Origin of the sequence: Anaerofilum hominis, from assembly GCF_014287275.1 — a bacterium.
Taxonomy (GTDB): Bacteria; Bacillota; Clostridia; order Oscillospirales; family Ruminococcaceae; genus Pygmaiobacter; species Pygmaiobacter hominis.
Window position 1 is genome coordinate 285,399 of sequence record NZ_JACONZ010000005.1, and the last position, 57,671, is coordinate 343,069.

A 57,671-nucleotide genomic window follows, 5' to 3' on the forward strand; every position below is an offset into this window, starting at 1 on the left:
GCACCGTGCTGGACGGGGTGGAGATCGGGGACGAGCGGACGCAGGCGGCCTGGCAGCGGTATCTGGCCCTGCGCAAAAAGCTAGGCCGGGAAGATAAACCCATCACCCTGATGGACCTTGCCACCGTCTGCGCCAGGGCCCTCAAAGCGGAGGGAAAGCTGCCGGATCTGGACGAGAGCGAGGAGATCAACGCCTGCACCGTCAAGGTGCGCATCCGCGCGGACGGAGAAGAACAGGACTGGCTGCTGCTGTTCAAAAACGAGACCCACAACCACCCCACCGAGATCGAGCCGTTCGGCGGCGCGGCCACCTGCATCGGCGGCGCCATCCGCGACCCGCTGTCCGGCCGCAGCTACGTCTATCAGGCCATGCGGGTCACCGGTGCGGCCGACCCGCTGGCGCCGGTGAGCGCGACGCTGGAGGGCAAGCTGCCTCAGCGCAAGCTGGTCACCACCGCGGCGGCGGGCTATTCCAGCTACGGCAACCAGATCGGGCTGGCCACCGGGCAGGTGGACGAGCTGTACGACCCGGGCTATGCCGCCAAGCGGATGGAGATCGGCGCCGTGGTGGGTGCGGCCCCGGCGGAAAACGTGCGCAGGGAGACCCCTGTCCCGGGCGACGTGGTGGTGCTGCTGGGCGGGCGCACCGGCCGCGACGGCTGCGGCGGGGCGACCGGCTCCTCCAAGGCCCACAAGCTGGAGAGCCTGGAGACCTGCGGCGCCGAGGTGCAGAAAGGCAACGCGCCCATCGAGCGCAAGCTGCAGCGGCTGTTCCGCGACGGCGGGGTCACCCGCCTGATCAAGCGCTGCAACGACTTTGGCGCCGGCGGCGTGTCGGTGGCCATCGGCGAGCTGGCCGACGGGCTGGACATTGACCTGGACAAGGTGCCCAAGAAATACGACGGGCTGGACGGCACCGAGCTGGCCATCAGCGAAAGCCAGGAGCGGATGGCCGTGGTGCTGGCTCCCGCGGATGTGAAAGCCTTTATCCGCGCCGCCAATGAGGAGAATCTGGAGGCCACGGCCGTGGCCACCGTCACCGAGAGCCCGCGGCTGGTGATGCGCTGGCAGGGCGAGACCATCGTGGACGTGAGCCGCGCATTTTTGAATTCCAACGGCGCGGAAAAGCATGCCAGCGCGAAGGTGGGCCCCCAGCAGCTGCGCCAGCCGCTGCCGCAGGGCGGCAGCTTCGGCGAAAAGCTGGAAGCTCTGGTGGGGGATCTGAACGTCTGCAGCAAAAAGGGCCTCTCGGAGCGGTTTGACTCCACCATCGGCGCGGCCACGGTGCTGATGCCTTTCGGCGGCCGTTACCAGCTGACCCCCGCCCAGGCGATGGCGGCCAAACTGCCGGTGCTGTCGGGCGACACCGACGCCTGCAGCGGCATGGCCTGGGGCTTCAACCCGGCGGTAAGCAAGCAGAGCCAGTATCACGGGGCTTATCTGGCGGTGGTGGAGAGCGTCTCTAAGCTGGTGGCCTCCGGCTTTAGCCATGAAAAGGCGTATCTCACCTTTCAGGAATATTTTGAGCGGTTGAGCGCCGACCCCGCCCGCTGGGGCAAGCCTCTGGCCAGCCTGCTGGGCGCACTGGACGCCCAGATGGACCTGGGCATCGCCTCCATCGGCGGCAAGGACAGCATGTCCGGCAGCTTTGAAGACCTGGACGTGCCCCCCACCCTGGTCTCCTTTGCGGTGGCGATGGGGCAGGCCCACGGCGTGACCTCGCCGGAGTTCAAGCTGCCCGGCAGCAAAGTGGTATATCTTGCCCCAAAGACGATAGACGGGTTTCTGCCGGACCCGGACAGCCTGAAAGCGGTCTGGGCCGCGGTGGAGGAGCTGATCGCCGCCGAGGAGGTGCTGTCGGCATGGACGCCGGGCTGCGGCGGCATCGCGGAGGGCCTGTTCAAGATGTGCCTTGGCAACCGCGTGGGCTTTAAGCTGGACGGGTCGGTGGACCCGCAGGCCCTGTTTGGCTGGGGTTACGGCGGCTTTATTCTGGAACTGGCGGAGGAGCTGGACGTCGGCCTGCCGCTGGGCGAGACCACCGGCAGCTATCTCTTTGAGGCGGCGGGCGAAAAACTTCCGATGGAGCGGCTGCAGGCAGTGTGGGAAAACAAGCTGGAGCCGGTGCTGCCCTACCACACCCCCGCGCAGGAGGCGGCCGTGGAAAAGGTCGTTTTCAAAGCTGAGCCGGGACAGCGGCAGGCCCCCAAATTCGGCTGCGTGCGGCCCAAGGTGCTGATCCCGGTCTTTCCGGGGACCAACTGCGAATACGACACGGCGCGGGCGGTGAAAAACGCCGGCGGCGAGCCGCAGATCCTGGTGGTCAACAACCTCTCGCCGGCGCGGGTGGCCGAGAGCGCGGATGCGCTGCGCCGCGCCATCGACGGCAGCCAGATCATCGTGCTGCCGGGCGGCTTCTCCGGCGGCGACGAGCCGGACGGCAGCGGCAAGTTCATCACGGCGTTCTTCCGCAACCCGGCCATCACCGACGCGGTGCACCGGCTGCTGGAGCAGCGGGACGGCCTGATGCTGGGCATCTGCAACGGTTTCCAGGCGCTGATCAAGCTGGGGCTGGTCCCCTTTGGCAGGATCCTGGACACCGACGCCTCCTGCCCCACCCTCACCTACAACACCATCGGCCGCCACCAGAGCATGCTGGTGCGCACCCGCATCGCCTCCAACAAGTCCCCCTGGCTGCTGCACTGCCAGCCGGACGAGGTCTACACCGTGGCGGTCAGCCACGGCGAGGGCCGCTTTGTGGCGGATGAGGCAACGCTGGCGCGGCTGGCGGAAAACGGCCAGATCGCCACCCAGTATGTAGATCTGGCGGGCATGCCCACCATGGACCTGCGCTGCAACCCCAATGGCAGCGCGCTGGCGGTGGAGGGCATCACCAGCCCGGACGGCCGGGTCTTCGGCAAGATGGGGCACTCGGAGCGCAGCGGCGAAAACCTGTACCGCAACGTACCGGGCAACAAATTCCAGCCCATTTTTCAGGGCGGGATGGACTATTACAAACTGTAAAAGTACGGGGGGAGGACCGAAACGGCGCGCGCCGGAACAGCGGCGTGCCGGGCGGCGCGGAAAAGAGGCGTTCTGCCGGACCGATGTCCCGCTTTTGCCGCCCGGACCCTCTCTGCCCGCCGCGCAGGCCGCCGGCAGGGCCGCAGCGCCCCTTTCGCCGCGGCGGTGAGCGCGCGGCAGCCGGTGCGGCAAAGGCCCGCAAAGCGGGCGGCGCGGTCCGCCGGCCGCAGGGCAGGCGCCGAAATTTTTGGCTTTTCCCCTTTCAACGTTACTCAAAAACCGGAGGTTTTTTATGCGTTCACATGACCGCTATATCAGCCCGTTCCAGACCCGCTACGCCAGCGAGGAGATGCAGTACATCTTCTCTGAGGACAACAAGTTCAAGACCTGGCGGCGGCTTTGGATCGCTTTGGCCCGCGCCGAGCAGCGGCAGGGCCTGCCCATCACCGACCAGCAGATCGCCGAGCTGGAGGCCCACAGGGACGAGATCAACTACGAGGTGGCAGAGGCGCGCGAAAAAGAGGTGCGCCACGACGTGATGAGCCATGTTTACGCCTACGGCGTGCAGTGCCCGGCGGCCAAAGGCATCATCCATCTGGGGGCCACCAGCTGCTATGTGGGCGACAATACCGATATCATCGTCATACGCCAGGCCCTCACCGCGGTGCGGCGCAAGCTGCTCAACGTGATCGCGCTGCTGGCGGACTTTGCGGAAAAGTACAGGGAGATGCCCGCCCTGGCTTACACCCACCTGCAGCCGGCGCAGCTCACCACCGTGGGCAAACGGGCCACTCTGTGGCTCAATGAGCTGATGATGGACCTGGAAGAGGTGGATCACCGCATCGGCTCGCTGGCGCTGCTGGGCAGCAAGGGCACCACCGGCACCCAGGCCAGCTTTGTGGAACTGCTGGACGGGGACGACGCCAGGATCAAGGCGATCGAGGACGATATCGCCGCGGAGATGGGGTTTGAAAAGGTGGTGCCGGTATCCGGCCAGACCTACAGCCGCAAGGTGGACGCCATGGTGCTCAACGCGCTGGCGGGCATCGCGCAGAGCGCGATGAAGTTTGCCAACGACCTGCGCATCCTGCAGAACTTCAAGGAGATGGAAGAACCCTTTGAGGCCCATCAGATCGGTTCGTCCGCGATGCCCTATAAGCGCAATCCCATGCGCTCCGAACGCATCTGCGCGCTGGCGCGCTATCTGATGGTGGACGTGCTGAACCCCGCCTTTACCGCGGGCACCCAGTGGTTCGAGCGCACGCTGGACGATTCGGCCAACAAGCGCATCGCCGTGGCGGAGGGCTTTCTGGCTGCTGACGCCATTTTGAATATCATGCTCAACGTCTGCGACGGGCTGGTGGTCTACCCCAAGGTCGTGCGGGCGCGGGTGCTGAATGAGCTGCCCTTTATGGCCACGGAAAATATCATGATGCAGGCGGTGAAAAAAGGCGGCGACCGGCAGGAGCTGCACGAGCGGCTGCGCCGCCACTCTATCGCCGCCGGCAAGGTGGTCAAGGAGGAGGGCGGCCGCAACGACCTGATCGAGCGGGTGCTGGCCGACCCGGCCTTTCAGCTCAGCGAGGCCGAGGTGACGGAACTGCTGAAGCCGGAAGATTTCATCGGCCGGGCGCCGAGACAGGTGGAGGAATTTTTGGACGGCGTGGTGCGCCCGGTGCTGGCGGCCAACAGAGAGCTGCTCGGCGAGCGGGCCGAACTGAGCGTCTGAGCACCGCTCTGCCCCGGCGGCAGAGAGGGAGAAAAGACGGAAAAGAGGATCGTCCTGCCGGTGCGGGCCGATCGTTTTTGGGACAAAGCGCGGGAGCGGCCCCCAAGGCCCGCTCCCGCGCTTTTTTGCTTTTGCACCGCGCAGAGGGGACCGGGCCTGCGCCGCCGGGCGGCCCGGCAGCGCGGGAAAGAGAATGGGAATAGAAAAGAGCGGCGGAAAAGGAATGGCGCAGGGGCGCTTTGCAGGAGGGGGATGACTCTAAAAATGTTTTCCTGGAAAATACAAATATATGAGAAATCTCATATACAGCGATTTTTGGGGGGAGGTATAATAAAAAATAGACGCAGGCTATTTTTTCGGCCATTCGCCCGGTTGCCGCGTAAGCGGCGAGGGCGGGGCCATAGAAATAAGATGTTTTTTATTGCGGAGCAATAAAAAATAGCCGCAGGCTATTTTTTTCGGCCATCCGCCCGGTTGTCCCGCAGGGATGGGGGCAGGCCATGGAACTGACGCTGGAAGCAGAACTTGGCAAAATCTATTTTTTAAGGGAAACAGAGTATGAACATTCGAACAGTTACCAAAAACGGTATCGCCTGTGCGGTCGTCGAGAGCGACAGCGTGGTGATCACCGACGCGGCATCGGCGCTGGACGTCTTGATGACCGCAAAGTATGAGGCAAACACCGAAAACGTTGTGATCGATAAAAAACTCGTTGCAGAGGACTTCTTTGTTCTCAGCCGCGGTCTTGCGGGGGAGATCCTGCAAAAGTATATAAACTACGGCGGACGGATCGCAATTTACGGCGATTATTCTCACTATACCAGCAAACCCCTGAAAGACTTTATCTATGAGAGCAACCGGGGCAGGGATGTCTTCTTTGCCGCCACGCAAGAGGAAGCCCTTGAGATGCTGACAAAATAGAGTTTTGCCTGCCCCTGTTTGATGAGGACCGTGGGCCGCACCCCGACCCGCAGAGGGAAAGGGGGGGTGCCGCAAAAAGAGTCCCCCCTCTTCTCCACATCTTTCCGCGCCGCCGCGCGCTTTTTTTCGCGCCGGGCAGCGCGCGGCGGGTACAAAGGTGGATGCCCGGCAGGACAGATGGGCGCACGCCCGCAGAACAAAAGGAGGAACGCTGTTTGAAAGCAAATTCCGTGAGCCAGAAAAAGAAATTGGCGATCGCCACTGTTTTCACCTTTGTCTTTATGGCAGGCTACGCCCTTTCGGCGGGGATGCTGGGCACTTTGATGCCCCGCATTATCGAGTATTACGGGCTGACCCTGAGCGCGGCCTCTTCCATCAACATTGCCAAAGAGGTGGGCAACACCACGTCGATGATCTTTGCGCTGCTGGTGGTGGACCGGCTGGACAAAAACCGGTTGCTGGCCGTGATGGGCCTGTGTTTTGGCGGCGCGCTGCTGTTGTTCGGCGCCGCGCCCGCCTTTGCGCTGCTGCTGGCAGTCCAGCTGGTCATCGGCTTTTCCGGCGGCTTGCTGGACAATCTCTGCGCGACATATGTCTCTGACCTGTATGGCGAGCGGCGGGCGCGCTTTGTCTCCATCCTGCACACCCTGTTTGCCGTGGGCAATATGGCCGGGCCGAAATTTGCCGCATGGTGCTATTCTGTCGGCGGCTGGACCCTCAGCTTTTTGACCAGCGGCGTGGCGCTTGCCGCGGCGGCGGTGCTCTTTTTCGCGCTGACCCGCCTGGTCGGTCCCCCGGCCGCGGCCGTGGAAAAAACCTCCGGCAAAACGCGGCAGAATATCCCCTACGGCAAGATCCTGCGGGGCAAAAATCTCTGGTATCTCTCCATTGCCAGTATGTTTTTCTCCGGCCTGACCTATCTCACCGTCTGGCTGCCCACCTATCTGGACTGGCGCGATGCGTCTGTGTACACCACTGATTTTTGCGCCACCGTGATGACCGCTTATTCCCTGGGCATGCTGATCAGCCGTACCGGCCTTGCGGCCCTGTCGGAAAAGATCAGCACAGCTGTCTATGTGAAGTGGTCCTCACTGCTCGCAGCGCTGCTCTTTGCGGTGCTTTTGGTGGTGCAGCAGCCCCTTGTCTGGATGGGCGGCATCTTTCTCTTTGGGGTCATCAGCGGCGCCAACTACACGGCCCGCTTCGTGCTCTCCTGTCAGGAATATCCAGAATACAGTTCCACTGCCTCGGCTTTCACCGGCGCGTTTGCCGCGCTGGGCAATATCCTGTACAGCGCGGGCATCGGCGCGCTGGCGGACGCGGGCTATTACACCCAGGCCCTTTTTATGATCGTGGGCGCGCTGGGTCTGGGCTTTGTGATCTTTACGTTTCTTTACCGGCCGCCCGAGCGCCGCGGCCCGGCGCCGGAAAAAGCGTGAGCGGGGGCGTCCGGGCTTCAGCGCGCTTTTGAAAAAGAAAAATTGTGCGCCGCGCCAGAGCCAGCCTCGAAAACTGGAAAAGCCCGGCCGCCGCGCGGAAAAACAGAAGAGCATCCCAGCCGCCCTGCAGCGGCTGGGATGCTCTTTTTGCATGGGCGCGGCCCCTGGATAACGATGCAGCCGCGGGGGCCAGGGGGCCGGCAGCGCGGCCGCACAGGCATGGCGCTGGGACCGGGACGGCCTGCGCCTCTGCATCAGGGCCTCACTTTCGCAGGATACGGTCCATCGCTTTCCCCTTTGCGAGTTCGTCGATCAGTTTGTCGAGATAACGGATCTCTCTGACCAGAGGGTCCTCGATCTCCTCCACCCTCACGCCGCAGACCGTTCCCCAGATCAGGGTCCGGTTGGCGTTCGGCTGCGGGGCATTTTTGAAAAAGTCCCCGTAACTCACCGGTTCCGTCAGGCTTTTTTCCAGCGCCTCCGCACTGTACCCGGTAAGCCAGCAGATGATCTCGTTTACTTCCGCCGTTGTCCGGCCCTTTTTCAGGGCTTTGGCGGCAAGCAGCGCGTAAACATCTGAAAAGTTCATACGAAAGATCTTGTCATAGCTCATTTTGAGTCCTCCGCAATAAAAAATAGCCGCAGGCTATTTTTTATTAGCCATGCGGCCTGTCCTCAGGCCGCGGCGAATCGAAATCAGTTGTTTTTATTGCGCAGCAATAAAAAATAGCCGCGAGGCTATTTTTTGGGCCATGCGCCCGGTTGCCGCGCAGGCGGCGAGGGGGCAGGCTGCGGCGCGCGCGGGGCGGGAAAGACCGTCCCCCTAAGGCAACGCCTGCGGCGGGCCGCGCCCGCCAGACAGCGGCTCTGCGCCGCCTGCGCGGACCGGGCTACATCAGCGGCGCAAAAACGCGCAGCACCGCCCGGGCCAGACGGGTGCGCAGAGGCAGGCCGCGGCATTCCTCCAGCGTGACGGGGCGGCTTTTCTCCAGCGTCTCGAGGTAATCCCGTTCCATGTCCGCGATACAGGGGGCGCGGTACATCCACACGCCGCATTCAAAGTGGAGGTAAAGGCTGCGGTAATCCAGATTGATGGTGCCGATCACGGCTGTTTTTCCGTCGACCACAAAGCTCTTCGCGTGGATAAAGCCGGGGGTGTACTCATAGATCTTCACCCCGGCCTCGATCAGCTCAAGATAATAAGAGCGGGTCATGGCGTGGACGAATTTTTTGTCCGCAATATGGGGGGTGACGATGCGCACGTCCACCCCGCGCTTGGCCGCGCAGGACAGGGCCGATACCATCTCGTTGCCGATGATGAGATAGGGCGTGTTGATCCAGACCCGGTCGGTCGCCGCGCCCAGCAGGTTGAGATAGACGTTTTCCCCCGCGGGCTCGCCGTCGAAAGGGGAGTTGCCGAAAGGCTGCACCCAGCAGTCCCGCACATCGGGGAGCGGGGCGTAGACCTGCGGGCGATAGGCGTCGTAATCCTCCGCCGTGCCCTCACAGTAGTCCCACAGCGAAAGAAACATCATGGTCAGGCTGTAGACCGCCTCCCCCTGCAGGCGCACGACGGTATCTTTCCAGTGTCCGTGCTTGACGACGCGGTTGATGTATTCGTCCGCCAGATTGATGCCGCCGGTGAACCCGGTATGCCCGTCCACCACGCAGATCTTGCGGTGATCCCGGTTGTTAAAGCGGGAGCTGACCACCGGGATAAAGGGGTTGAACCTGCGGGCCCGGATGCCCATCTGCCGCAGGGTGCGGTCGTAACCCGCGGGCGCGGTCATGATGCTGCCCAGATCGTCGTAAAGAAAACGCACCTCCACCCCCGCGGCGGCCTTTTCCCGCAGCACGGCGAGGATGGCGTCCCACATCTCGCCGGGCTCGACGATAAAATACTCCATAAAGATATAGTGCTGCGCGCAGCGCAGCGCTTTCAGCATGGCGGGAAAAGCGTCGTCCCCCAAAGGGTAATAGTCCACCAGGGTATTCTGAAAAGCCGGGCAGCCGGCGTAGCTGCGGATATAGCGCGATTGCCCGGCCGCCGCCGGGTCAGCCGCTTCCAGCCCGGCGCAGTCCGGCCCGCTGCCGGAGAGGGCCTCCGTCATCTGCTCCTCGATGGGCTGCATCCGCCGGCGGGTGCGGGCGGACAGGCGATGCCCGCCGAACACCACGTAAAACAGCCCGCCGAACACCGGCGCCAGCAGGATGACGATGATCCAGGCGATCTTATAGGCCGGGTGGCTGCGGTTGCTGACGATCTCCAGCACCATGATCAGGGCAAAGATGGTGCAGACCAGATAAAAGTAGGAAAAATACTTTTCAAACCGCACCATCATGCCGATGAGCAGACCCAGCTGAAGCAGGATCAGCAGCGCCACGATGACCACGCGGTGAAAGACAAAGCTCAAAATCTTTTTCACGTCGACCAATCCTTTCCCGCCCGCGGGCGGCAGGCTCTGTGTGTATCCTACCACGAACACGGCGGCAGGGCAAGTTTGACAAGGCCGGGCGCGGGGGTTACAATGAAAACGACAGAAAGCAGAAAGGGGGCGGCGCGTGTGGAAGAGGATCTGCTGCGCGCGGTCTCACTGAAAAGCACCCGCAAACGGCGGCTGATTTTGACCCTGCTGGGCGAGGCGCCCCTGCCGCTGACCGCGGAGGAATTATACGAACAGGCCCGGCAGACCACCCCCATCAGCCTGTCCACCGTTTACCGCATCCTGGCGGCCTGTACCGAACATGGGCTGCTGCTGCGCAGCGTCAGCGGGGACGGACGGACCTACTATCAGCCGAACCGCCACCAGCACAAGCACGAGCTGCGCTGCACGGTCTGCCATGAGGTGGTGCCCATCGACGAGTGCCCGCTGGAAAAGATCGAGGCCGAACTGGCCCAAAAGACCGGCTATGAGATCACCGGCCACACGTTCGAGCTGTCCGGCATCTGTCCGCGCTGCGCGGGGAAGCGGAAACAGGAAAAGCGCGGATAAGGCCGGGGAGGGCGGCTGCAAAGCGGGGCCCTGCCCGTGTTCTGCGGCGCAGAGGAGCTGCGGGCGCTTTTTGCACAAAGCGGATAAGACAACAAAAGACCGGCCGGTATCTTCTGGATACCGGCCGGTCTTTGTATCGGTCCGGGCCGGCCCGCGCAGCCTGTGTGGCCCGGCGGCCTGCCGGGCGCGGCGCGCAAAGCAAAAGTTTGCGAAAAAACGGGCGGCCGCATTTTTACGGCTCCTGAACGGCCCCTCCCCCCGCATCCCCGTTTTCGGGGACCGCGGTCGGCGTGGGCGTGGGGGTGACCTCCACGACGGGCTCAGGGGTCGCGGTGGCCACCGGCGCCTGGGTCGGCTCCACCACGGGGGCGGACGGCTGCGGCGTGGGGGTGGGAGTCGTCACGGGCGGCGGTTCCGGGGTCGCGGTGGGCGCTGTCGTCGGGGAGGGCGACGGCGTCGCCTTGGCTTTAAAGGTGGCGGTCACCACGATCTTTTCGGTGGCGTTGCCGGGCACCTGAAAGGTCAGCTCCGGGTTGGAGGTGTCCTCGATGCGGCCCACCGTGCAGCCCCAGCCGGCAAACTCATAGCCCTCTTTGGGCACGGCCTTTACCTTGGTGCAGGCCGCGCCGGGGGCCACCGTCTGCTCCAGCTTGCCCTCCAGCGTGCCGCCCGCGGCCGTGTCCGAAACGGTGAACACCACCGGCAGCCCCTCCGGGGTGGCGGTCGCCTTGGGCTTGTCGGTGTGCACGGCCAGCGGATCGCTGGAGATGATGTCGGGCGGCGTCTCCTTGCGCTCCGGGATGGACTTCAGCGGCTTGGGCCGGGTGTCCTCGGTGATGTAGCTGTGGGTGCGGAAATAGGCGAACATGGCCTCCATGGCGTCCTTGTTCAGGTGGATGCCGTCGCTGATGGTGTAATCCCATTTGGCAAAGCCGGTCTTTTCGTCCTTGAGCGCTTCGGCGCTGTTGAGGAATTTGTACCCCAGCTCCTGCGCCATGTCCGCCAAAGCCAGATTGAACTTGTCGATGGTCTGCATCGTGATGTTCGGGTTGTCCCGATACTGGTGCACGGGCGGGATGGAGTTGACGATGATATCCGCGTAGGGGTAAGCGTCGTGGATCTTTTCCAGCGCCGTCTTGTACTGCTGCACCAGGGTCTCGGCCGTCCAGCCGATGGTGTTGTTGGTGCCGAAAGTGATGATGATGCGCCGGGGCTGCATGATCTTGACCGCCTCGGGGATGGTGACGGGGTTGGAGTAGCCCTTAAAATAGACGCAGGCCTTGGTGGGCACCATCTGGATGCCCATCGAGATGATGCCGATGTCGTTTTTCAGGGAGGTGAGCCCATAACTCATCATACGGGCGGTGTTGGAATCGCCGATGAACAGCGTCTCGTCGATGTACTCCTGCCCGGCGTCCTCGCTCTCGGCAAGGATGGTCTCGGCATATTTGGATTCGTCGATCTTGTCCGCATCCTTGTCATAGGCCAGGTCGGTGGAATTTTCGACCCACGAGATGCTGGAGGGGATGCCGCTCTCAGAGGGCGCTTTGCCCCCGCAGGAGGACAGCAGCAGCACCACCAGCACGATCACGGCAACAAGGGCCAGCACCCCGCCGCCCAGCAGCAGCGCCGCGCGCTTTTTCTGAGTGGGCGGCAGCTGGGAAAAAGAGGCCGCAAAACCCGCTTTCCGCCTTTTTTTTGGCTCTTTGCGGGGCGGCCGGTTTTGCCCGGAGGGACCGCCGTCCCGCTCCGGCCGGGGGCCGGGCTTGGAGGATCTGTGGGCGCCGCGGGTGCGGCGGCGTTCAAATTCGTTCAAGATATTACGCCCCTTTGTGAGGGAAGCCTCAAAAAATTTCAGCGCGCGCACGGCGGGCTGATGTCTGTTTTATTCTACCATAACCGGCCTGTCAGTACAAGGGCGCAGCATTTTCCAGCGGGAAAGCGGCGGCCCGCCGTTTTTCAAAAAAGCGGTCTGCGGCCCCGGACGGGCGCGCCGGGAAAAGAGCGCCTGGGCGGCGGACGGCGGCCTGCGGCGCGTATACACCCCGCCCGCCCGGCCCGGTGCGGCGGTAAACCTTTTTCGAGCCGGTAAAGAGCGGGTACGAGCCGGCTCCGCCGCCCGGACTGGCCCGACGGCAAAACGGAGGCACTGCGGCGGGCCGCGGAGGTCCCGGCGCACGGCATTCCAAAACTGCCCCGCGCCCCCTGGGGCGCAACGCGGCCCCCGTCGAAGCCCTCAGCTGATGCCGACGCCGCCGGGACAGCGGCGTGGGCGCACGCTTTGCGGGCGGGCGGCTCTGCCGGCGCGCCGGAGCGCCCTTTTCCCGCGGCCCGGAAAAGCGCGCCGCAGTGCGGATACGCCAAGGGCCCGGGGTCTTTAAGACCCCGGGCCCCCTGACCTCCCGCTTTTGGATGCCGGGCTTACTTCGCGTCTTTCAGCGCGTCTTTCACAGCTTCAATGATGCCGTTGGAGGTGTTGGTCGCGCCGGCGACCGCGTCCACCTCCGCCTTTTGGCCGCGGATGATCTCGTTGCCCACGCCCTTTTCGGCGTTCTGCCAGATGCCGTCGGTTTCCGCGTGGTCGGCCAGCTTCACCGAGACGATGTTGCCGCCCTCCACAGTGACCGTGACGGTGAGCGCGCCTCCGTTGCCGCTGCCGCTGCCGGTGTAGACGCCGTCCTTGTAGCCGCCCTCCACCTCGGGCACGGCCGTTTCCTCTTTCTCCACCTGGATGGTCAGCGCGGTGTTGCCGCCGTTTGCCAGCAGATAACGCTCAGCGGAGGAACCGGCGATGCGGCCGAAAACCACGATATCCGTGACCGCGTTGCCGCCCAGCCGGTTGGCGCCGTGTACGCCGCCCGTGACCTCGCCGGCCGCAAACAGGCCGGGCAGGACGCTGCCGGCAGCGCCGATCACCTCGCAGGAGGCGTTGATCCTGACGCCGCCCATGGTGTGATGCACCGCCGGGGCGCACAGACAGGCGTAAAAGCCGGGGGTGGTCAGATCGGAACCCATCGAGGTGTCGATACGGCCGAATTCGCCGTCCACGCCCGCCTGCGCATAGCCCGCATAAACGTCCATGGTCTCCCGCAGGGCGGCCGGGTCCACGCCGATCTGTTCGGCAAGGCCCTCGACGGTGTCGCTCTCAAAGACGATACCGGCGGAAATGTAGCTTTCGATCGCTTTCAGGCTGTCGCGCACCGCTTGGTCAAAGACCATATAGCACACGCCGTCGGTCTGCTCCAGGATGGCGGCCGACACCACGTCGCGGGTCTCCATCTCGCTCACAAAGCGCTTGCCCTCTTTGTTCACCAGGATGGCGCCGTTGCCGCGCACGCCCTCGGTGTACATGGTCTGGGTGTCCGGGTTGACGGTGGGATGGGTTTGGATCTGGTCCATATCCACAAAGTCGGCGCCCGCGGCCTTTGCCATGGCGATGCCGTCGCCGGTGGCCCCGGCCTGGTTGGTGGTGCCAAAGCCCGCCAGCTCCGGCTTGTACTCGGCCACCATTTCGTTGTTGGCGCCAAAGCCGCCGGTGGCCAGCACCACGGCCCTGCAGCCGATGGTGTACGCGCCGGAGGGGCCGGTGACCTTCACGCCGGAGACGGCGCCCTTTTCATCCACCAGGATCTCGTCGGCCCGGGTGTTCAGCAGCACGGGGATCCCCAGCGCTTCCACCTTGGCGTTCAGGGCCTTGACCAGCATCGGCCCCACGGCGGAGGTGTCGCTGGGCCGGTGGATGCGCATCACCGACGCGCCGGCGAATTGGCCGACCACCGACAGGTCCCCGCCGATCTCGTTGACCCAGTCCACCGCGCCGGCGGAGTTCTCGGCCATGACGGTGACCAGCTGCCGGTCGTTCAGCTCCTTGCCGCCTTTCATCGTGTCCTCGACAAACAGCCCGACGCTGTCCTCAATGCCCTCAGCTGCCTGGTAAGAGGTCTCGCAGGCGTTGAGGCCGCCGGTGGAACGGGTGGTGTTGCCGCCGGTCTGCGGCATCTTTTCGACGATCACCACGTTGGTGGCGCCGTCCTGTACCGCCTGGATGGCGGCGGTCATGCCGGCGCCGCCCGCGCCGATCACGACGATATCGGCGCTCTGGTCCTCTGCGGGCGCGGCGGTGGGCGCGGGCGCGGAGGACGAAGCGCCGGAGGCCGCGCTGCCGTCCGCGCTGGCAAAGCAGCTTGCCAGGCTGACGGCCAGCAGCAGGACGACGAGAACGATCGCAATGAGTTTCTGGTTCTTCATGCTTTTCTCCTCTTGTGTAAAAAATGTGAAAGAATGCGGTTTCCATTGTAAGGGAAACGGAGGCCTAATTCAACTACAAAACGTTGACGATCTTTTAACAGCCTGCGTTTTCGGAAAAAGACACAAAAAACGGCCCCCCGGCTCTCTTTTGCCCGTCAAAAAAGGGAGGGGCCCAGCGCTGCGGCAGAGAGAAAGCGGGCGGCGGGCGCAGGGCCCCCGCTCAAAAGACGAAAGATCCTGCGCGGAAAAGGAGGCGGCAACGGGCCGCCCGCTGATGGAGACCCCCCATTTTTAAGCGGCGGGGAGGAAAAAAACAGAAAGGCGCGCCCGGCGCCCCTCTGCGCCGGTCCCGCGGCCGGTTCAGGGCGTGATGCGGCGGCACTCGAGATAGTAGCGCTTTTCCTCCGCGTGGCCCATGCTGAAAGTCTTTTTCGGCAGCACGCCGCCGAGGTAGACGCCGCGGAAGAGGTCTTCCTTTTCAAACGGCGGCAGCAGCAGCCCCAGCGCCCCGCGGCCCGCCAGCCCGCGCACGGCCGCTTCGCCGTGGATATAATCCACCCGCGCCGCGGGATGGGCGGGGAGATAGTCGGACAAAAACGCTTCCAGGCTGCCCACGCAAAGAGGCCAGGCGGGGTTTTGGACGGCATAGTGCCGGTCGCCGTCCGCCGTCACCAGCGTAAAGCGCTGGCACGCGTCCCCGGCGCTGCCGGGGCGGGTGAGCGCCGCGCCGCGGGCCGCAAAAAAGCGCTGCATCGCGTCAGTGAACGCATCCTCCGGCACCCCGAACACCACCCGGTGGATGGGCTCCACCAGGATGGCGGGGTCGTGGATGTTTTCCAGCTCTACCAGACAGTAGCGGGCGGGATGCCCCTCCGCCTGGGCGGGGGAGAGGCCGGCCTTGACCTCTTCCCACCAGGCCTTGGCGGTCGCCAGCGAATGGTTGCCGTCGCCCACCGCAATGGCGATGGGGCTGCGTCCGCCCGGGCCGGGCCGGACGGCAAAGGCCTCGGCGGCGGCGACGACGCTTTCGACCAGGACGGGGTCGGTGACCGCGCGGCCCTCGATGCGTCCCCCGCCCAGCATCAGCGGGGTGTCATAGAGCAGCGGCAGCTTCTCCCGCGCCGCGGCCAGCGGGCCGAGCAGCGTGTTTTGGGGGTCGTCCACCAGCATCAGGATGTGGGGCGTTTCCAGCGCCGCCCCCCGGCGCACGGCCAGGCGGGGCGGGATGCGGCTTTCCACCGTGTTCTCGGTGGGGCGGATCAGGGGCTGCGCGCCCTTTGTATAGCTGTATTGTTCCAGATCGACGGCGGCGACCAGGCCCTCCCGCACGCCGCTGCCGGTGGTGCGGCGCACGTAAACGAACCCCTGCACCCGCCGGGTGAGGGTGTGGGCCAGCGCGTCCCGCATGGCGCGGTGGATGTTTTCGATGCGGGCTTCGACCCCCGGCTGGTCGAGATAGACCTCCGGCAGGACCAGGTCCAGGCAGCTGGGACTGTCTCCGGCCAGGGCCTCCGCCTGCTGCCAGTATTCCGGCTGGGAGGTGAACTGATCGCAGGCGAGACAGGCCCACTTTTCCAGGTCTGTGTCCGCGCGGGGCAGCAGGATCTCTGCGGGCTCGACGATGCGGTGCTTTTTCATGATGTTCCTCTCTTTTTTACGGTTTGCGGCGGCTGCTCTTCCGCAGGGGCGGGGCCGGAAGTCCCCCTGCCCGGCGGGCGGGACGCGGCAAAAGCGGGGGCGTCCTTTTGCCGGGAAAAGGGCTTCTCTTCTAGTTTTTGCAGCGGCCTAATATCCTTAAATTATAAGGCCGAAAGCGCGGTTTTGCAAGAAAACGCGGCAAACGGCGGCGAAAGGGGCAGGCGGTATGAGGCGGGAAGCGGCGCAGGCGGAGGACGGCAGAAAAAAAGTGCTGGCGGCGGCACTGATGTTCAGCATCAGCGGGGTGTGCGTCAAGCTCATCCCCTGGTCCCCCCTGGCCATCAACGGCGCCCGCGGGGCGGTGGGCGCGCTGGTGATGGGTCTCTGGTTTGCGGGCACGGGGCACCGCTTCCGGCTCAACGGGGCGGTGCTCACCGGCGCGCTGGCGCTCTGCCTGACCAATATCCTCTATGTCTTTTCCACCAAGCTCACCACCGCGGCAAACGCCATCCTGCTGCAGTACACCTCCCCCATCTTTGTGGTGCTGCTGCTCTGGCTGGGCTTTGGCAAGCGGCCGCGCAGGCTGGATCTGACCGCCTGTTTTTTTGTGTTCTGCGGTATTTTGTTTTTCTTTTTCGACTCGCTCACCGCCGACAGCCTGCTGGGCAATTTTCTCGGGCTTGCCAGCGGGCTGACCTATGCCGGGGTCTTTCTGGTCAATCTGCTGCCCGGGGCGGACAGCATGTCCTCTTTTTTGCTGGCCCAGCTGATGGGGGCGGCCCTGGGCGCACCGTTTCTGCTGGGGGAGCGCAGTTTTCCGCCCGCCGCCCTGGCCGCGGCGGCCCTGATGGGGGTGTTCCAGATCGGGCTGGGCTTCCTGCTGCTGTCCCAGGGGCTCGCCGTCACCCCCGCGGTCACCGCCAACCTGATCTGCGCGGTCGAGCCCATCCTCAACCCCACGCTGGTGGCGCTGCTGTGCGGCGAGCGCCCGGGACGGTTTGCACTGGTGGGGGCGGTGATCGTGCTGGCGGGGGTGATCGGGTACAACGTCATGAACGGCCGGCCGGGCGCGCGCGGGCAGGGCGGCGCGGGATAGAAAAACACAGCGCTGGCTTTGCCGCACCGGCAGCGGCCTTTTGCCGCGCCCCGGCCCTGTGCTACAATAGAGGAAAAGCGCCGGGAGGTGGAGACCGTGGACTGGGAAGAGGAACGGCAAAAGAGCTTTTACGAGGTGGACCGCAGGGACAACGAGCGGCTGGAAGACAGCTTTGCCCCCGCGCTGGTCTATCGCGCTCTGGGGTTCACGCGGGAGATGCTGCGCTATTATGAAAAGCTGGGGCTGATCCGCCCGCGGCAGAGCGAGGAGAACGGCTACCGGGCGTTCTCCCTCTCGGAGGTGGAAAAACTGCTGGCCATCGACCTCTACCGCAGGCGGGGGTTTTCGGCCTCTGAGCTGCAGGGCCTGCTCAATGCCGATCCGGCCGCCGCCGGGCGGCAATACGCGGAAAAAGCCGACGACCTGCGGCGGCAGATCGCCGAGCAGGAGCGCCTGCTGGCCCTGGTGGAAAAGGACCGCGCCCTGCTCGAAGCGCTGCCACGGGAGCTGGGACAGTTCCGGGTGCGGGAGGATCTCCCGCTTTACCGGGTGGTGGACAGGCTGCCCGCCTTTACCAGCTTTGAGGAGTATGGCGAACATCTGACTGCGCGGCTGCGGCCGGGAGAAGAGGCGCTGCTCTCGCGGATGTTCCGGGTGGTGGAGGTGGACGAGCACAGAGGGTATCTCAACTCCTGCATCTGCGTGGTAGAGCGCGCCGAAAAGCGGGAACCGGACGGGGAATACCTGCACAGCGGCCGCTGCCTTTACACGGTGGTGGAGACGTCGGAGGGGGATCTCGGCATCATGGAACGGATGTTCCGCCGCACCCAAGCGTGGCGGGAGCGCCACGGGCAGGGCCTGAAAATGAAAGGGGTCGTGTATATCCAGCCGCGGCTGCTGATGCCCTCAGGGCCGCAGGGGCGGGGGTATTGCGAGACCTTTATCCCACTGGAGTGAGAGGGCGGGGGAGCAGTGCGGCAAAGAGGGCGCCGGGGCGCTGTTTTTATGGCCCGGGTCTTAAAGACGGGCCGTTTTTGCAGACCCGCTTTCCGCCGCCGCGCGCGGCAGCGGAAATGGGGGATAAAAAAGCTTGACCTGGTTGCCGCAACCACCTGTATACTGACGGGGAAGGGAGGCGGTGAAGATGAAAACGATCTGGATCACCGAGCTGGACTGCCCGCTGCCCGCAGGGGACGCGGTGCTGGACCTGAAAAGGCGAAAGATCCGTCCCTGTACCGGCTGCTGGGCGTGCTGGGTGCGCACGCCGGGCCGCTGCGCCCAGCGGGACTTGGACGATTTTTATCGGTCCTTTGTGAACGCAGAGCGGGCGGTGTTCCTGCCGCGGCCCCGCTGCGGGTTTGTCAGCGGCGATCTGAAAAACCTGTTCGACCGCATGATCCCGCTGGCGCTGCCCTATATCTCCTACCAAACGGGAGAATCCATGCATGCGCCCCGCTATGCGCGGCTGCCCGGGGTGGAGGTCCGATATGAGGACGCGTTTGAGCGGCAGGAGGACCGGCAGCTGTTCTGCGAGTATCTGGAGCGGGTGTTTTATCAGTTCGGCGCGCCGCTGCTGCGGCTGGAGCCGATAGGCAAAGGGGGGCCGCAGGGATGAAAGAGGTGATCGTGAACGGTTCGCCCAGGGGACGGGCGGGGAATACCGAGATCTTCATTCGCCGTTTTCTGAAAGGCCTGGGCCGCGAGCTGCCGGTGCGCTATGCAGCGCAGGAGGATGCGGAACAGCTGGCGCAGGAGCTGCAGACCTGCAGCCTGGTGCTGCTTTTTACGCCCCTTTATGTCCACGCGGTGCCGGGGCCGGTGCAGGAGCTGTTGGGGCGGATGCGCCCCTTTGCGCAGCCGGGCGCACGGATGGGGTTTGTGGTGCAGTCCGGCTTTGTGGAGGCGGCCCAGTCCCGCTATGCAGTGCGGCTGCTGGAGGCGCAGGGGCGCCGCCTGGGGGCGGAAAATCTCGGCTGCGCAGTGCGGGGCAACGCGGCGGGCACGGCGATGATGGGGGAAAAGGGCAATGCGGCTCTTTTTCAGCTGCTGGAGCGGCTGGGCGCGGCCTTTGCAGAGACCGGCGGCTTTGACCCGCAGACCGTAAAAGCCCTGGGCACCCCTTACCGGCTTACAAAAAGGCAGGCGATGGGGATGGAACTGCTCTACCGGCTGCGGATCGGCCGCGTGATGTGGTATTGGATGTTGCTGCAAAACCGCGCTTTCCGCCGGCGCCGCGCCCGCCCCTGGCTGGGGGACGCGCCGCCGGACAGCGGCGGGCAGGCGAAAAAGTGAGGGAGGTGGGCGCCGCGCGCCCACCTCCTTTTTCAACGTCCGTTTTTCTCCGCGGCCCGGGGCGGCGCGTGTCCGGCTGCGGCAAAAAATTCCTCCACCGGCAGCGTCGTCAGCGCATAGCGCCCGGTCACCGGGTCGCGGCGGGTATAATCGGCCACGGCAAGCGCCCGGCCGCCGCTGCAGCAGCCCGCCCCGCTGTAAAGGATGCAGAAGCCCAGCTGCCCGGCGTGGAATTTTTCTCCCGGCCGGTCCACCGGCAGCGCCCCGTGATCCGCCGCGCCGGAGCGCAGCAGCGGCGCGATGCGGCCGTGATCGGGGTCCTCGGCCCGCAGAAAGCCGGGTAGGCGGCCGCCGCGGCGGCCGGAGAGCAGGTCCAGGCAGAGCAGGTCCCGCAGGCGCTGGGGGGCCATGCCCGCAAGGCCGCCCCCAAACTGGAACAGCAGCTCCGCCACCGCGTCCTGCGCCGGGTGCTCCCCCGCGCCCCGGGCTGCGGCAAAGCCGCCGAAAGCGGCGAAAAAGGCAAAGGCGCCGCCCTGCCAGAGGCCCAGCAGCTCGGCCAGGGCGCGGGGGTACCGGCCGCTGTTGTAAAGCCAGCCCAGCGCCCGCTCGGCCGTTTTGATGCGGTGGAACGACGCGGGCTGCAGCCAGCGGGTGGCGCGCACCTCGTAGGGTGGCGCCGGGTCGTACTGTAGCCCCAGCTGTGTGGCCCGCGCCCGCAGCGCGCTGCCGCGCAGCAGCTTCAAAAAGCCCAGCTGCAGCTGATGGGGCCGCAGCGCAAAGGCGCGGTCAAAGCTGGCGGCAAAGGAAGCGGCGTCCTCATAGGGCAGCCCGGCGATCAGGTCCACGTGCAGGTGGATGTTGCCGCCCGCCCGGATCGAGAGCAGGTTGGCGCACAGGCGCGAGAGATCGGTCCTGCGCTGCACGGCTCCCAGCGTTTCGGGGTTAAAGCTCTGCAGGCCGGCTTCAAACTGGAACAAACCCGGCGGCGCGGTTTTTAAAAAGGCAAGGCAGGCGTCGCTGAACAGGTCGGCCCCCACCTCAAAGTGGAAACACACCCCGGCGGGGATGGCCCCGTCCAGCCGCTGCCGGACGAGAAACCGCCAGATCTCCATCGCGCGCTTCTCATCGGCATTAAAAGTCCGGTCCACAAATTTGATCGTTTTGCTGCCTGAGGCGGACAGCTTGAGCAGGCGGCGCTCCATCTCCGGCAGCGGGAACTGCCGCAGCCGGTCCTCCCGTCCAGAAAGGCAGAACGCGCAGGTAAAAGGGCAGCCACGGCTGGTCTCCACATAGGCGATGCGCCCGGCCAGCGCGGCGAAGTACGCGGGGGTATAGGGGTCGGGAAGCTGCACCGCGGGCGGGGGCGGCGGGCTGCTTGTGATCTGCCCCCCTCTGCGGCAGACCAGCCCAGGCACCCCGGCCCAGGAAGCGCCGGAGGCCAGCGCGTCGAGAAAGAGGGGAAAGGCAGTCTCCCCCTCGCCGGTCAGCACACAGTCGACGGCGGGGTTGGCCTCGAGAAAGGCCGCGGTGTCAAAGCTGGCCTCCGGCCCGCCTACCGCGATCACGGCGTCGGGCAGCAGCGCGCGCAGCAGGGGGAAAAGCGCCTGCAGGTAAGCGGCGTTCCAGATATAGCAGCTCAGGGCCACCAGTCCGGGTCTCCCCTCCGCCAGGCGGGCGGCAGTCTGGCGGACGGGTTGATTGATGTTGGCGTCCACGACCTGCAGTTCGCCGGGGTCGGCGCACCGCTCCCACGCGGCGGCGGCAAGGCACCAGGGGGCCAGGGCGGAGTGGATGTACTGGCTGTTCACCTGACAGAGAATGGTTTTCATGACGGCCCTCCCGGGCGCCGCGCAGCGGCCGCACGGCGTTTTTCATTGCGCAGCAGCACCCAGATCAAAGCGCCGGCGCCGGCGGCCAGGGTCGCCAGCAGCAGCCCCAGCCCGGCCAGCGCTGCGCTGCGCATCAGGTCCGCCCGCGGCGGGAGGGCCGGTGCGCCGGGCGCGGAGAGGGCGGGTGGCGCCGCCGGGCCGTCCTGCGCGGCGGGCAATTCCAGCTCCCACCCCACGCCGCGGTAAGCGCCGTCCGCATAGAGGGCTTCCAGAATGGGGCGGCGCAGGCCGTAGAAATCGTCTTTGTCCGCATCCTGGGCCAAAAAGGCGTCGTACCCCATCAGATAATCGTCGGCAAAGGCCTGCCAGGAGGGAAACGCGGCCTGCAGCTGCCGGGCTGCCTCGAAAGCCATCGCGACCGCCTGCTGCGGGGCCAGATATCCCGCGCAGCAGCCCCACTGGCACAGCTGTACCGCCCGGGCAAGATCCCAGGCCAAAAAGCTGTTCTGGTCCAGCGCGCTCCCCCATTTCAAGAGAAACCAGCCGGGAACGCCGTCCTCCTGGGCCGCAGAGCGGAATTTGCCCCGATGCCCCTCCGACAGCAGCCATTCATAGTTGCTGTAAACTTCCTCAGGGCTCCGCACGTTCCAGCTCTGCTCCAGGATGGACTGCGCGTACAGGCTGTTGGCCGTGCCGCGGGCGAGCCCCGCCCAGCCGCTGAGCTGTTCCTCACAGAGCGCCGGCGCGTCGGCGGGGGAGAGCCCGGCCCCACGGGCGATCAGGTTCTGCAGGTTGATGCCGGCCCCGATGCCCTCGAGAAAGAGCAGCTGCTGCTCCGTGGGGGGCTGCTGGCCGAGATAGGGGCGCAGCACATAGACCTCCCCGCCGCCCGGCCCGCCGTCTTTTGGGGCTTTTTCGCCCTCCGGGGTCTGCTGGTCGGCCAGTGCGAAAGCCAGATAGTCCGCGTCGTAAAGGGTCACATAGAGCAGGCCGCCTTCCAGGAAAGGCGGGGCCGAGAGTTCCATCTTCTCGCCGTTCAAAAGGAGCTCTTTTTCGCTCGCTTTGATCTCGTCGCCGCACAGCAGCCAGCAGACGGCGCGCGCGGCGGCGGGGACGCTGTAATTGGTCCGCTCTTCGCCGCCGAAAAAGCGCAGATACTGCTCCAGGGCCACATAGGGGGGCCCGTCGTCAAAGACGATCTCCCCGCTCTCCCGGGGGTTGCCGTCCACCCAGTACCGGCCCCGGTCCGGATGCCCTGCGGCCGAAGCGCCGGTGTCGGCCAGCAGCTCGTCGATCTCCGCGGCATGGGCCTCGTAAAAGTCCGTAAAGGGGCGCGCCTCCGCCTCCCACTCCCAGCCCAGCATCTCGTTGATCAGGCCGCGGCCGTTTCCGTCCACCTGGCCCGAATAGGCGCAATAGGCGAGCAGAAAGTCAAAGTCCAGTTCCACCTGCGGCACCAGCGCCAGGTTGGCCGACCCGTACTGTGTCACGCAGCCCTGATACAAAAAGCCCGCGCGGCCCATGTGGTCTTTATAGGCGCTGTTGTTCGCCGCCGCCCCGTCCAGCCGGGCCAGCTGCCAGAGGCTGCGCGCCAGCCAGAGGGCGGGACCGTCCAGATAGGTTGATACGTCGTAGCTGGCCTCGTAGCGGGCGCTGATGGCGTCCTCAGCCGAAAGGCAGAGCAGGTCCGCCCGGGCGGCCAGCGCGTCAAAGGCGGCTGCCTCCTGCGGGTGCTGCCCGCGCCAGCCGTCGCCGGATGCGAGCTGTGCCATGGAGAAAAGGCCGGACCAGAGCGCCTGAAAGTCCGCCGCAAGGGGATCGGCGCTGGCGGCAGCCTCCATCGACGAGAGCGCGTCCTCGGTCAGAGGGCCCTCCGCGGCGGCGGCAGGCAGGGCGCAGGTCAGGGCCGCAAACAGCAGCAGCGCGCAAAGCGCGCCGGAAAATAAGCGCCTGGTCATGGCGAAACCTCCTTTTTGGGCGGGTGCGGGCCCGCTGTTTTTTGCCGTGGGACGCCGCAGCGGATCGCCGCGCCTGCGCCGCACAGCCGCCGCGCTGCGAGAGCGCCGCGTCCGGCCCGCAAAGCGCCGGCAGGAAACGCGCCGGCTCCGGCCCGCAGCGCGCCTTTTTGCAGCGGGCGCTGCGGGACTGCACCGTGTTCCGCCCTTATGATAGCACAAAACGAAAAAAAGCGGTATGCCGCAGGGGCATACCACGCAGATCGTCCCGGCAGTGAGAAAAGGGGCGGAGCGCCCCGCCGCCACAGTACGGCTTGCCGCCGCGAAGCGTCCCCCGTCCGCCTTACAGGACAGCCGTCTCGCCCGGGCGCAGCACGGTCTTGCCGGGCGCGCAGAAGCGCGCCGCCATCGCCTCGTCGAACAGGGCACCGGGCTTCATGTGGATCGGCACCGTGCGCGCGGCGCCGATCAGCCGGGCCGCCTGCGAGGCCTCTTCCGGGTCCATGTTGTAGACCCCGTCGATGGGCAGCAGCGCCCAGTCCAGATGGCGGGCCGCAAGGTCCCTCATCTCCTCGGTGGTGGAGGTGTCCCCGGCGGCATAGACGGTCCGGCCGTCCACCGTGAGCAGAAAGCCCACGCAGCAGGCGGGGTCGTGGTTGGCGTTGGCGGCCCTGACCGCCTGCACCTGCACGCCGTGGCTGTCAAAGCTGTGATAGACGCCCCCGGCAAGCGCCTGCTGGAAAGTGATCACCTCGCAGCCCTGCCGCTGCGGCACCAGATCCACCCGGTTGTGGTCGTGGTGGTCGTGGGTGACCAGGATCAGGTCGGCGGGCCGGTCATAGCCGCCGCCCGCAAACGGATCGACGTAAATGGTGACGCCGTCCGCAGCCGTGATGCGAAAACTGCCGTGTCCCTGATAATAAAGTTCCGCCATGGTCGCGCTCCTCTCTGAAAAAACAAAATGTGGGCCGCACTTTTTTTCATTATAACGCCGCTGCGGAAAAAATGGCAACGGAAAAACAAAAGAAAGGCGAAAAGCGCTGAGCTACCTGCCCGCAGGGCCGGCCCGGAACAGTTCCCGGAGGCGGACCGGGCCCGGCGGCACGCTGAGAGAAGCGCCCGCAGGACCCGGCCGGGCGGGGCGGGGGAGTCCGCGGCCCGGCGCGGCGGAGCGGGAAGGGCGGCGGGGACCGGCCCACCCGGCCCCGCGCGGGTCCCGTCCGCAGAAAAGTGCTGTCCCGCGGAGGGCTTTGTCAGGCCCGGGCAGTTCTTTGCCGCGCCGCGGCGGGATATGTGCGGGTTTTCTGATCCTGCTTTTTTGTTTTTGGGTTCCTGCCAGGGCGATGCAATATTTTACTCCCAATTCCCTTTTGTGTTCCCTTACCCTCAGCGTATTGCCCCTTATACACTGAGGGTAAGGAATTGCTGCTTCCGATTTATCTGCTATGCTTCATTCGCCTTACAGCACGACCGATTGCGATTCCTGCGGCAGACATAACTGCACCACCTGCAAGCATTCCAAATCGAGGCATATTGAACTTATTGAACGCCGTCATGTTAGCCGCGTTGAAGGTTGCGTACTCTGCCAACATATACATGATACCAAAGACAATGGACGATACCCATTTTTGATTGCCCCAGTAGTTATTTCTTCCAATCATCAAAGAGAAAGTGAAAGTCGAAACCGGGAGCAATACCCATAAGAACATCAAGCTATATCCCATTGCGTCAGAACCGCTTGTGAAGAACCAAAATACAATGATTGCAAAAGCCCAGATTGCAAGGTAGACGGAAATGAATGTGATTTTTGCTTTACGGTCATTGCTCTTAACTGTGTTTGTGCTTTCTTCCAGATAGTCTAAGTAATTCAGCATAATCTTTTCCTCCTTTAGCAAGTGGTCAAGGCTGATGTGGTATAAGTCACTCATTTTCACCACGCTTATAATGTCCGGGTAGGTTTTTTCGTTTTCCCAGTTTGATATTGTCTGCCGGCTCACACCAAGGGCTTCTGCAACCTGCTCTTGTGTCAGGTTTGCATCAAGTCGTGCATTTTTAATTTTAGGACCAATATCCATTAACCGCACCACCTTTTCTATTGAAATCATACCGCCAAAGAAACCTTTGGTCTATCAGATATATTTTACATCTTCTATACTCCACAGTTAAAATCCTTTTACATCATACAATATTTCTCTGTTTTCACAAGGCAACGAGGATATCCACACTGTTATCCGCCGCTCATTGGTGGGAACACATAATCGAATTGGGGCATATTTCAAAACTGCATAAAAAATACTTATTTGTTGTGTGGAAAAGATGAAGCGCATCTTCGCGGGGCCAGCGACGGTTTTGACGCAGAGAAGATCGCCGGAAAGGTCGCGGAGGCCTTTCTCCCGCAGAAAGGCCAATAAAGCAAATAGAGACAAAAAGCACGGCAGAAAAAAAGAGACGACCCCGCACGCGGCGGGGCGTCTCTTTTTTTATTTCTGCATCTGTTTCCCTGCAGCGCCCGCCTGGGGACGCCGGTCCCCGGGGCGCGCCGGGCGCTTTTTATTCCCGGACCAGATTCTGGTCCCGTCCCGGCCCCACGCCGACCATGGTGATGCGGCAGCCGCACAGACGCTCCAGTTCGGCGATATAGCTCCTGCAGCTTGCGGGCAGCTCGTCAAAGTTCCTGCAGCCGGAGATGTCCTCGGTAAAGCCGGGGATGGTTTCGTAGACGGGCTCGCAGTCGGCCAGCACCTCCAGGCACTCGGGGTACTCGCGCAGCAGAGTGCCGTCGGGCAGGCGGTAGGCGGTGCAGACTTTCAGATCGCCCACCCCCGCCAGCGTATCCAGCTTGTTGACGGCCAGCTGGGTCAACCCGTTTACCCGCACCGCATAGCGCAGGATCACGGCGTCAAACCAGCCGGTGCGGCGCGGCCGGCCGGTGACGGTGCCGTACTCGTGGCCTTTGTCCCGGATCAGCTGGCCCACGTCGTCGAACAGCTCGGTGGGAAAGGGCCCCTCGCCCACGCGGGTGGTATAGGCCTTTGCCACGCCGATGACCTCGTCGATCATCCGCGGGCCCACGCCGGCGCCGATGGCAAAGCCGCCCGCCACCGGGTGGCTGCTGGTGACAAACGGATAGGTGCCCATGTCCAGGTCCAGCAGGGTGCCCTGCGCGCCCTCGAAAAGGATCTTTTTGCCCTCGTTATAGCTGTTGTAGACCAGCAGAGAGACGTCCTCCACATGGTCGGCCAGCCGTTTGCCGTAGGCGACGTACTCGTCGATGATCTTGTCCAGGTCCATCGGCTCGGCGCCGTACAGCCGGGTGATCAGGCGGTTTTTCTCCTCGCCTGCAAACCGCGCTTTTTTGCGGAAGACCTCTTCGTGTACCAGATCCCACATGCGGATGCCGCTGCGCTCGGCCTTGTCCATATAGCAGGGGCCGATGCCGTTGCGGGTGGTGCCGATGCGGTGCTCTGCGTCCCGCGCATCTTCAGCCAGGCCGTCGATCAGCGGGTGCCAGGGCATGATGACATGGGCGCGCGGGTCGATCTTCAGATTTTTGCAGCTCACGCCGCGCGCCTCCAGCCCATCCATTTCGGCCAGCAGGCTGCCCGGGTTGACCACCACGCCGCTGCCCACCAGGCACAGCGTGTCGGGATAAAGGATGCCCGAGGGCACGGTGCGCAGCTTGTAGACCTCGCTGCCCTGTTCGACGGTGTGGCCGGCGTTATTGCCGCCCTGCGCGCGGACGACGACCTGCGCCTCCTGTGCCAGGATATCGATGATCTTGCCTTTGCCCTCGTCGCCCCACTGGACGCCTACAACAACCTTTGACGGCATAATTCGTTTTCCCCCTATAGTTCTTGAAAGCGGCCGGACGCACCCGCCCGGCGGCCGGAATGAGCGCGGGCGCCCCGCGCCCGCACGAACACGTCCTATTATACCAGACCCCACCCTGATTGCAAACCGTCCGCGCCGTATTTTGAACAAAATTTCCCGGGAAAACCCGCCCGGGGACATAATTTTCCCACGCAGGGGAAATACTGGTTTTAAAGCGCGGCGCGGCGCGGCCCCGGCGCGCAAGTAAAACTTTACGGGGGGATCCGAAACTTTATGAAGCTCTCCAAACAGGAATACGATCAGATGAACAAGCAGGCCAGCCCAAAATCAAAGCTGCTGCCCGACTGCCTGTGGGCCTTTTTCGTGGGCGGGGCCATCTGCCTGCTGGGCGAGGTGCTGCGCACCCTGTACGGCAGATGGGGCTTTGCGCTGACCGACGCGGCGGCCCTGACCAGCGCCACGCTGGTGGCGCTGTCGGCGGTGCTGACGGCGCTGGGCTGGTACCACAAGCTGGCCACCAAGGCGGGGGCGGGCACGCTGGTGCCGATCACCGGCTTTGCCAACGCCGTCGTCTCGCCCGCCATCGAGTTCCGGGTCGAGGGCCTGGTCACCGGCGTGGGCGCAAAGATGTTCGTCATCGCCGGGCCGGTCATCGTCTGGGGCATGATGGCAAGCGTGATCTGGGGCGTGATCTATTACTTCATCCGCCCCCTTATGGGAGGTTGACGGGATGCAGATGCAGAACAAAAAAGGCGATACGCTGTTTTTTAGAACGCCCCCATCGGTGCTGGGATATGCGGCGGTGGGCGGCAAAAAGGAATCGGAGGGGCCTTTGGCCGACGGTTTTGACGTGCTGGACACCGACACCACCTTTGGGGAAAAGACCTGGGAGCAGTCGGAAAGCCGCATGCAGGCCATCTGCGCGGAGACAGCGCTGAAAAAGAGCGGCGTCACCCCCAAAGAGCTGGACTGCCTGTTTGCCGGAGACCTGGAAAACCAGTGCACGGCCAGCAACTATACGATGCGCGACCTGCCGGTGCCCTTTGTGGGCCTGTACAACGCCTGCGCCACCATGGCGGAGGGGCTGGGCCTGGCGGCGGCCTTTATCGCCGGCGGCCTTGCCCAGCGCACCATGGCCCTGGCCTCCAGCCACTTCTGTGCGGCCGAGCGGCAGTACCGTTTCCCGCTGGAGTACGGCGGCAAACGCACTCCCACCAGCCAGTGGACGGCGACCGCCTCCGGCGGGGTGGTGCTGGGCAGCGTGGGCGGGCCCCCCTATGTCAAGGCGGTCACCTTTGGCCGGGTGATCGATTACGGCATCAAGGACATCAACAACATGGGGGCCGCCATGGCCCCGGCCGCGGCCCACACCCTGCTCACCTTTTTAAAGGACAGCGGCCGCCAGCCGGAGGAGTTCGACCGCATCTTCACCGGCGACCTGGGCGCTGTGGGCAGCACCCTGCTGGAGGAGATCTGTGAAAAAGAGGGCGTCAAGCTCACCAACCACTCCGACTGCGGCCTGCTGCTCTACGACAGGGAACAGCAGCAGGTGGACGCGGGCGGCTCCGGGGTGGGCTGCAGCGCCTCGGTGCTCTGCAGCCATATCCTGCCCCAGCTCAAAAGCGGCAAGCTGCGCGAGGTGCTGTTTATCGCTACCGGCGCGCTGATGAGCCCCACCACCTTCATGCAGAAAGAGAGCATTCCCGGCATCGCCCATCTGGTGCTGCTGGGAAGCGGAAAATAAAACGACCGTGTTCACCGCGGGGGGATGCCGGATGGAGAGGGACGCTTTTCCGCCGGACGGAAAACATCCCCTGCCGGCCCGGCGGCCGGCAGAGGATGCTCCGGTAAGGGAAAACACCGCCCCGGCGCCGCCCGCAGGCTGTGAACGCAGGTTTTAAAGGAAAGGCGGAACCTGAATCATGCATTTTCTCTGGGCATTTCTGGTCGGCGGCGCGCTGTGCGTTATCGGCCAGCTGTTGATCGATCTCACCGCGATGACCCCGGCGCGCATTTTGGTGCTGTACGTGGTGGCGGGCGTCGTGCTGTCGGCCCTGGGCTGGTATATGCCGCTGGCCGAGTTTGCGGGCGCGGGCGCCACCGTGCCGCTGCTGGGCTTTGGGCATCTGCTGGCGCAGGGCGTGGTGGACGCCGTGGAACGCCACGGCCTGCTGGGCGCGCTCACCGGCGGTTTTTCAGCCGCAGCCGGGGGCATTGCGGCCAGCCTGGTCTGCGGCGTCATCGCCTCGCTGCTGTCCAAAAGCAAGGACCAGAGCTGAGGGCCGGCGCGGCGGGCGGCCGGATCGGCCCGCCGGGCAGAGGGGGATGGAGATGCGCCCGCCGCGCGGGCCGGCCCCGGCAGAGGATAAAAAAAGAAAGGCCGCCGCGGTCGCGGCAGCCTTTCTGCTGGGTTTGCTTACGCTTTCTTTGCGCGCATGACACGGGAAACGCGGCGGGCGGCAGTGTTCTTGTGCAGAACGCCCTTGCCCGCGGCCTTGTCGATGGCGGCAACGGCGGCGACGACAGCCTTGTCAGCGTCGGCGGCGCCAGAGGAGACGGCGGCCTCTGCCTTCTTGACAACTGTTTTCAGGTTGGTCTTGATGGCCTTGTTGTGGGAGGCCTCTTTGGCGGCCTGACGCACACGGTCTTTCTGGGATTTAATGTTTGGCATAATACCACCTCCTTTATTAACCATAACAGTGCTCTTTATATTATCATACTTTTCAGGTGCAATACAAGGGCTTTTTAAAAAAAATCAAAATAAAATGCGGAAAAGGGCCGCAGGGGCGCCGTTTTTTGCCCTTTTCCGGCCGGGGGCGGCGCTGCGGGCGGCTTTTCTGCGAGAGGAAGATGTGAATATGGCGATCTATACCGACATTGCGGCCGAGGTCTGGGCGGGGCGCAAAGGCACCGTGCCCCCCGGCGTGCGGTTTGAGACCAAATATGTGGCCGACGTGACCATCACCCGCGTCCACGTCACGCAGGACGGGCTGGCCCGCCGCAGAGGACGTTATTCCACCATCGACATGCCCAGCTTTGCCTATATCGACGACCGCAACGAGCACTACATCGGCGCCCTGGCCCATGAGATCAAAAATTACCTGCCGCCCACGGGGGATATCCTGGTGGTCGGTCTGGGCAACGATCACATCACCGCGGACGCGCTGGGGCCGGCGGTGTGCGGGCGCATCCTGGTCACGCGGCATATCCCCATCGAGCGGGACGAGCGGGACATCCTGCACCTGCGCGGCGTCTCCGCTTTCTGCCCGGGCATTGAGGGCAAGACCGGGCTCTCGGCCGGCGAAACGGTGAAGAGCGTGGTGAGCGCCGTCCGCCCGGCGGCGGTGCTCTGCATCGACAGCCTGTTCACCTCCTCGCCGGAACATCTGGGCTGCACCGTGCAGATCACCGACACAGGCCTGTGCCCGGGCGGGGAAGAGCGCAAACGCATCGATACGGCGCTGCTGGGCGTGCCCACCGTCTGCATGGGGGTGCCCACGGTAATGGACGCGGGCGACCTCTGCCACAGCCGCCACCGGCTGGTGGTCACCCCCAAGGAGATCGACTACATCATCTCCCGGGCGGCAGGCGTGCTGAGCCTTGCGATCAATAAGGCGCTGCAGCAGGACCTCAGCGTGGGAGAGCTGAATTTTTTGACCTCGTAAAGCGGCGGGCGCCCGGAACGCCGGCCTTTTGAAAGGCGGCGGGGAGATCCGCTTTCTCCCCGTCCGGATGCCCCGGGTATTGCGGGTTCTGCCCGGGCAGAGCGGCGTTTTTTAAATAGAGCGGCGCGGACGCGGCCTTGGAAAGCCGGCGTCCGCGCCGTTGTTTTGTTCTGTCCGCCCTGAAAAAATCGGCGGCTTTTTCGCGCTGTGCCCGGCGGCGCGGGGAAAAAACCGCCCCGCCTCGCGATGGGGCAGCTTTGCGCAGGGCGGAATCCGCCGGCCCGGGTGCCGGGCCTCGTCCCCTCGCACCCTCGCGGCCCCGCGCGTGCCGGACGGAGAGAGACCTGTCGGCCCGGCTGCGCCTGCGCAAGCGGCGCACGGCCGGCGGAAAAAAGATGGGGCTGCCGAACAGAGCCGCCCGCGCCCGCGCGCAAGGGGCGCCCGCGGGCAAAAAGCGGCCTGCCTTGACGGCCGCCCGCCCTTTACAGTTTCAGCCCTGCGATCACCTCGCCGAGCTGGGCGGCCGAAGCGTGCAGCGCGGCGGCCTCCTCATCGCTGAGGGGGATCTCCAGCACTTTCTGGGCCCCGTTTTTGCCCACGATGGTGGGTACGCTCAGGCAGAGGTCCCGCAGGCCGTATTCGCCTGCCAGCAGCACCGAGATGGGCATCACCGCGTGCTCGTCCCGCAGGATGCTCTCGGCGATGCGGGCCACCGCCATGGCAATGCCGTAGTAGGTCGCGCCCTTGCGCTGGATGATCTCATAGGCGCTGTCCCGCACGTCCTCGTAAATTTTCTGCATCGAGGCCTGGTGATCAAAATAGCCCCTCAGTTCACAGAAATGGGTGAGCGGGATGCCGGAAATGTTGGCCCCGCTCCAGACCGCCAGCTCGCTGTCCCCGTGCTCGCCGATGACAAAGGCGTGCACGCTGCGGCTGTCCACCTGCAGATGCTCGCCCAGCAGATATTTCAGGCGGGCGGTGTCCAGCACGGTGCCCGAGCCGATCACCCGGTGGGCAGGGAAGCCGGACAGCTTCCAGGCGGCGTAAGTGAGGATGTCCACGGGGTTGGAGACGATCATCAGGATGCCCTCGCAGCCGCGGCGGCTGAGCTCGGGCACGATGCTGCGCAGGATAGAGACGTTTTTGCCGATCAGGTCCAGCCGCGTCTCGCCCGGTTTCTGGTTGGCGCCGGCAGTGACGACGATCAGGGCGCAGTCGGCCACGTCGTCGTAGTCCCCGGCGTAGATGCTGATGGCCGCGGTGTAGGGCAGGCCGTGGCTCAGGTCCATGGCTTCCCCCTCCGCCTTGTCGCGGTCTACGTCCAGCAGCACGATCTCGGAGAACAGCCCCCGCTGCATGAGGCTGAACGCGATGGAAGCGCCGACGAAGCCGCAGCCGATGACGGCGGCTTTTCTGGTATTGATCATTTGACAGACCTCCTGAAAATGGTCCCTGCCCCTGCGCGGCCCCGGCAGGGGAGGGGGAGTTGAGCGGGCGGGGCGGCCCGCGACAGCCTTAGTCTGTCCGCAAATAAGGGCAGTATGTGAAACGGGGGCAACGGCCGGCGGCAGCGGCCGTTCTCCCACCCTGATTTTACCATGTATGCCCACGGATGGAAAGAAACAGAAAACGCAAAGCGGCAGTTTTTTACTCTGGCGCTCCCCGCACTGCCGAAAAGCCGGCGGGCGTCCCATTTCCTGCTGGTCGGAACGCCGCCTGCGGCCGGCAGTGCGGCCGAAAGCCCGCCGCGGACTGGTTTTTTGTTGAAAAGCAGAGCAAAACAACAAAAAATCCCCGCAAAAAGTGACAACGCGGGCAGGATTGTGTATAATCTTCTTGTGTCGTGAAACCGCGCAGGCCCACCCCGGGCGCCCTGCGCACAGATCAGATTTTCGGAGGTGTCCGTATGGTTACGCAAGACATTCGCTATATCGGCGTGGACGACAAAACGCTGGACCTGTTTGAGGGGCAGTATGCCATCCCCAACGGGGTCGCCTACAATTCTTATCTCATCCTGGACGAAAAGGTCGCGGTGATGGACACCGTGGACAAGCGCAGGACGGCGGAATATCTGGACAACCTGGAGCGTGAGCTGGCGGGCCGCAGCCCGGACTATCTGGTGATCACCCATGTGGAGCCGGACCACGCCTCCAGCATCCGGGCGCTGGTGGACAAGTACCCCGGCATCCGGCTGGTGGGCAACGCCAAGACCTTTCAGATGCTGCCCCAGTATTTTGACCTGGACCTGAGCGGGGCGGTCACCGTCAAGGAGGGGGACCTGCTGTCCCTGGGACGCCACGAGCTCAGCTTCCTCATGGCCCCCATGGTCCACTGGCCCGAGGTGATGGTCGCCTATGACAGCTGCGACAAGGTGCTGTTCAGCGCCGACGCGTTCGGCAAATTCGGTGCGCTGGACGCGGAGGAGGACTGGGCCTGCGAGGCCAGACGCTACTATTTCAACATCGTGGGCAAATACGGCCCGCAGGTGCAGGCGCTGCTGAAAAAAGCGGCCGCGCTGGATATCCGGGTCATCTGCCCGCTGCACGGCCCGGTGCTGAAAGAGGACCTGGGCTATTACCTGGGGAAATATGATGTCTGGAGCAGCTACGGCGTGGAACAGGAGGGCGTTTTTATTGCCTATGCCTCCCTCCACGGCAACACCGCCGGCGCCGCCGCCCGGCTGGCAGAACTGCTGCGGGACAAGGGCTGCCCCAGCGTGGCGGTGGCTGATCTGGCCCGTGACGACATGTCGGAGGCCTTGGAGGATGCGTTCAAGTACGGCAAGGTCGTGCTGGCGGCCTCTTCGTACAATGCAGGGGTCATGCCTTTCATGGAGGATTTTCTCCATCATCTGAAAGCAAAAAATTATCAAAAGCGCACGGTCGCCCTGATCGAAAACGGTTCGTGGGCGCCTTCCGCGGCAAGGACGATGCGGGAGATCCTCTCCCAGATGAAAGAGATCGAGATCGTCGAACCTGTTGTCACGATCCGCGGCGCGGTAAAGCAGGGCGATCTTGAGGCGCTGGAGACCCTGGCCGCCGCGCTGCTGGGCTGAAAGGACGGCGTCGGCGCGCGGGTCAGCCGGCGGTTTTACGGCCCTCCCGCGCAGCCCCGGCGGGTGAGAGAAGCCCGCATCTGCTCCCGCCCGGGCGTTCCCCGGTGTTTTCGCGCGGCGTGGGGCTGCTTCTTTGCACTTTGCAGGCGGGGACAGCGGCGGCTTTGCCGCTCGTTTCAGCGCCGCAAAAGCGCGCGTCTCCGCTTTTTCCCGATTTCAAAAAACGAAAGGCTCCGCCGGCGGCGGGGCCTTTTATTTTTGTTTCGATGCGGTCTTGCGTCTCTGCCGAAAGCAATCGTGCAGCTCTGCGGCAGATGGTAACATGTTCTGCAAAGGGAGGATCACCGGATGGGATTTACTTGTGAAACAGAATACAGCGCAAAAACAAATGGCCTTTATGGCAAGAGCATTGAGAAAAACGAGCCGAAAGTGGCGAATCGTTCCACAGGCCAACCCCGCAAACCCGCATGAAATGGGCGTTTTCTCAAAACCTACGAATAAAGCAGCATAACCTGTAACAGCATGGTTTTGTAAAGCGGGGCATCATGAAATACAAAATCAGCAAGCCCTTGTCCGGCCTGCTGATGTACATAGTATACCTTCCCAACGTGAGATGGGCGCCGTCACATATCTGGGCTATTTCCATGCGTGACTGGCGCACCAAATCAGCCCGATAAATTAAAATTTGAAAACCACAATTTTATAAGTGGTTATTAACCCTCACAGGGTTTTAATAAAATCCTCCAAAAGCCTTGAAAATAAAGAGTTTATCGCAAAATGCTCACCTTAACTTATTATACGATTTCACTTATGCTTATTCTTCCCTTGGAAGCTGATAAGGGCAAACACAAGGGAAAGAAAATCTGATAACAAGATATAACAGAATGTGGCAATCGGAGAACTGTGACGTATGTGCGAATATATTATACTGGAGGATTTATTATATGGACAAGTACATTTTTGATGAGAGTAATGGTTTATGGTATGAATTGCAGGGAGATTATTATATCCCTTGTCTGATACTTTCCGAAAAAGAAACACAGCCTATCGGTTTGTGGGGACAACGCCACAAGCAGTATCTAAAGGAGCATAAGCAGTTCCTCTATACCACAATGCTGATTGAGGGTACACTAAACTCCTACCTTGCAGATATTGACAGACAGGCACAGGAGCGTTTGCTCCTGCTGACAAAGCAAATTGCAGAGCAGGAAAATGTGACCGAGCAACTGAAAGCAGATAATGCTATGCTGTGGGTACAGAAAATGAATGAAATTCAGTCCAGAGTTAGAGAAATCATTTACAGCGAGATTATCTACGCATAACAGAATGAGTGATTGGGGCGGTAAGCCAGCTTTTGGCTTACTGCCCTTGTCTGCTCATAAGCAAAATAAAGAAATACCGTCAATGGCAGTGCTTGCACTGTTCATCGAGACCATTGACGGTATTGCGTATTTTGCTATCGCTGTCCGTGGCTTTTTTCAATTTTAAACGTTGCTTAAAACAACTTATTGTGTTAAAATATATGCTGATACAAATAAGAGTTTAGGAGGAACCGAAACTATGACAGCCTCAATGCGTTTAAGATAAGCTGGCAATAAAAAAAGCAGAATCTATCCCCGATGATAGGCTTTTTTGTTGTGCTTATTTATACGATATTGAGCATTCATTAGTTACGGTGAGATATAAGTTATTTAACTATACCTTTATTTAACTATGTCTTTAATATGAATGTTTCCAAATTGTATGTATGCAGACCAAAAGCCACATTGTGGATTTTGGCCTGCATTTTTTATTGCCTAGAATGCTGTTCAAAATAGAAATTCAAGCAAAATAATATGCAGGAGATAATATAAATGGAAAAATACAACAATTGGAAACTTAAGTTTTATACAATATGGGCAGGGCAGGCAGTATCATTAATCACTAGTGCCATCCTGCAAATGGCGATCATTTTTTACCTTACAGAGAAAACAGGATCTGCGATGGTCTTGTCTATGGCTTCACTAGTAGGTTTTTTACCCTATGCGGTCTTTGGACCAGCTATTGGTGTATTAGTGGATCGTCATGATAGGAAGAAGATAATGATTGGTGCTGATTTAATTATCGCAGCAGCTGGGGCAGTGCTTGCTATTGTTGCATTGTATATGGAGCTACCTATCTGGATGGTTATGGTAGTATTGTTTATCCGTAGCATTGGAACAGCTTTTCACACCCCGGCTCTCAATGCGGTTACGCCACTTTTAGTACCAGAAGAACAGCTTACGAAATGTGCAGGCTATAGTCAGTCTTTGCAGTCTATAAGCTATATTGTTAGTCCGGCGGTTGCAGCACTCTTATACTCCGTTTGGGAACTAAATGCTATTATTGCCATCGATGTATTGGGTGCTGTGATTGCATCTATTACGGTAGCAATTGTACGTATTCCTAAGCTGGGTGATCAAGTGCAAAGTTTGAAACCAAATTTCATACGAGAAATGAAAGAAGGAATGGCTGTACTACGGCAAAATAAAGGATTATTTGCTTTATTACTCGTTGGAACATTATATATGTTTGTTTATATGCCCATAAATGCATTATATCCTTTAATCACTATGGAATATTTTAATGGTACACCGATGCATATTTCTATTACGGAGATTGCTTATGCCTCTGGTATGTTGATAGGGGGTCTATTATTAGGGTTATTTGGGAATTACCAAAAGCGAATCTTATTAATAACGGCATCCATTTTTATGATGGGGATAAGCTTAACCATTTCAGGATTACTTCCCCAAAGTGGATTTTTCATATTTGTAGTCTGCTGTGCAATAATGGGGCTTTCGGTTCCGTTTTACAGCGGTGTGCAAACAGCTCTTTTTCAGGAGAAAATTAAGCCTGAATATTTAGGACGTGTATTTTCTTTAACTGGAAGTATCATGTCTCTTGCTATGCCAATTGGGTTAATTCTTTCTGGATTCTTTGCTGATAGAATCGGTGTAAATCATTGGTTTTTACTATCAGGTATTTTAATTATTTGCATTGCAATAGTTTGCCCAATGATAACTGAGATTAGAAAATTAGATTTAAAACAAAATTCATAGGAGGGCCATTTTTATGTATTTAATTTTCATGTAATTTTTCCTGCTAAAATCGCAGGGTTTTCCCTGCGTACAAGCAAATGAAAACATGCGATTATAGACAGGAGGAAAATGTTATGGAATTGATATTAAAAGCAAAAGACATTCGTGTGGAATTTAAAGGACGCACTTGTTTAGATATAGATGAATTAGTTTCGTTAACAAATTCCACCCAAAATAGAAAAGCGATGCGTAGAAAACTTTCAGGTTTCTGTTGAGTTTGGATTGCATAAGAAAACACCCTGCAAGACGAAAAAAATCTTGCAGGGTGTTTTCTTATGCTCTGATATATATGTAAGACCGCAAGGCAGGTTGCCCTGCGGTGTTGATTTCCTATGTCGTGATTATCTGTCCCTGCCTTGGGATTTCTTTCTCTGCTTCGACTGAGAACTCTGTTTACTCTCTTCCTGAAGCTGTCTGAGCCTGTTACGCACACTTTGTCTTTCGGGCGGTCTGTGCTGTTTCTCGGCAGGTTTCTGTCCGTTCTTAACTGTCTGCTCCCATTCTGCAAGGTCTTGGTTATACTGTGTGATAATAGCCTCTGCTTTGCGGTAAGTTTTCATAAATGCCTGTACATCAGGATAACCGTCATCTTTTAGAATATCGGGGAGTTTATCCAGTTTTTCTTTAAGCTCGGATTCGGTCTGCTGTATCTGTTTTTCCAGAGCCTTGCGTTCCTTGCCCTTGAAGATACCCGTTGTTTCAGCAAGCTGCTGTCGCAGATTCGGGAGTGTGATCTCCTGTATCTTCTTGATTGCTTTCGCCTGCTTCTGTACCTTTAGCATAAGGGTCTGCATTGTGCGGAACTCGTCCATATCCATATCAAGGACTGGCTTGGGTGGCATATCCTTTTCACGGATGATGGCTTGCAGAAATTCCTTTGCCTTGCCTACGATACTTCTGAATAGGTTTGGAAGCCAACCATTTTCACGGATGGACTGACCGGCTTTATCGTGGATTTCGGTCTGCTTGATTTCCAGTATCTTTGTTTTTTCAATGCCCGATACAAGAGCCAAATCTGCTGTTCTGTTCCATTCCTGCCTTGCCGTGTTGTCCGCTTCGATTTCGGCAGCCTTGGGGTTGTTCTTGCCTATCTTTTTTGTGGGGAGATACACGCTGTTCTTATCAAACACTTTCAGTCGTTGCTCGGGATCTGAAATGTGGGAATTGATAAGTTCCGTGTAAACTTCTTTTGCTTCTGCTATGAACGCTTCACTTTTGAAACGCTCATCTTTGGTTTTGAATAAATGGCTTTCGTAAACATCCCCCTTTTTGATAACGGTACAGCCTTTTCGGATTTGACCGTTTTCGTCTGTGATTTCTTTCTTGGTTCGTACCCTTTTTCCTGTTTCGTCATAAAATACGCTTCTGGTGGCAATCTTGATGTCAGGTTCTGGAAGCAGTTTCCTTTCGCTGAATATGAGATGAATGTGGTAATTGGTCTTGCGTTTGTTGTGGTGCAGAGCCGATACACATTCCACTCCGTACTGCTGTCGGAACTTATCCGTAAATTCTTCAAGCACCTGCTGAGGGTCAAAGGTGGTGTAAATCTCCGGCAGGGCAATGATTAACTCCCTTGCTTCGATACATTTCCCATTTGTTCCGCTTCGCTGGAACTCCTGCTGGCTTTCCCTGGCGAGATTCTTCCAAAAGGTATTGTCGGCGGTACGATAGGTGGCGTAAAGGTTTTCCTGTTTGGCGTGGCTCGTGATATATGAGATTCTTCCCTTGACATTGGGCAGTTTCGACATTCGGATAAAAGAATGTCTTGCCAACTTTTTGCTCCTTTCTCCGCTGAGAATACCGTACTCATTACGCAACCGACTTGTCGGGTGCGGCTGTCACAGCTATCGGTGATTGGTGGGACAGCAACGGAAATTGCGGTGCAATTTCCTCTGTATCATAACTGAGGTGATGGTGTCCGAAGTTGTGATACAGGCTCCCCGCAGGGGCGAAATACCCAGAGTACAAATCGCAGATTTGTGCGAGGGGTGTATTTCGCTCTCAAACGCCGAGGGCTTTGGAGAACGGTTATTCCACTTTTCGTACATCGCTTGGATTGAGGAGATTCCTGCCCTGATTGACCGTCATAAAACGCTCCAGCGTATCCCTGCGGATAATCGTCTTTCGCCCGACTTTCAGAACAGGCAGCTTGCCCCAGTCCACCAGTTTTCGCATTGTGTTCCTACCGATACCCGTACATTCCGCTGCTTCTTCGATAGTTAAACCCATTTTAATTGCTGTCATTACACATCTCTCCTTTCGAAATACTCATTTTGCAACTTTGCAATTATCATTATACTTATTTTGCCATCTCTTGTCAACTCATTTTACAACCCATTAAAGATATTTTTTAACTTTTATCGAGAAAATGGTTGCAAAACAGGTTTTGATATGCTATACTTGGTTTCGATAGGAGGTGTAAACCTTGAAAAAAGAAATTACATTCACCGCAAAACAGGTCGGTGAACGAGTGAAAGAACGTCGAACAGAATTGAATCTCACAATGCCGGAGCTTGGCAAGCGTATCGGAGTGAACAAATCAACGATACAGAGATACGAAGCAGACGGCGTAGACCCAAAGAGAACAATGATTATCAATGGACTTGCAGAAGCATTGCTTACCACTCCCGAATGGCTCACAGGTCTTTCAGAAGATAAGGAATATGACAGCAGAACGCTTTGCGAAAAAGACTTGGAAGAACATATCAAAAAGTACATTGATACTGTGTCTACGGTTGTGAATGGAGAACCACACCAGCAGCTCCTTACCACATTCCTCGGAAAGATGATTGATTTGTATTCCGTTCTCTGCCACCACTTCTCCGATGCTATGACAGAGGTTGACCGTGTTGCAGAAGACGAAGGATTGAAACAGTCTCTTATGAGATATGCGATTGAGTCGGGAGCGATTAAGGAACGAGTTTACCACAAAGAAATGGAAGCACCGATTGAGGATATGAAACGGTTCTTAGACGGAATTTTACATATCTACGATGAAGGTCGTACCGCTGTGAAGATGGGTGACCTTTTCGGGATAGTAGCGGAAGCCGAAGCAAGGCTTGCCGAAAAAGAATAATTCCGTGGCTCTTTGACAACAAAAAAGCCGATTAAACAATCGGCGGATGTGACACTATTTACTTTACGCACACCATACGTCACAGTTCCGATTGCCACGGATAGAAAGGAGACTATTTATCAATGGCAAAAGGATCTGTAAGAAAAAAGGGCAAGAAATGGTACTACCGCTTCTATGTAGAAGATGAAAGCGGAAAGATGGTACAGCGTGAGTTTGCAGGCACAGAAAGCAAATCCGAAACGGAAGCATTGCTCCGCAAGGCAATGGAGGACTACGAAGCGAAGAAGTTCGTGGCAAAGCCTGAAAACACTACTGTGGGTATGCTGCTTGATATGTGGGTGGAGGAAGAACTGAAACCCGGCAATCTGAGCAACGGTACAGTGATGGCTTATATGGGAACAGTGAACAGGATAAAACAATATCCTATCGGAGACAGAAAGCTGAAAACGGTCACTGCGGAACATTTACAGGCATTTATGGACTTCCTCACTTTCGGAGGACAAAACCCCGATGGAACGACAGCAAAGGCACTCAGTAAAGGGTATCTGAGGTTGTTCTCAGCAGTATTGCAGGGGGCGTTCCGATTTGCGGTATTCCCGAAGAAGCTGATTTCCTTTAACCCTATGCAGTATGTGGTATGGAGAGGAAAGAAAGAGGAATACGAACTGTTTGCAGACGAGGGCGGAGAAGTTGACAGCACGCCTACCATTGACCACCAGCAGTTTGTAATGTTGGAGGACTTTCTGAAAAAGAAAGACAATCCTGCATTGCTCCCGATGCAGATAGCCTATTACACAGGGCTTCGTATCGGAGAAGCGTGTGCATTGACTTGGCAGGACATCAACCTTGACGGACAGTACCTCACAGTACGACGCAGTATGCGATACAACGGGCAAAGGCACAAGACAGAGATAGGTGCAACCAAACGCAAGAAAGTCCGTACCGTGGATTTCTGCGACACTCTGGCGGACATTCTCAGAAAGGCAAAGACGGAACAGCATAAGAACCGCTTCAAGTATGGAGAACTCTATCACCTCAACTACTACAAAGAGGTCAAAGAAAAAGACCGTACTTACTATGAAGTCTACAGCCTGCCGAGAACGGATGAAGTGCCGGACGGATACAAGGAAATATCCTTTGTCTGCCTGAGACCTGACGGAGCATACGAGTCACCGAGTACAGTTGGTGTTATGACAAGGTCGGCAAAAAAGAAACTGGAAGGATTTGAAGATTTCCATTTTCATATGCTGAGACACACATTCACAAGCAATCTGCTCTCCAACGGTGCAGCACCAAAGGATGTGCAGGAACTGCTCGGACACTCTGATGTAAGTACCACAATGAACATCTACGCTCACTCTAAGAGAGAAGCGAAACGAACTTCCGCAAGACTGCTTGATAAGGTGGTCGGGGAAGCCTAAACAAAAAGTTTCCCTTGTTTCGGCTCATAAGGGCAAAAACAAGGGAAAATACATAAGGAACGAGTATTAAAATGCCGATTTTCCTTGAAAATACAAGGGTTTCGGAGGATTGATTAGATAAATCCAAATTTACATACAAGACAGGATCCACTCTTTAACTTTAGAAGCACTCTCGGAAAGTGAAATGTCGGAAGTGTCAATTTTACTCTCCGTAGATAAATGTTGGTACTTCATATTCATCCCTTTCATCGCATTTATAAAACCATTCGCCCTTTCGCCTGCATTCTTCCATTCGGGTCTTGAAAGCAATCTGGACTCCAGTTCTTCATTGGAACAATAGAGCGTTAAGAAATGAACATCAAAGGTATCTCGTGCAAATGAAGTCAAGTTTTCTGGCAAACCGAGACCTGCATGGAAGATTGCCACAGACAAACCGTTGTCGGTAATGTCGTTTGCCAGTTTGAACCACAGATCATAGAATTGCGCCGTGTTTTCCATATTGAATATTTGGGGATGCTATAAAGAATCGCCATCCAAGCAAATAACCTTGCCCATGGTTCCCGCTAGCATTTGGCAGATCGCAGTTTTGCCGCATCCGCTTGCACCGCCAATTAAAAACAGATGCTTTTTCATGGTGTATCTCCCATCAAAATTTCGATTTGTCGGTCGGTGCCTTATCCGCCAAAGGCGACCAATTTGTCACTTTAAAGTAAATTTATTCCATATGGAATCCAGTAACTATGCGCTTTTTAGCTTTTTAACTTATAGAGACGCCGCAACCATCCGGGAAAACAACTATTTTTTATTGCTGCGCAATAAAAACAATTGATTCCTATTTGCCGCAGCCTGAGGACAGGCCGCATGGCTGCTGAAAAATAACTTATCTTAAATTGGCCCCGCCCTCGTCGCTGCGCGGCAACCGGGCGGATGGCCCCAAAAATAGCCTTGCGGCTATTTTTTACCGCAGCAGATCGCAGACGGCGCAGGTGAAGAGCTTTACCCCGTTGACCAGACCCACCTCGTCAAAGTCGAACCGGCTGTTGTGGAAAGGCCCGGCGCAGCGGACCAGATTGGAGAAGTAACAGGACTGGCCGCCCTGTGCCTGGACCCGCTCGGAAAAGTAGGAGTAGTCCTCGCTGCCGGAGGCGCCGCCCTCCAGGGCCTGGCAGGACAGCCCCGCCTGCGCGGCGATCTGTTCCACCCTGCGGCAGAGCTCGGGCGAGTTGCGGGTACAGTCGGCAGCGCCCATGAGGCGGATCTCACAGCCGCAGTCGTGCATCTCTGCCGCGGCTTTCACCACCCGGAACGCGTACTCCTGCATATAGCGGTTGGCGTCGGCGGTGTTGCCCCGCACCTCCACCTCCAGCCTGGCGCAGTCGGGCACCACGTTGCGGCCGCTGCCCGCGGTCAGCTTGCCCACATTGATCTGGGTGGACGCGGCCCCGTGCCGGGGGATGCATAAAGGTTCAGCACAGCGGCAGCGGCCGCCAGCATGGCGTTTTTGCCCAGCTCGGGGCAAAAGCCGGCGTGGGCGGGCTTTCCCTGAAAGCAGACGTCGAACTTAGTGGTGGCCAGCGTATTGCCCGACCCCACGCCGATCGAGGGGGCCGGCGTGTCGGGCGCGCCGCCCATATGCCCGCCCAGCACATAATCCACACCGTCCAGGTGGCCCGCTTCCACAATGGACTTCGCCCCGCGGACGCCCTCCTCAGCGGGCTGAAAGATCAGTTTCACCGTGCCGTGCAGCCGGTCCCGCAGGCGCATCAGCAGCTCTGCGGTGCCCAGCCCGATGGCGGCGTGCCCGTCGTGGCCGCAGGCGTGCATGACGCCCGCGCTGCGGGAGGCAAAGCCCTCTCTGGTGGGCCGGTGCTCCCCGTCCGGGCACTCGGACACCGGCAGCGCATCGATATCAAAGCGCAGCGCCGCCGTTGGGCCCTCCCCGCAGCGCAGGATGCCGATCACACCCGTAAAGCCGCCCCGCGCGGCGGGTAAAAATTCAGGGTCCGCGCCCTGCTGTTCCGCCTGCCGGTATGCCTGCTCCAGCGTTTGCCGGTCGGGCAGGCCCATCCGCGCCTCGTCCCGGCAGACTGCGGGGCCGGTGAGCACTTCATACCCCAGTTCTGTCAGGCGGCGGGCGATCAGCGAAGAGGTGCGCATTTCGCACCAGCCCAGTTCCGGATAGGCGTGAAAGTCCCTGCGGCGGGCCGTCAGCTCCTCCTGCATCGCCTCGGCGGCCCGGATGATGGTTTGCTGCAAAGTTTCCATGTCATATCCTCCCGGGGACAAACGCCCCGCGGGCCCGGCGCGGGCCGGGCCGATCTCAAGTTGGCGCTGCCGCGGCTGTGATCCTCCCCCTATGGGAGGGCGGCAGCGGGCCGCACCCGCCGGAAAAGCGGTATGGAACACGCGCTTTTCAGGGAAAAAAGCGGGGAGAGGCCGTTTTCATTATAGCCCCTTTGCGGGAGGCAGACAAGCAAAAAGAGCGCTGAGGCGGTAGAGAAAAAAGGCGGGCAGCAGCAGGACGGCCGCAGGGTCGGAACAGGTCTGCAGCGCACGTCCCGCAGGTGCGGACAGGCGCAAAAAAGCGTTTTCCCGGCGGCAGAGCCAGCCGGGAAAACGCTTTTTGATTATTTTTCAGGACGCTTCTTTTTCGTGCGGCACACGCGCATCCCCGGTTTCTTCCCGGCAGCCGGCAGGCCCGTTTTGGCAAAGCCGCCGGCCTGGCCCGCGCTTTTGCGCATAAAGGAGGATGCGCCTGGGCCCGTCTGAGACCTGAAGCGGCGCTTACTCTTTCATTTTGTTGAAAGCCTGCTCAAAGTCGGCGATCAGGTCGTTCACATCTTCGCAGCCGACTGACAGCCGGATCAGGTTGTTGTAGGGCTTTTTGGGGAACATCAGGGTGACAACGTCGCCAAGGCTGGTCGCGATCGGGGGGATCGTGGTGCTGTCGGCGAATTTTGCCATCTCCTCGTAGCCGCCTTTCAGGTGCACGCAGAGCATGCCGCCGAAATGGCCGCCGTGGAAGAGCTGGGTTGCCAGCTCATGCTGTTTGTGGCTCTCAAGCCCCGGATAGATCACATAGTCCACTTCGGGGCGCGCCTCAAACCACTTGGCCAGGGCCAGTGCGTTTTCAGACTGCCGGGCCACCCGGAGCGCCAGCGTGCGGGTGCCGCGCAGGGCCAGCCACGCGTCAAACGTGCTGATATGGGTGCCCAGGTTGTCGTTGTAATAACGCACCCGGTCGATGTCCTCTTTGCGGCCCGCGACGATGCCGCACAGGGCGTCTCCGTGCCCCACATAGTACTTGGTGCCGGAGTGGACGACGATGTCCGCACCCAGCTCCAGCGGCCGCAGGACACAGGGGGACAGGAACGTGTTGTCAACGATGAGCTTGCAGCCGTGGGCATGCGCCAGCTCCGCGATGGCGGGGATGTTGGCCAGCTTCAGCTGCGGGTTGGACAGCACCTCGAGATAGACCGCTTTGGTGTTCGGCCGCATGGCCTTTTCGATGTTTTCCAGCTCCAGGATCTCCACGCGCGAGGTCTCGATCCCCTTGGAGGGAAGAATGTCCGCAAACATGCTCGAAGTGCACAGGAACGTGTCGTCGGAGCAGACGACATGGTCGCCCGCGTTCAGGGTCGAGAAAAGGGCGTTGCTCACCGCTGCCATGCCGCAGGCACAGATGCAGGCGTCCTCGGCGCTTTCCAGCGAGGCGACCTTTTTTTCCATCGCCACGGTGGTGGGGTTGGTGGTGCGGCTGTAGATGTAGACGCCGGGGGCCCAGTCGGCGCCTTCGGCGAGCATCCGGTCATATTCCTCTGTGGATTCATAACCGTAGGTGGTGGTCTCGTAGATGGGCGTGTTCAAAGCGCGGGTCACCGGGTCCGGCCCCTCGCCGCTCTTGATCGCGCGGGTGGCAAAGTCCATTTTGCTGAAGTCGGTATCGTATCTGCTCATATACATCCTCCCTGTCTGATGATAAAATGTTTGTCCGCTTTTGCTAGGGTCATTATACCCTATATTCCGCGGTTTCGCAAACATATTTCGCGCGGGCGCCGCCCCGGGGCGCAGAGGCCGCGCGCCCCCTGTGCATCCCGGACGCCGGGAGGCGGAAAACTTCCCATTTTTTTGCCTGCCAACGCGGCAGACGGCTGTTTTTCGGCCAATGGGCCCGGCTGCCGCGCAGCGGCGAAGCCGCGGCCCCGAAAACAAGCTTTTTATCGCGAAGCAATAAGAAAAAACCGTGCAAACGGCTTGTTTGCACGGTTTTATTGGCAGGTCTCAACAAAAAAGATATATCCATAAAAATAAAGTGCCTCCGATCCCTAAAAATTGAGAGGCACTTGGAAAGTAATCACTTGGCACTATTAAGTCGTATTTACTTATCTGCGCCGACCATTCTTTCCGCTTTTACTTGCACACTCCAAGATGACTAATATAGGAAGAATCAAAATAAAAAACCAGATCATGATATAATCTCCTTAATTGCAGCAGTCAGGTTTTAAGGCACATCTAATTTTCCATCTTCTCGCGGTTTCATTTTTTAACCTGATCGCTTACATAGTGCAAGAAGATCAGGCTTTACTGCTTCTCTAATTTTTATCTAAAATGTTCTGTCGGCCATTTCATGAGACCATACAGGCCGGCCTAGGTCGTTTAGCCGCTTATACTCAACCCTATCTAAATTCTTCCCGCTCAGCTTATCCGAAAATATGTTTTCGGTTGGAATATCGCGGTATGCTTTGATCGCCTCGATTTACTGCGCAAGGTGTTGTTCTCCGGTGGATACTCGAAGATTACGCATAAATCATTTTCGCTTCTCGAGCGTTACAACAAACTGTCCCTCGGACCGCCGACCCGGTCGTTTCTCCTGAATCACCATCTCATAACCAATGGCATCCAGCATCTCCAAAACCGTGTTCACACTAATATTGTCCATACGGAGCCGCTGCGCAATTACCGATTGTCCCTTAACCCCAATGCGCTCAGCCATTTGGCCTTGTGTGGTCTTTTGATTTTTCATCGCCAATTTAACGGCTTCACATATGTTCACGTTCCCCACCTCGCCTTTATTATATCATTTATGTTTCATTTGCCAAATCTTTTTTGTTTTTTCAACTGTAAAACCGCTCGCTATATACATACTCCACTTTATCCATCTCACCCTCATAGATATATCTCGTGTCACATCATTACTTATAAGAAAAATCATACTTATTGTTGCATACAGCCTACACGTAAAATAAATGGTATAAATCTGATTATTTTCTATTTATACATGAAATATATATGATATAGTGAAAATGACCTCAAAAGAGCCCAGCCCGAAAGGGCGCAAATCTACCGGACAGCAGGTAAACGGATGGGGACTGATAGCATGTCCCAGATCGAATTAAAGTCATACCTAAAGACATTGGCAAAGCCCGCGGCAGCCGCAGCGAAAGACTCGCAGGACGCGACCCAATGCAGAAAAGGGGGGGCGGCTCTGTGCAAGGAGATTGCCATCCTGAAAGCGACAGAACCTCCGAAAGACTTCACGGTGGATACGATCAAATCCTGGCTGGAAAGCATTAAAGCGGCGCCGGACCGGGAAGCTGTGCGGCTGCTGATAGAGCGCATTGACACCAAAGAGGGCGAAGAAAAAGAAAAGACCGCTTTCGAGATGCAAAGCACCTTAAAAGCGGTCTTAAGTAAACATGGTTGCGGAGGCCCGCAACATGTTTTGCCTAAAATACTGTTTGAATTTTCGGTGCAAAGCCGCCGAAGAACGGGTTAAAACAGGTAAAGATCACTCCAATTCCCGGTAAATTTTCATGGCCTCTTCGCGTGTAAATCCTGCCTCGACCAATGCGTCGATCTTTTTCCGCTTTGCGCTGCCGGGAATCGTCTTTCCGTTCGGGTACTTGTCGCCCCGGACGTCTCCCATGACCTGCTTTGCAAACAGCGCCGTTGCTATACTCTCATACTGGTCGCCCCCTTGATCTTCGGCCCAATCCAGCACCGTCTGAGTGCCTTTCGGCAATGGCACGTCCACCACCAGATTTTTGGCGATCTCGTTTGCGATGTCATACGCTTTGCTCGTCACTTTGACTGCCTGGTCCGCGGGGATGTCCTCATACATGGGCGTGAGGTATTCTAATATGCTATAGGCAGTCTGCCCCCTTGTCTGGCTCACCTGAGTGTATTCCTCCGGCGTATATCTGTGGCTCTCTCCATCCTGTGTCCAGGTCTTGTTGGCGTACCCCGGCAGCACAGATGTCTCTCCCGTCTCCTGGTAAAGCTGGTTCAGAATGCTGTCCACCTCGGTGGTCTTGTCCTCGCTGTAATATCCCGGTGACAGCATTCCCATCGCCAGCCTGCCGAGCAGGCTGCCCCCGGCGTTTTCCTGCGTTCTGCCCCACTGATCCACATAGGGTTCATTGGTTTGGGATAGGCCGGGCATCCTGTTCATCACCCCGCGCCATGTCTTGTCGAGCGTGCCGGCAAAGCCGGTCTTGTCTGTGTAGGTGGTGCGTCGGGTATCGTCCACGCTCCGTGCCACCTTGCCCAAAACAGTTGGTATTCCCTGGGTGGCATAATTTACCGCTGCATTGGTGAGGATGCTCTCGATGGGGCTCGCCCCGCCGTAGGCGGCTGCTTGTATGGTGGAGTTCAGTCCCTGCAGCATGGTCATGTCCAGCACCGGCTCTGTGATTTTCAGCATGGCATCTGCAAAATCTGAAAATGTAAACTCTCCCTTGTCGCTCTCCAAAATTGTATTCCAGAGTTCTGCTCCTACGAACAGTGGCAACGCAGCCGGCGCCATCCAGTCCAGCGTGTAACTCTTTCCCCCGATGTTTAAAGCATAGCTCTGTGCCCCGGTCAACTTTTCAAAATTTGCTTCCTTTTTGTTGCCACTGCCTGCGCCGGTCAGCAGCCCCTGAGAGGCCAGGTATCCACCTAACACCATGATTCCGCTGCCGGTCAATCCTTTCGCCAGCGCCTCGATAGCCTCGTCCGCTTTCACGCTGCCCTTTCTGACCGCTTTGCAGGCCTTTGCAATTCCGTCCACCAGCCCCGCCGGACTATATTCGATGCCGCGCTTCACGATATTAATCGGCGTCTTTTTGAACGGCAAAATACCCTCGGTGATGATATTTGTGGCCGCGTTGGTATGGCTGAAATTGTTGATCGCCGTCGCCACTTTGGATGCGTCCCGGAACGTTGCCTGTTGCGCCTGTTCGATGGCATACGCCCGTCCCTGATCCAGCAGGGTCGCTACATCTTCCGTTGGGGCTTTCAGCGCCTCTGCGCCCACATCGTTGGCTTTCAGCCAGCGGGCAAGGCTGTCTGCATAGGCCCCTTTCAGCGCCCAATCATCCTCCGCCTCCAGTGCGCCGGAAACCAGGGTCCTGGTCTTTTCCAGCACGGGGGTCTCAAAGATGGTTTTGGCCTCCATGATGCCGCGAGTGGGGTTCTTTTTTCCCGTCCCGGTGACCAGCGCATAAACGTTTGCAAAATCATCCTTTGCTGCCTGTTTCAGTGCGTTGTCCGCTTCTGAGAAAGGGTTCAACAGCGCTTTGGTCCGGTTAATCCCTTCTTTGCCCATCGCCTGTCTGATCCTGTCGATCGTCGCTTCCATCAGAGCTCCCACATCGTTTTTGATGCGGGTCACGGCGCCGAACACTGTGTTTCCGGCCACATTGCGAATGTGCGTTGTGGGGTTCCCCAGCATCGCCATGTACCGCCAGGCATTCCATTTCTCTGCAAAGGATGTATCGAATTTATCCGCAATGATCTTGTACGCCTGCTGTTCAATGACCTCCCGCTCTTTGGAATAAAGCGGCAGCTTTTGGGCATCGGTCATGATGTCCATGATTTGCTGGATGTCGTCCAGCGTCACCTCTGGCACTCCCGAAAACTCGTTGATCAGCTGCTCCAACTGACTTTTGCTCAGACGCTCCTCCTGAAAGAGTTTCATCAGTTCATCTGTGAAGTTGTCCCCGAGGTCAAGCTTCGAAGAATTGACGGCGGCATCCACAGCCTCTCTCAAGTTCCTGACAGCCTCATCCATGTCCTGCGGGATGCTCGCTGTTCGTTCGTTCAGGATCTGATTAAGCTTGTCAGTCAGGTCCTGCATAGCCTCAAACAGCTTCGGGTCGGACTTCTGCAGGTCCTCCACATACTGCTGGACCATCCGCTCGGCTTTGACCAGCGTGCCCTCTGGTGTGCGGGTATACTTTACAAATGCCTGAATGCGCTGGCCGGCCTCAGTTCCGCGCTCCTGAATGATTTTGGCCCACTGCTCCACCTCTGACCAGTCGCCTGTTTCTTTTGCCCGCTCTGTCGCGTCGTGCAGGATGATCATCGCCGTGTCGGTATCAGTTCCGTCAAAGCGCATCTTTGTCGGCAGATCGGCCTTTTCCGCCGTCAGCAGCTCGGGGGTGCCGGTGCGCTGCATAGCCTCACGCAGAGACTGCTTTTCAGTCATCACGTCATAGGTGAACTTTGAGGTCTCCGGGTCAATATTGTTGAGGTTTGCCGAATTTTTTGACACCTCGTCAAGAAAAGGGGTATCGGCATAAGTACGGGAACTGACTTTGGACACTTTCTGTTTCGGCACATACTCTGCCCGCTTTGCGCCGACAGAGGGCCCACCGGCCCCGTCCTCCAAAAGGTCCGTTTCCGTTGCGAAATGGTCAGGGGTGGCAGGCGGTTCTCCTCCGCTCAACTTGTCTATATCCCTGCTTTGTGGTATACTATTTTCAGAAATAACAGTATCTGAGGGAGGGGTAGAAGTGGACACACGATATGGCATTGTAGAGGGCACTTCGCGGCTTCTGGCGTATCCAGATTCCGAATTGCGTGTGAAAGAATTTATTGACGGCGCCTGGGTTCCTTTTAAAGGTGTATTCGGTACTTGGCTTGATTCCAGACCCATTACGGAAGAGGAAGCCATGCGCCGAACTTCTGGAGTGAAACTGTCGTAATATTCTTCCCACATCTCCATCGATTTCGTATAGTCCGCCGCACGTTCAGCAGCTTGCGCATCAGTGAGGGAAAACTCGTCAAAATTCCGCCATTTATCATAGATGGCATCGGTTTGTTTTTTTATTGCCCAGGCTTCCGGGGTGGAGATCTGAATTTCTCCTTTTATCCCGTCTCCCAGATCAGCCGTTAAATGAATACCTCGATATCCGCTGCTGTTAAGCGGTTCGTCGATAAACACTTCCCCGGTTAAGCCGGGGAATTTTTGTTTTAGGGCTGCAATTGCGTTCGGCACGTCCTCCAGACTGTTCAGCAGAACTGCTGTGCGGGTATGATCTTTCGGGGCAAAAATGTCATAGTCTGCCCGGCCCTCCTGGTTCACCTTGCGCATGATCTTTTTGGCCAGGCTGGAGATGGATTTTTCCCCGGGGTCGATCACCTCCACGCCATCCCCAAGTGCTTCACGGATCCCACCAATCAGCTCCTGCTGTTTTGCAGGCGTCAACCGATGGATTTGTTCCGCCTGTGTGATCGCTTCTTCAAATCTCAGTGAGGGTTTTCCTTCTGCCGCATTTTGCAGAGCCAGCTTGTCCAGCGCTGAAATCTCTTCCACTGCTTGTCTATCCAAATTTCCCAAGCTGCTTTGATGGTTCTGAATCACAGCTTTCAGATCCTCACTTGTCTGCCCTATGCTATCCACAAAATCGGGGTTCGGCATGCTGCGTTGATGGACGGGGGCGTCAGTTTGCGGGGCCGAAATCCTGACTATTTCATCCCCATACAGCTCCGGGGCCAAAGCCCGCAGCCGCGGGTCGATCTCCATCTCTGCTCCTCCGTTGCCTGTGGTCTCCAGCAACGCGTTCGCAGAGACCCCAGGCTCGGGACCAATCGGCACCTTGGGGTGCCTCAAATCCTCTCTGAACGCGGTAGTCCCCGGGTGCTCATTGATATAGTAGCTTTTTATCGCCGCGGCTTCCGCATCCGTGAGCGCCTGTCCTCCCTGCAGTTTTTTTACGATGGTCTTGATCGCCGCGGGTATCGCCTCGCTGCCCAGGTTGAACAGCGCGTTGACCCCAAAGTTCTGCGCCGCCTGTGCCGCCACATCCCAGCCGGTCATGCGCTCCTCTTCCGGGACGCCCTGTTCCTCCTGCCTCCGCATAAGATCCAGATTATCCAGCGCTTCCGGTATCGTATCAAAGGTCACGTCCAGCATCTGGTCCCCCAGCAGGCCCGCCACCCGGTCCGGGGTAAAGAATCCCGCTGCGGCCTGTCCCACAGGGCCCAGGCCAGACAAGCCACCGCTGATGGCGTTCCCCGCCCATTTCAGCGCGGATCCAACTCCCGGCACCCCCGCCACAAACTGTTTACCGCCAAAGTATTGGGCCATTTTCCCGCCCATCATCCCCGCGCCGTAAGCCATCGGCTGCTGGGTCTGTGCCGCACTCTGCACTGCCGTCCGGTCGTCCTTTGTCGCGCGCACTTTCTCCTGCCAATCCTCGTCCCCCGACAGGCTGGCCGCTGCGCCTCCGAGCTTAATCAGCAGATCGGTGAATCCAAGGCCTTTTCCGGCCCCTGCCACAGCAGAGCTGGCTGCGCTGATCTTTGTCTGTAACCGCGTGATCTCCGTGTAGTCCGGGTCCTGCATCATCGCCGCAAGTTGTTCACCCTGAGCTTCTTCATATCCTTTTGTGTTGTCAAAAGGATATTTATCCATGAATTGTGCGACCAGCCGCTTTGCCGTCTGCATCTGGGCGTCGTTCAGCTTGACCGACGGGTCGGCGTAAAAGTCCAGCAGCTCAGCGTCGGTCTTACCCTGTTCAAACTGCTGTACAGCCTCGGTTTCGGCCCCTCTGATCTGTGCCCCGTGCCGAATATCGGCGAACTGGGTGCCGGTAACGTCACCCGCAGCCCTAAAAGCGTCTTTCCAGCTATATTCCGGGGTCGCGGCCTCGATGACAGCCTTTTCCTCCGGGGTGTACCCATACAGCACGCCCTCTTCTTTTTTCTGCCTGCGCTGCTCCCGGGCCGCTTCTGCCTTTTGCCGCGCCTGTCCCACTATCTGGGGAAACAGCTCGTTCAGCATCGTCCCCTGAGTATCGTTCGCCGCCCGCAGGACGTCTGTAGTGCTGAACCGACTGGCCGCCGACAATTTTTCCTTTTCTCCCGCGGGCGGTTCGCGGCTTTCCACGGCCGCCGTGTTTCCGCCGGTCAGTTCGGCCACCGTTGCCATCAGCTCTTCATGGCTGCCGGCCGGGCTTTGCGCGGTGCTGCTCCCGCTCCCATATTTGGCCATAAACTCCTGACGGCTCATTCTGCCCCCGGTGCGTTCCCCTGTGTGGTTCCCCGTGTTTGCTGAGCCGGAGCCGTATTTCTTCAAAAATTCTTCGCGGGTCATCATCTGCTCACCCTCTCGCAATCTGTGCCGCAATGGCCTCCAATGTGGCGTCGTCCAGTCCGAGCTCCCAGGCGGAGGTGTACAGGTCGTCCAGCGCCTTATCCAAAGCCTGCGAGCTGTTGAAACCATTGCCTACAGCGGACCGATAGGCTTTTGCCGCACTGGCAAGGGCAGCCTGGGCTTGTTCTGTATTCAACTGCGCCCCCTCATTGCCCGCGCTGTAACTGCTTTGTGCCGCCTTTGCCGCAGCCTGGGCCTGTGCTTGCTGCAGCGCTGCCATCTGCTGCGTATAGGTGCTGTCCAGATTATTCAGCGCGTCATATTTATCGCTCAAGATCTGCGCTGTACCATTGGCCAGGTTCTGCTCCAGCTCCATCTGGTATGCCAGTTTCCTTGCGTCGTCGTCCGACAAAGCGCTGTTGTAGGCCTGCAATGCGCTGGACTTGTTCTGGTTCAGGGTGTTCAACAGGGACGCCAGATCGCTGTTGCGCCCGGTGTCCACCGCGTTACGGGCGTTGCCGTAACTGTTATACAGGCCGGCAAGCCGGCTTTCCGACGCGCCGCCGTTGATGCCCAGCGCCGCCAGCTGCTGGGGCAGGTCCCGCTTGGACAGCATGTAGTTGAGATACGCCTGCTGCTGGGCGCGGTCGGCGTTTTCGTTGACCCCCTGCGCGCCGTAATCGTACTGTCCCTGCAGCTGCGTCAGCGTGTCGTTGTAGTTGCCCTGCAGCAGTTCGCCGCGGCGCGCGTAGGCGTCAGTCAGGTAACCCATATTTTTATCGTAGGCCGCTTGGGCCGCCGCCTGTTTCTGCCGGGCAGCCTCTTCCGCTCGCGCCCGCTGCTGGTCCAGTAGGCTCTGGTAGGCCGTCATCTGCTGGGCATAGAGGGCGGAAAGGGTAGAGCCGCCGCCGGTAGTTTGTGTAGGCTGTGTAGTTTGTGTAGGCTGTGTTTCTGTGGGCAAAGTCGCGTATACGGTAGGCGGTTGCTGGGAATCCTGAAGAGCTTTTAAAAGATCTTTTATTGGTTTAGAATCTGATTGCGTTATATCAAACGGATCTCGGACCCAAGGCATAGTCGCCATTATTTTCTCTCCCTTCAAAAGCAGTCCGCCCTAAGCTTAGGACGGGCTGTTCTTCTTTTTATTTTTCCTTTTCGTTCCCGGCAAGTTTCTCTCCCGCCGCCTCAGTGCCGCTCTGCACACAGGCCAGGATCTTTTGCAAAAACGGCGGCAGCGGCGCGCCCAGAGCCGCCGCGTTTTCAGTGATGCTGCCCAGCTCGGTAATGATGTACCAGCACAGCACCAGCGGGCAAATCAGGGCGTTGTAATCAAACGGCAGCGCGATCCCCGGCAGGTTGTTGATAATAATTCCCAAAAGTCCGTCCGCCGCCGCGCCCACAAGTACGGCAACGATCATGCCCAGCTTGTGGTACAGCCCGTCCCTTGCCGCAGCGGAGGACCAATTTTCAGCCCTGGCCGCCGCAATGCTGCCGGTCACATAATCCAGCAGCATACAGGCCGCCCAGCCGATCACCAGCCACCCCAGCCAGCCGAACACCGCGGTGACTACCCCGCAGACGCCTGTCATCGCGGCCTTGATCTTCGTCAACATGGTTTCCATCATTCAACCCTCCAGTGCGGCAGATGCCGCTTTGATGCGGGCGAGATACCCGTCCGCCAGATCTTGCGCCTGTTCGGCTTTTGTCTCGGCCGTGGATGCCCGCGCCAGCAGCCCGGCGTTGGCGCTCTCCAGTGCTTTGACCTGCTGCGCCATCTCTTCCGCGTCCCCGCCCGCAGACTGCGCCTGCACCGCCCGCACCGCGTCGCCTGCCGACAGGCCCGTGATCCTGCACCGATCGTCCAGCACCGCCGCGTACCGTTCCGCCCCGCCGACCAGCACCCGCACCCAGCGGTACCCGTCCGCCCCCGTGCCGCAGTCGGCCATCAGAGGGTAATATGTACCGCTCGCCAACGTGCCGTTGTTGTAGGACTTGTCCACCGCATCCACGTCCGGCCCCGTGAAGCACTGGCAATTCTTCTCCCCGAATACCTCTAAAAACTGCATCATGCCGTCATCCTCCTTTTTGTCTGCCGTCCATCCGTGTCCGCCGATCAGGGCGGGATAGTCTTTGTAGGCGATGTTCAGGTCCACTCTGCCGGCGACCCCGTCTACCCGCCCGCTGCTGGAATACTGCCAGATGTCCGCGCCCTGGATGCCCATATACCCGCGATAGTCTGCGAGCCACAGATCATAGCCGGACAGCGCGTCCATGTCAAGATAACTGTTTGCAAAGCTGGTGTAGGTGTACAGCATGGGGTAATATCCCAGCGCCCGGACCTCGTCCAGAAATGCGGCCGCGATGATGCTGTTGTCGCCCTTTGAGATGGACTTGTAGGTCGCTGCGTCCTCCATGTCAAAGGCCACCGGCATGGTCAGCCGGTAGGGGGCCAGCAGCGCGGCGGCCTCCCGGGCGGCCCGGCGGGCGGCATTTGCCGTCTTGCAGTAGCTGTACACATACGCGCCCACAGCCAGTCCGGCGTCCAATGCACCGCGCATGTTTTGGGCAAAATACGGGTCCCGGCCCTCATCGATGCCGCCCTCATACCCGGCCCACCCCACCCGCACAAAGGCGAACTGCACCCCGGATGCCGCGACCCGTGGCCAGTTGATCTCTCCCTGGTATTTCGATACGTCGATGCCTTTTTGCTCCAAATCCGATCCCTCCCCACTTTTGCCGGTGCGGCACTTATACGCTGATCCCCAGCGCTGCCAATTGCTGCTCGATATAGGTAAGCTGTTCCAGCACCGCCACCAGATGGGTCTCTCCCGCAGGCTGGCCGCTGGTATAGTCCAGCTTGTCCACCCGCTGCTTACCCAGCGATGCAACCAGGGTATAGGCGCTGTAGAGGGTGTCGCGCACTGTGACCTCGGTGCCGTCCTCCCCGAGGCCGGTTTCGATCAGCCGCAGCGCCGACGTTTTTTGGGGGTCACTCACCAGTGCCTCAAACGCTTCCAGCGGCATTGCGTCCTCGGCCATATGTACCTCCATCCGGCTGCGGATAGCGCTGCTGCCGCTCGGGTAGACTGTGGTTGCGTCAAGAATTTCCTTTTCGCTGTTGTCTGCAAATTTCAGTTTTAACATATATTTTCCTCCCTGTTAATTGCATTTTAGGCTGTACACTCTGAACGGCCACAAATGATTTTCGAATAAATCTGCTGAATGAAAAAAGATGCTCACATAATAGGAGTTCTTATATCCCGAAACATCTATCCCTATATTCCTTGTCGCATTATTTCCATCATACCCATTAAACTGATATACCTGACCCGGAGCAGCAGTGTTGCGATCAGTCCACATATTATTTCCATCCGGCACAAAAGTTGTTAAACATACTCTTATGTGGGCATAGTCCCTATCCACGCTGGTCCAAAAATTGAGCGTTAATGTGTTAATCAAAGAAAAGTCTACCGCCTTAGCAGTCCTTACTCCACTTATCCCCATACCATAGGCATACGCATACAGAGCATTGCTTTCGGCAATCTGTACGCAGTCTCCATATTGTGTTTGTCTTTCAAAACCCGTCCATCCCCCGGTATACTCCGAATAGGAATTACCAGAGTTATAAAGAAAGGGAGGCGTTTTTTGCCAGACGAGAACATTGCCGCTTTTGACCTGCTGAAGCGCTACGTTATTGTAGACGACCGCCCCACCAGCGGGCACCGCGACATTGTTGTAAATCAGCGCCATCTATTGCACCCCCTTGTGGCTGTGGAAAGTGCAATAGGTGTTGAAAACGCTACACCCCTACGGGGGGGGGGGGGGGGGTAATGCTCTATTCATGGTTTTCTCCTTTATTTCGGTTACTCCAGCGTCACGCTGAACCATGTGATTTCCGACCGGCCCGGCCAGCCCGTGCGGGCGCAGACTCCCACAACGTGAGAACCTGAGATGCCGCTGATATCCCAAACGCCGGTGTAATTGGAAACACTGCTTTCGATGATATAGCGCTGACTTGCATTCCAGGCGTCGGAGGCATCCAGGAAAACCGCTATCCAGCCCGTCGGGGAAATATTACCCGTGCAAATGAAATAGAGCTTTTTGTAGGGAGTTAGGTCTATTGCTCTGTTGGTGCGAAACTGGGCGGAGGTGTTGTTTTCCGCTTTGGTGTATAGGTAGGTGCCTGCGGCTGATGCGGAGGCCAAACTCCCTGCATTTGTGCCCGTCACCGTGGGGGTCCATCCCCCCGTGATGCTGCTGCCGGTGTCGCCGTAATGATACAATGTGGTCTGTTTTTTCCAAACCTCCGTGCTCCCATATCTGATCGCAGATAGAGAAGTGTTGTTAAACTTTGCTGTCCCGCCATTATTAAAAGTTGCATTGTTCAGTTTGATCGGCATACCCGGCCCTCCTCAGCTGTATGTGATGGTCAGCGTGGTCCCGGACAGGCTCATGGAGATATTACTTGCCCGCCGCGCGTTGGACAAGCGGCTGTCGTTGCCCTGGCATACCGTATCTGAAGAACTGCCAAAATTTTTATTGAACGCGGTGTTTTTGGCAAAAGTCGGTTCCGCCCCCACATCTGCCAGTGTGACGTCCGCCGTGCCGTCAAAATCCGCGCTGCCGATCTTGCGCGGCGTGGACAGCTTTGCGGCAGCCGCTGCACTCTCCGCCTTTGCGGCCGTTTTGCTGCCGTCGATCAGTCCCTCCGCTATCTGTCCCTGTGCTGCCGTCGCCGCCCCGATATCCGCCGGCGTCAGGTTGATGTTATCACCGCTTTTCCCGTTCACCGTGGTGGGCGTTCCCTGTGGGCCACGCTCTCCCTGCGGCCCCGGCAGGCCGCGCTCTCCTTGTACTCCCTGAATACCCTGCTGCCCGCGGGGGCCCTGTTCCCCCTGTGCTCCCTGCGGCCCCTGTATTCCCTGAGGGCCCTCCGGCCCCATCGGTCCCTGGATCGGGCCCACGTTTTTCCATGCCGCGTC

At 59.3% G+C, this 57,671-nt stretch carries 49 protein-coding genes (2 of these 49 cut by a window edge); 21 read left to right on the forward strand and 28 right to left on the reverse strand.

The features are described 5' to 3' along the window. The 4 genes from H8S23_RS13410 to H8S23_RS13425 form a co-directional block, all read left to right on the forward strand. Positions 1–3,023, forward strand: the 3' portion of a protein-coding gene (locus tag H8S23_RS13410; protein WP_186888865.1) for a phosphoribosylformylglycinamidine synthase. Its footprint begins 688 nt before the window's first position; the window shows 3,023 of its 3,711 coding nt (coding positions 689–3,711); the start codon falls outside the window, past its left edge; the stop codon is at positions 3,021–3,023. A gap of 292 nt (positions 3,024–3,315) precedes the next feature. Continuing rightward, the gene (gene purB / locus H8S23_RS13415; RefSeq protein ID WP_186888866.1) at positions 3,316–4,752 is read left to right on the forward strand and encodes an adenylosuccinate lyase; all 1,437 of its coding nucleotides are present in this window, start codon (positions 3,316–3,318) and stop codon (positions 4,750–4,752) included. A gap of 558 nt (positions 4,753–5,310) precedes the next feature. Beyond that, complete coding sequence (locus tag H8S23_RS13420) at positions 5,311–5,673, forward strand: DUF4180 domain-containing protein (protein ID WP_186888867.1); 363 nt, start codon at positions 5,311–5,313, stop codon at positions 5,671–5,673. 215 nt (positions 5,674–5,888) lie between these two features. Then, complete coding sequence (locus H8S23_RS13425; protein ID WP_186888868.1) at positions 5,889–7,112, forward strand: MFS transporter; 1,224 nt, start codon at positions 5,889–5,891, stop codon at positions 7,110–7,112. A gap of 262 nt (positions 7,113–7,374) precedes the next feature. On the opposite strand, the gene H8S23_RS13430 is transcribed toward H8S23_RS13425, so the two are convergent. Further along, positions 7,375–7,725 carry a DUF2200 domain-containing protein gene (locus H8S23_RS13430; protein ID WP_186888869.1) on the reverse strand — a complete coding sequence of 117 codons (351 nt, stop codon included), beginning with the start codon at positions 7,723–7,725 and terminating at the stop codon, positions 7,375–7,377. A gap of 277 nt (positions 7,726–8,002) precedes the next feature. Then, entirely contained in the window at positions 8,003–9,538 is a 1,536-nt protein-coding gene (gene cls / locus H8S23_RS13435; protein ID WP_341479932.1) for a cardiolipin synthase, read from the reverse strand. Positions 9,539–9,676: 138 nt separating this feature from the next. Here cls and H8S23_RS13440 point away from each other — a divergent pair, with 138 nt between their 5' ends. Continuing rightward, positions 9,677–10,105 (forward strand): transcriptional repressor, encoded by a 429-nt coding sequence (locus tag H8S23_RS13440; protein WP_186888870.1) that lies wholly within the window; start codon positions 9,677–9,679, stop codon positions 10,103–10,105. A gap of 232 nt (positions 10,106–10,337) precedes the next feature. Here H8S23_RS13440 and H8S23_RS13445 read toward each other — a convergent pair whose 3' ends face one another. The 3 genes from H8S23_RS13445 to H8S23_RS13455 form a co-directional block, all read right to left on the reverse strand. Next, positions 10,338–11,921: an SGNH/GDSL hydrolase family protein gene (locus H8S23_RS13445; RefSeq protein WP_186888871.1), complete on the reverse strand. Its 1,584-nt coding sequence runs from the start codon at positions 11,919–11,921 to the stop codon at positions 10,338–10,340. Between the two features lie 605 nt (positions 11,922–12,526). Further along, complete coding sequence (locus H8S23_RS13450) at positions 12,527–14,353, reverse strand: flavocytochrome c (protein ID WP_186888872.1); 1,827 nt, start codon at positions 14,351–14,353, stop codon at positions 12,527–12,529. A gap of 360 nt (positions 14,354–14,713) precedes the next feature. Next, entirely contained in the window at positions 14,714–15,991 is a 1,278-nt protein-coding gene (locus H8S23_RS13455) for a DUF1015 domain-containing protein (RefSeq protein WP_186888873.1), read from the reverse strand. 226 nt (positions 15,992–16,217) lie between these two features. Here H8S23_RS13455 and H8S23_RS13460 point away from each other — a divergent pair, with 226 nt between their 5' ends. The 4 genes from H8S23_RS13460 (at position 16,218) to H8S23_RS13475 (ending at position 19,379) form a co-directional block, all read left to right on the forward strand. Then, positions 16,218–17,087 carry a DMT family transporter gene (locus tag H8S23_RS13460; RefSeq protein WP_186888874.1) on the forward strand — a complete coding sequence of 290 codons (870 nt, stop codon included), beginning with the start codon at positions 16,218–16,220 and terminating at the stop codon, positions 17,085–17,087. A gap of 96 nt (positions 17,088–17,183) precedes the next feature. Further along, positions 17,184–18,044 carry a MerR family transcriptional regulator gene (locus H8S23_RS13465; protein WP_186888875.1) on the forward strand — a complete coding sequence of 287 codons (861 nt, stop codon included), beginning with the start codon at positions 17,184–17,186 and terminating at the stop codon, positions 18,042–18,044. A 187-nt stretch (positions 18,045–18,231) separates the two neighbouring features. Beyond that, positions 18,232–18,702 carry a flavodoxin family protein gene (locus H8S23_RS13470; RefSeq protein WP_186888876.1) on the forward strand — a complete coding sequence of 157 codons (471 nt, stop codon included), beginning with the start codon at positions 18,232–18,234 and terminating at the stop codon, positions 18,700–18,702. Further along, positions 18,699–19,379 carry a flavodoxin family protein gene (locus tag H8S23_RS13475; RefSeq protein WP_186888877.1) on the forward strand — a complete coding sequence of 227 codons (681 nt, stop codon included), beginning with the start codon at positions 18,699–18,701 and terminating at the stop codon, positions 19,377–19,379. Before H8S23_RS13470 ends, H8S23_RS13475 begins: the two co-directional genes overlap by 4 nt. Positions 19,380–19,411: 32 nt before the next feature. On the opposite strand, the gene H8S23_RS13480 is transcribed toward H8S23_RS13475, so the two are convergent. The 5 genes from H8S23_RS13480 to H8S23_RS13500 form a co-directional block, all read right to left on the reverse strand. Then, a complete protein-coding gene (locus H8S23_RS13480) occupies positions 19,412–21,208 on the reverse strand; it encodes a B12-binding domain-containing radical SAM protein (RefSeq protein ID WP_186888878.1) in 1,797 nt (598 codons plus the stop codon). After that, entirely contained in the window at positions 21,205–23,166 is a 1,962-nt protein-coding gene (locus H8S23_RS13485) for a DUF1266 domain-containing protein (protein ID WP_186888879.1), read from the reverse strand. The genes H8S23_RS13480 and H8S23_RS13485 overlap by 4 nt, the downstream gene beginning before the upstream one ends. Before the next feature lie 340 nt (positions 23,167–23,506). Further along, positions 23,507–24,097 (reverse strand): MBL fold metallo-hydrolase, encoded by a 591-nt coding sequence (locus H8S23_RS13490; RefSeq protein WP_186888880.1) that lies wholly within the window; start codon positions 24,095–24,097, stop codon positions 23,507–23,509. 502 nt (positions 24,098–24,599) lie between these two features. After that, the gene (locus H8S23_RS13495; RefSeq protein WP_243166021.1) at positions 24,600–25,268 is read right to left on the reverse strand and encodes a helix-turn-helix domain-containing protein; all 669 of its coding nucleotides are present in this window, start codon (positions 25,266–25,268) and stop codon (positions 24,600–24,602) included. 445 nt (positions 25,269–25,713) lie between these two features. Next, the gene (locus H8S23_RS13500; protein WP_186888881.1) at positions 25,714–26,994 is read right to left on the reverse strand and encodes an adenylosuccinate synthase; all 1,281 of its coding nucleotides are present in this window, start codon (positions 26,992–26,994) and stop codon (positions 25,714–25,716) included. Between the two features lie 273 nt (positions 26,995–27,267). Between H8S23_RS13500 and spoVAC the strand changes: the two genes are divergently transcribed. The 3 genes from spoVAC (at position 27,268) to spoVAE (ending at position 29,273) form a co-directional block, all read left to right on the forward strand. After that, positions 27,268–27,720, forward strand: coding sequence for a stage V sporulation protein AC (gene spoVAC / locus H8S23_RS13505; RefSeq protein ID WP_186888882.1), 453 nt, complete (start codon positions 27,268–27,270; stop codon positions 27,718–27,720). Positions 27,721–27,730: 10 nt separating this feature from the next. After that, complete coding sequence (locus tag H8S23_RS13510) at positions 27,731–28,738, forward strand: stage V sporulation protein AD (RefSeq protein WP_186888910.1); 1,008 nt, start codon at positions 27,731–27,733, stop codon at positions 28,736–28,738. A 178-nt stretch (positions 28,739–28,916) separates the two neighbouring features. Further along, complete coding sequence (spoVAE, locus tag H8S23_RS13515) at positions 28,917–29,273, forward strand: stage V sporulation protein AE (RefSeq protein WP_186888883.1); 357 nt, start codon at positions 28,917–28,919, stop codon at positions 29,271–29,273. Between the two features lie 137 nt (positions 29,274–29,410). On the opposite strand, the gene rpsT is transcribed toward spoVAE, so the two are convergent. Then, the gene (gene rpsT, locus H8S23_RS13520) at positions 29,411–29,665 is read right to left on the reverse strand and encodes a 30S ribosomal protein S20 (protein WP_186888884.1); all 255 of its coding nucleotides are present in this window, start codon (positions 29,663–29,665) and stop codon (positions 29,411–29,413) included. A gap of 187 nt (positions 29,666–29,852) precedes the next feature. Here rpsT and gpr point away from each other — a divergent pair, with 187 nt between their 5' ends. Beyond that, positions 29,853–30,659: a GPR endopeptidase gene (gpr, locus tag H8S23_RS13525; RefSeq protein ID WP_186888885.1), complete on the forward strand. Its 807-nt coding sequence runs from the start codon at positions 29,853–29,855 to the stop codon at positions 30,657–30,659. Positions 30,660–31,141: 482 nt separating this feature from the next. On the opposite strand, the gene H8S23_RS13530 is transcribed toward gpr, so the two are convergent. Beyond that, positions 31,142–32,086 (reverse strand): L-lactate dehydrogenase, encoded by a 945-nt coding sequence (locus tag H8S23_RS13530; RefSeq protein WP_186888886.1) that lies wholly within the window; start codon positions 32,084–32,086, stop codon positions 31,142–31,144. A gap of 479 nt (positions 32,087–32,565) precedes the next feature. On the opposite strand from H8S23_RS13530, the gene H8S23_RS13535 reads away from it, so the two are divergent. The 5 genes from H8S23_RS13535 (at position 32,566) to H8S23_RS13855 (ending at position 37,048) form a co-directional block, all read left to right on the forward strand. Further along, the gene (locus H8S23_RS13535) at positions 32,566–33,714 is read left to right on the forward strand and encodes an FprA family A-type flavoprotein (protein ID WP_186888887.1); all 1,149 of its coding nucleotides are present in this window, start codon (positions 32,566–32,568) and stop codon (positions 33,712–33,714) included. A 133-nt stretch (positions 33,715–33,847) separates the two neighbouring features. Beyond that, positions 33,848–34,225, forward strand: a complete 378-nt coding sequence (locus tag H8S23_RS13540; protein WP_186888888.1) for a hypothetical protein — start codon at positions 33,848–33,850, stop codon at positions 34,223–34,225. Positions 34,226–34,658: 433 nt separating this feature from the next. Beyond that, positions 34,659–35,036, forward strand: coding sequence for a TnpV protein (locus H8S23_RS13545; protein ID WP_009288846.1), 378 nt, complete (start codon positions 34,659–34,661; stop codon positions 35,034–35,036). A gap of 531 nt (positions 35,037–35,567) precedes the next feature. Further along, positions 35,568–36,794, forward strand: a complete 1,227-nt coding sequence (gene mef(A) / locus H8S23_RS13550; protein WP_009288847.1) for a macrolide efflux MFS transporter Mef(A) — start codon at positions 35,568–35,570, stop codon at positions 36,792–36,794. A gap of 113 nt (positions 36,795–36,907) precedes the next feature. Then, positions 36,908–37,048: a hypothetical protein gene (locus tag H8S23_RS13855; protein WP_198097251.1), complete on the forward strand. Its 141-nt coding sequence runs from the start codon at positions 36,908–36,910 to the stop codon at positions 37,046–37,048. Positions 37,049–37,174: 126 nt separating this feature from the next. Here H8S23_RS13855 and H8S23_RS13560 read toward each other — a convergent pair whose 3' ends face one another. Further along, entirely contained in the window at positions 37,175–38,605 is a 1,431-nt protein-coding gene (locus H8S23_RS13560) for a MobA/MobL family protein (RefSeq protein ID WP_009288848.1), read from the reverse strand. 256 nt (positions 38,606–38,861) lie between these two features. After that, complete coding sequence (locus H8S23_RS13565) at positions 38,862–39,077, reverse strand: helix-turn-helix domain-containing protein (protein WP_009288849.1); 216 nt, start codon at positions 39,075–39,077, stop codon at positions 38,862–38,864. Positions 39,078–39,258: 181 nt separating this feature from the next. Between H8S23_RS13565 and H8S23_RS13570 the strand changes: the two genes are divergently transcribed. Both H8S23_RS13570 and H8S23_RS13575 read left to right on the forward strand, forming a co-directional pair. Beyond that, positions 39,259–39,909 carry a helix-turn-helix domain-containing protein gene (locus H8S23_RS13570; RefSeq protein ID WP_009288850.1) on the forward strand — a complete coding sequence of 217 codons (651 nt, stop codon included), beginning with the start codon at positions 39,259–39,261 and terminating at the stop codon, positions 39,907–39,909. A gap of 122 nt (positions 39,910–40,031) precedes the next feature. Then, positions 40,032–41,330, forward strand: coding sequence for a tyrosine-type recombinase/integrase (locus H8S23_RS13575; protein WP_009288851.1), 1,299 nt, complete (start codon positions 40,032–40,034; stop codon positions 41,328–41,330). Between the two features lie 129 nt (positions 41,331–41,459). On the opposite strand, the gene H8S23_RS13580 is transcribed toward H8S23_RS13575, so the two are convergent. The 6 genes from H8S23_RS13580 to H8S23_RS13600 form a co-directional block, all read right to left on the reverse strand. Continuing rightward, positions 41,460–41,828 carry a hypothetical protein gene (locus H8S23_RS13580; RefSeq protein WP_186888889.1) on the reverse strand — a complete coding sequence of 123 codons (369 nt, stop codon included), beginning with the start codon at positions 41,826–41,828 and terminating at the stop codon, positions 41,460–41,462. An 18-nt stretch (positions 41,829–41,846) separates the two neighbouring features. Next, complete coding sequence (locus H8S23_RS13585) at positions 41,847–41,963, reverse strand: zeta toxin family protein (RefSeq protein ID WP_186888890.1); 117 nt, start codon at positions 41,961–41,963, stop codon at positions 41,847–41,849. Positions 41,964–42,288: 325 nt separating this feature from the next. Next, positions 42,289–42,750 carry a zinc-binding metallopeptidase family protein gene (locus H8S23_RS14060; RefSeq protein WP_243166022.1) on the reverse strand — a complete coding sequence of 154 codons (462 nt, stop codon included), beginning with the start codon at positions 42,748–42,750 and terminating at the stop codon, positions 42,289–42,291. Next, positions 42,738–43,595, reverse strand: a complete 858-nt coding sequence (locus H8S23_RS13590; protein WP_243166023.1) for an amidohydrolase — start codon at positions 43,593–43,595, stop codon at positions 42,738–42,740. Before H8S23_RS13590 ends, H8S23_RS14060 begins: the two co-directional genes overlap by 13 nt. Before the next feature lie 519 nt (positions 43,596–44,114). Beyond that, positions 44,115–45,287 carry a trans-sulfuration enzyme family protein gene (locus tag H8S23_RS13595; protein WP_186888891.1) on the reverse strand — a complete coding sequence of 391 codons (1,173 nt, stop codon included), beginning with the start codon at positions 45,285–45,287 and terminating at the stop codon, positions 44,115–44,117. 850 nt (positions 45,288–46,137) lie between these two features. Continuing rightward, positions 46,138–46,383 (reverse strand): helix-turn-helix domain-containing protein, encoded by a 246-nt coding sequence (locus H8S23_RS13600; protein WP_186888892.1) that lies wholly within the window; start codon positions 46,381–46,383, stop codon positions 46,138–46,140. A 324-nt stretch (positions 46,384–46,707) separates the two neighbouring features. Between H8S23_RS13600 and H8S23_RS13605 the strand changes: the two genes are divergently transcribed. Beyond that, entirely contained in the window at positions 46,708–47,106 is a 399-nt protein-coding gene (locus H8S23_RS13605) for a hypothetical protein (protein ID WP_186888893.1), read from the forward strand. Positions 47,107–47,118: 12 nt separating this feature from the next. On the opposite strand, the gene H8S23_RS13610 is transcribed toward H8S23_RS13605, so the two are convergent. The 8 genes from H8S23_RS13610 to H8S23_RS13645 all read right to left on the reverse strand — a co-directional run. After that, positions 47,119–52,695 (reverse strand): nucleotidyltransferase family protein, encoded by a 5,577-nt coding sequence (locus tag H8S23_RS13610; protein ID WP_186888894.1) that lies wholly within the window; start codon positions 52,693–52,695, stop codon positions 47,119–47,121. Positions 52,696–52,699: 4 nt separating this feature from the next. Beyond that, entirely contained in the window at positions 52,700–53,464 is a 765-nt protein-coding gene (locus tag H8S23_RS13615) for a hypothetical protein (RefSeq protein ID WP_186888895.1), read from the reverse strand. A 367-nt stretch (positions 53,465–53,831) separates the two neighbouring features. Next, the gene (locus H8S23_RS13620; protein WP_243166024.1) at positions 53,832–54,314 is read right to left on the reverse strand and encodes a phage holin family protein; all 483 of its coding nucleotides are present in this window, start codon (positions 54,312–54,314) and stop codon (positions 53,832–53,834) included. After that, a complete protein-coding gene (locus H8S23_RS13625; RefSeq protein WP_186888896.1) occupies positions 54,315–55,403 on the reverse strand; it encodes a glycoside hydrolase family 25 protein in 1,089 nt (362 codons plus the stop codon). A 34-nt stretch (positions 55,404–55,437) separates the two neighbouring features. Next, on the reverse strand, positions 55,438–55,833 hold the full coding sequence (locus tag H8S23_RS13630) for a hypothetical protein (protein WP_186888897.1): 396 nt from the start codon (positions 55,831–55,833) through the stop codon (positions 55,438–55,440). Positions 55,834–55,848: 15 nt separating this feature from the next. Further along, on the reverse strand, positions 55,849–56,439 hold the full coding sequence (locus tag H8S23_RS13635) for a hypothetical protein (RefSeq protein ID WP_186888898.1): 591 nt from the start codon (positions 56,437–56,439) through the stop codon (positions 55,849–55,851). 113 nt (positions 56,440–56,552) lie between these two features. Continuing rightward, the gene (locus H8S23_RS13640) at positions 56,553–57,089 is read right to left on the reverse strand and encodes a hypothetical protein (protein WP_186888899.1); all 537 of its coding nucleotides are present in this window, start codon (positions 57,087–57,089) and stop codon (positions 56,553–56,555) included. A 12-nt stretch (positions 57,090–57,101) separates the two neighbouring features. Next, positions 57,102–57,671: part of a collagen-like domain-containing protein coding region (locus H8S23_RS13645; RefSeq protein ID WP_186888900.1), annotated on the reverse strand (this coding region is incomplete at its 5' end). Its footprint extends 780 nt past the window's final position; the window shows 570 of its 1,350 annotated nt.

Excerpts from the sequence above, each read along its gene's own strand:
- purB (WP_186888866.1), top strand. The coding sequence starts at position 3,316 with ATGCGTTCACATGACCGCTATATCAGCCCGTTCCAGACCCGCTACGCC.
- H8S23_RS13420 (WP_186888867.1), top strand. The coding sequence starts at position 5,311 with ATGAACATTCGAACAGTTACCAAAAACGGTATCGCCTGTGCGGTCGTC.
- H8S23_RS13430 (WP_186888869.1), bottom strand. The coding sequence starts at position 7,725 with ATGAGCTATGACAAGATCTTTCGTATGAACTTTTCAGATGTTTACGCG.
- H8S23_RS13450 (WP_186888872.1), bottom strand. The coding sequence starts at position 14,353 with ATGAAGAACCAGAAACTCATTGCGATCGTTCTCGTCGTCCTGCTGCTG.
- H8S23_RS13455 (WP_186888873.1), bottom strand. The coding sequence starts at position 15,991 with ATGAAAAAGCACCGCATCGTCGAGCCCGCAGAGATCCTGCTGCCCCGC.
- H8S23_RS13460 (WP_186888874.1), top strand. The coding sequence starts at position 16,218 with ATGAGGCGGGAAGCGGCGCAGGCGGAGGACGGCAGAAAAAAAGTGCTG.
- H8S23_RS13470 (WP_186888876.1), top strand. The coding sequence starts at position 18,232 with ATGAAAACGATCTGGATCACCGAGCTGGACTGCCCGCTGCCCGCAGGG.
- H8S23_RS13475 (WP_186888877.1), top strand. The coding sequence starts at position 18,699 with ATGAAAGAGGTGATCGTGAACGGTTCGCCCAGGGGACGGGCGGGGAAT.
- H8S23_RS13480 (WP_186888878.1), bottom strand. The coding sequence starts at position 21,208 with ATGAAAACCATTCTCTGTCAGGTGAACAGCCAGTACATCCACTCCGCC.
- H8S23_RS13485 (WP_186888879.1), bottom strand. The coding sequence starts at position 23,166 with ATGACCAGGCGCTTATTTTCCGGCGCGCTTTGCGCGCTGCTGCTGTTT.
- H8S23_RS13490 (WP_186888880.1), bottom strand. The coding sequence starts at position 24,097 with ATGGCGGAACTTTATTATCAGGGACACGGCAGTTTTCGCATCACGGCT.
- H8S23_RS13495 (WP_243166021.1), bottom strand. The coding sequence starts at position 25,268 with ATGATTTCAATAGAAAAGGTGGTGCGGTTAATGGATATTGGTCCTAAA.
- H8S23_RS13500 (WP_186888881.1), bottom strand. The coding sequence starts at position 26,994 with ATGCCGTCAAAGGTTGTTGTAGGCGTCCAGTGGGGCGACGAGGGCAAA.
- spoVAC (WP_186888882.1), top strand. The coding sequence starts at position 27,268 with ATGAAGCTCTCCAAACAGGAATACGATCAGATGAACAAGCAGGCCAGC.
- H8S23_RS13510 (WP_186888910.1), top strand. The coding sequence starts at position 27,731 with ATGCAGAACAAAAAAGGCGATACGCTGTTTTTTAGAACGCCCCCATCG.
- spoVAE (WP_186888883.1), top strand. The coding sequence starts at position 28,917 with ATGCATTTTCTCTGGGCATTTCTGGTCGGCGGCGCGCTGTGCGTTATC.
- rpsT (WP_186888884.1), bottom strand. The coding sequence starts at position 29,665 with ATGCCAAACATTAAATCCCAGAAAGACCGTGTGCGTCAGGCCGCCAAA.
- gpr (WP_186888885.1), top strand. The coding sequence starts at position 29,853 with ATGGCGATCTATACCGACATTGCGGCCGAGGTCTGGGCGGGGCGCAAA.
- H8S23_RS13530 (WP_186888886.1), bottom strand. The coding sequence starts at position 32,086 with ATGATCAATACCAGAAAAGCCGCCGTCATCGGCTGCGGCTTCGTCGGC.
- H8S23_RS13535 (WP_186888887.1), top strand. The coding sequence starts at position 32,566 with ATGGTTACGCAAGACATTCGCTATATCGGCGTGGACGACAAAACGCTG.
- H8S23_RS13545 (WP_009288846.1), top strand. The coding sequence starts at position 34,659 with ATGGACAAGTACATTTTTGATGAGAGTAATGGTTTATGGTATGAATTG.
- H8S23_RS13855 (WP_198097251.1), top strand. The coding sequence starts at position 36,908 with ATGGAATTGATATTAAAAGCAAAAGACATTCGTGTGGAATTTAAAGGA.
- H8S23_RS13565 (WP_009288849.1), bottom strand. The coding sequence starts at position 39,077 with ATGACAGCAATTAAAATGGGTTTAACTATCGAAGAAGCAGCGGAATGT.
- H8S23_RS13575 (WP_009288851.1), top strand. The coding sequence starts at position 40,032 with ATGGCAAAAGGATCTGTAAGAAAAAAGGGCAAGAAATGGTACTACCGC.
- H8S23_RS13580 (WP_186888889.1), bottom strand. The coding sequence starts at position 41,828 with ATGGAAAACACGGCGCAATTCTATGATCTGTGGTTCAAACTGGCAAAC.
- H8S23_RS13585 (WP_186888890.1), bottom strand. The coding sequence starts at position 41,963 with ATGAAAAAGCATCTGTTTTTAATTGGCGGTGCAAGCGGATGCGGCAAA.
- H8S23_RS13590 (WP_243166023.1), bottom strand. The coding sequence starts at position 43,595 with ATGGAAACTTTGCAGCAAACCATCATCCGGGCCGCCGAGGCGATGCAG.
- H8S23_RS13595 (WP_186888891.1), bottom strand. The coding sequence starts at position 45,287 with ATGAGCAGATACGATACCGACTTCAGCAAAATGGACTTTGCCACCCGC.
- H8S23_RS13605 (WP_186888893.1), top strand. The coding sequence starts at position 46,708 with ATGTCCCAGATCGAATTAAAGTCATACCTAAAGACATTGGCAAAGCCC.
- H8S23_RS13610 (WP_186888894.1), bottom strand. The coding sequence starts at position 52,695 with ATGATGACCCGCGAAGAATTTTTGAAGAAATACGGCTCCGGCTCAGCA.
- H8S23_RS13615 (WP_186888895.1), bottom strand. The coding sequence starts at position 53,464 with ATGGGTTACCTGACTGACGCCTACGCGCGCCGCGGCGAACTGCTGCAG.
- H8S23_RS13620 (WP_243166024.1), bottom strand. The coding sequence starts at position 54,314 with ATGATGGAAACCATGTTGACGAAGATCAAGGCCGCGATGACAGGCGTC.
- H8S23_RS13630 (WP_186888897.1), bottom strand. The coding sequence starts at position 55,833 with ATGTTAAAACTGAAATTTGCAGACAACAGCGAAAAGGAAATTCTTGAC.
- H8S23_RS13635 (WP_186888898.1), bottom strand. The coding sequence starts at position 56,439 with ATGGCGCTGATTTACAACAATGTCGCGGTGCCCGCTGGTGGGGCGGTC.
- H8S23_RS13640 (WP_186888899.1), bottom strand. The coding sequence starts at position 57,089 with ATGCCGATCAAACTGAACAATGCAACTTTTAATAATGGCGGGACAGCA.